Annotated in this window: 49 protein-coding genes and 1 riboswitch; of the genes, 39 read left to right on the forward strand and 10 right to left on the reverse strand. The window is 63.7% G+C overall.

Features of this window, described 5'->3' with window-relative positions; translation table 11 throughout:
* A partial coding sequence (locus ACX80O_RS14360) for an HNH endonuclease (protein ID WP_459333843.1) occupies positions 1-226 on the forward strand: 226 nt, incomplete at its 5' end.
* A 305-nt stretch (positions 227-531) separates the two neighbouring features.
* On the opposite strand, the gene ACX80O_RS14365 is transcribed toward ACX80O_RS14360, so the two are convergent.
* Positions 532-804 (reverse strand): hypothetical protein, encoded by a 273-nt coding sequence (locus ACX80O_RS14365; RefSeq protein ID WP_459333844.1) that lies wholly within the window; start codon positions 802-804, stop codon positions 532-534.
* On the opposite strand from ACX80O_RS14365, the gene ACX80O_RS14370 reads away from it, so the two are divergent.
* From ACX80O_RS14370 to ACX80O_RS14390, 5 genes are all read left to right on the forward strand, one after another.
* Positions 791-1,204, forward strand: coding sequence for a DUF6318 family protein (locus tag ACX80O_RS14370; protein ID WP_459333845.1), 414 nt, complete (start codon positions 791-793; stop codon positions 1,202-1,204). The genes ACX80O_RS14365 and ACX80O_RS14370 overlap by 14 nt on opposite strands.
* Positions 1,205-1,252: 48 nt before the next feature.
* Positions 1,253-2,155: a hypothetical protein gene (locus tag ACX80O_RS14375; protein ID WP_459333846.1), complete on the forward strand. Its 903-nt coding sequence runs from the start codon at positions 1,253-1,255 to the stop codon at positions 2,153-2,155.
* Between the two features lie 356 nt (positions 2,156-2,511).
* A complete protein-coding gene (locus tag ACX80O_RS14380) occupies positions 2,512-3,108 on the forward strand; it encodes a helix-turn-helix domain-containing protein (RefSeq protein ID WP_459333847.1) in 597 nt (198 codons plus the stop codon).
* Positions 3,105-3,836, forward strand: a complete 732-nt coding sequence (locus tag ACX80O_RS14385; RefSeq protein ID WP_459333848.1) for a B3/B4 domain-containing protein — start codon at positions 3,105-3,107, stop codon at positions 3,834-3,836. The genes ACX80O_RS14380 and ACX80O_RS14385 overlap by 4 nt, the downstream gene beginning before the upstream one ends.
* A complete protein-coding gene (locus ACX80O_RS14390; RefSeq protein WP_459333849.1) occupies positions 3,833-4,798 on the forward strand; it encodes an EamA family transporter in 966 nt (321 codons plus the stop codon). The genes ACX80O_RS14385 and ACX80O_RS14390 overlap by 4 nt, the downstream gene beginning before the upstream one ends.
* On the opposite strand, the gene ACX80O_RS14395 is transcribed toward ACX80O_RS14390, so the two are convergent.
* Both ACX80O_RS14395 and ACX80O_RS14400 read right to left on the reverse strand, forming a co-directional pair.
* The gene (locus ACX80O_RS14395; protein ID WP_459333850.1) at positions 4,692-5,180 is read right to left on the reverse strand and encodes a nucleotide exchange factor GrpE; all 489 of its coding nucleotides are present in this window, start codon (positions 5,178-5,180) and stop codon (positions 4,692-4,694) included. The genes ACX80O_RS14390 and ACX80O_RS14395 overlap by 107 nt on opposite strands.
* Entirely contained in the window at positions 5,177-5,941 is a 765-nt protein-coding gene (locus ACX80O_RS14400; protein ID WP_459309047.1) for an alpha/beta hydrolase, read from the reverse strand. Before ACX80O_RS14400 ends, ACX80O_RS14395 begins: the two co-directional genes overlap by 4 nt.
* Positions 5,942-6,072: 131 nt before the next feature.
* Here ACX80O_RS14400 and ACX80O_RS14405 point away from each other — a divergent pair, with 131 nt between their 5' ends.
* On the forward strand, positions 6,073-6,972 hold the full coding sequence (locus ACX80O_RS14405) for a lysophospholipid acyltransferase family protein (protein ID WP_459333851.1): 900 nt from the start codon (positions 6,073-6,075) through the stop codon (positions 6,970-6,972).
* A 205-nt stretch (positions 6,973-7,177) separates the two neighbouring features.
* Complete coding sequence (locus ACX80O_RS14410) at positions 7,178-8,497, forward strand: class II 3-deoxy-7-phosphoheptulonate synthase (RefSeq protein WP_459309099.1); 1,320 nt, start codon at positions 7,178-7,180, stop codon at positions 8,495-8,497.
* 103 nt (positions 8,498-8,600) lie between these two features.
* Here ACX80O_RS14410 and ACX80O_RS14415 read toward each other — a convergent pair whose 3' ends face one another.
* Together ACX80O_RS14415 and ACX80O_RS14420 are read right to left on the reverse strand one after the other, a co-directional pair.
* A complete protein-coding gene (locus tag ACX80O_RS14415) occupies positions 8,601-10,727 on the reverse strand; it encodes a protein kinase domain-containing protein (RefSeq protein ID WP_459333852.1) in 2,127 nt (708 codons plus the stop codon).
* 82 nt (positions 10,728-10,809) lie between these two features.
* Complete coding sequence (locus tag ACX80O_RS14420; protein ID WP_459333853.1) at positions 10,810-12,195, reverse strand: lytic transglycosylase; 1,386 nt, start codon at positions 12,193-12,195, stop codon at positions 10,810-10,812.
* Positions 12,196-12,458: 263 nt separating this feature from the next.
* On the opposite strand from ACX80O_RS14420, the gene ACX80O_RS14425 reads away from it, so the two are divergent.
* Positions 12,459-12,812 carry an Rv2175c family DNA-binding protein gene (locus ACX80O_RS14425; protein ID WP_459309053.1) on the forward strand — a complete coding sequence of 118 codons (354 nt, stop codon included), beginning with the start codon at positions 12,459-12,461 and terminating at the stop codon, positions 12,810-12,812.
* Positions 12,813-12,853: 41 nt separating this feature from the next.
* Here the strand turns inward: ACX80O_RS14425 and ACX80O_RS14430 are convergent, their stop codons facing one another.
* A complete protein-coding gene (locus ACX80O_RS14430; RefSeq protein WP_459333854.1) occupies positions 12,854-13,978 on the reverse strand; it encodes a polyprenyl synthetase family protein in 1,125 nt (374 codons plus the stop codon).
* 106 nt (positions 13,979-14,084) lie between these two features.
* Here ACX80O_RS14430 and dinB point away from each other — a divergent pair, with 106 nt between their 5' ends.
* The 23 genes from dinB to dnaE all read left to right on the forward strand — a co-directional run bounded on the left by dinB (position 14,085) and on the right by dnaE (position 40,877).
* Positions 14,085-15,299: a DNA polymerase IV gene (dinB, locus tag ACX80O_RS14435; protein ID WP_459333855.1), complete on the forward strand. Its 1,215-nt coding sequence runs from the start codon at positions 14,085-14,087 to the stop codon at positions 15,297-15,299.
* A 224-nt stretch (positions 15,300-15,523) separates the two neighbouring features.
* Positions 15,524-15,904 carry an SCO2097 family morphological protein gene (locus tag ACX80O_RS14440; RefSeq protein ID WP_459309100.1) on the forward strand — a complete coding sequence of 127 codons (381 nt, stop codon included), beginning with the start codon at positions 15,524-15,526 and terminating at the stop codon, positions 15,902-15,904.
* A gap of 344 nt (positions 15,905-16,248) precedes the next feature.
* On the forward strand, positions 16,249-16,680 hold the full coding sequence (gene mraZ, locus ACX80O_RS14445; RefSeq protein ID WP_459309102.1) for a division/cell wall cluster transcriptional repressor MraZ: 432 nt from the start codon (positions 16,249-16,251) through the stop codon (positions 16,678-16,680).
* Between the two features lie 191 nt (positions 16,681-16,871).
* Positions 16,872-17,882 (forward strand): 16S rRNA (cytosine(1402)-N(4))-methyltransferase RsmH, encoded by a 1,011-nt coding sequence (rsmH, locus tag ACX80O_RS14450; protein ID WP_459333856.1) that lies wholly within the window; start codon positions 16,872-16,874, stop codon positions 17,880-17,882.
* Positions 17,879-18,508, forward strand: coding sequence for a cell division protein FtsL (ftsL, locus tag ACX80O_RS14455; RefSeq protein ID WP_459333857.1), 630 nt, complete (start codon positions 17,879-17,881; stop codon positions 18,506-18,508). The genes rsmH and ftsL overlap by 4 nt, the downstream gene beginning before the upstream one ends.
* 45 nt (positions 18,509-18,553) lie before the next feature.
* On the forward strand, positions 18,554-20,323 hold the full coding sequence (locus tag ACX80O_RS14460; RefSeq protein WP_459333858.1) for a peptidoglycan D,D-transpeptidase FtsI family protein: 1,770 nt from the start codon (positions 18,554-18,556) through the stop codon (positions 20,321-20,323).
* Between the two features lie 57 nt (positions 20,324-20,380).
* Entirely contained in the window at positions 20,381-22,027 is a 1,647-nt protein-coding gene (locus ACX80O_RS14465) for a UDP-N-acetylmuramoyl-L-alanyl-D-glutamate--2,6-diaminopimelate ligase (RefSeq protein WP_459333879.1), read from the forward strand.
* A gap of 6 nt (positions 22,028-22,033) precedes the next feature.
* Positions 22,034-23,554: a UDP-N-acetylmuramoyl-tripeptide--D-alanyl-D-alanine ligase gene (locus ACX80O_RS14470; RefSeq protein ID WP_459333859.1), complete on the forward strand. Its 1,521-nt coding sequence runs from the start codon at positions 22,034-22,036 to the stop codon at positions 23,552-23,554.
* The gene (gene mraY, locus ACX80O_RS14475; protein ID WP_459309062.1) at positions 23,551-24,654 is read left to right on the forward strand and encodes a phospho-N-acetylmuramoyl-pentapeptide-transferase; all 1,104 of its coding nucleotides are present in this window, start codon (positions 23,551-23,553) and stop codon (positions 24,652-24,654) included. The genes ACX80O_RS14470 and mraY overlap by 4 nt, the downstream gene beginning before the upstream one ends.
* The gene (gene murD / locus ACX80O_RS14480; protein ID WP_459333860.1) at positions 24,651-26,201 is read left to right on the forward strand and encodes a UDP-N-acetylmuramoyl-L-alanine--D-glutamate ligase; all 1,551 of its coding nucleotides are present in this window, start codon (positions 24,651-24,653) and stop codon (positions 26,199-26,201) included. The genes mraY and murD overlap by 4 nt, the downstream gene beginning before the upstream one ends.
* Positions 26,201-27,553 carry a putative lipid II flippase FtsW gene (gene ftsW / locus ACX80O_RS14485; protein WP_459309065.1) on the forward strand — a complete coding sequence of 451 codons (1,353 nt, stop codon included), beginning with the start codon at positions 26,201-26,203 and terminating at the stop codon, positions 27,551-27,553. Before murD ends, ftsW begins: the two co-directional genes overlap by 1 nt.
* Positions 27,550-28,659, forward strand: a complete 1,110-nt coding sequence (murG, locus tag ACX80O_RS14490; RefSeq protein WP_459309067.1) for an undecaprenyldiphospho-muramoylpentapeptide beta-N-acetylglucosaminyltransferase — start codon at positions 27,550-27,552, stop codon at positions 28,657-28,659. The genes ftsW and murG overlap by 4 nt, the downstream gene beginning before the upstream one ends.
* Entirely contained in the window at positions 28,656-30,080 is a 1,425-nt protein-coding gene (murC, locus tag ACX80O_RS14495; protein WP_459333861.1) for a UDP-N-acetylmuramate--L-alanine ligase, read from the forward strand. Before murG ends, murC begins: the two co-directional genes overlap by 4 nt.
* Positions 30,077-30,949 carry a cell division protein FtsQ/DivIB gene (locus ACX80O_RS14500; RefSeq protein ID WP_459333862.1) on the forward strand — a complete coding sequence of 291 codons (873 nt, stop codon included), beginning with the start codon at positions 30,077-30,079 and terminating at the stop codon, positions 30,947-30,949. The genes murC and ACX80O_RS14500 overlap by 4 nt, the downstream gene beginning before the upstream one ends.
* A gap of 187 nt (positions 30,950-31,136) precedes the next feature.
* Positions 31,137-32,333, forward strand: a complete 1,197-nt coding sequence (gene ftsZ, locus ACX80O_RS14505) for a cell division protein FtsZ (protein ID WP_459333863.1) — start codon at positions 31,137-31,139, stop codon at positions 32,331-32,333.
* Between the two features lie 11 nt (positions 32,334-32,344).
* Positions 32,345-33,058 (forward strand): purine nucleoside phosphorylase YfiH/LACC1 family protein, encoded by a 714-nt coding sequence (locus tag ACX80O_RS14510; protein ID WP_459333864.1) that lies wholly within the window; start codon positions 32,345-32,347, stop codon positions 33,056-33,058.
* On the forward strand, positions 33,058-33,804 hold the full coding sequence (locus ACX80O_RS14515; protein WP_459333865.1) for a YggS family pyridoxal phosphate-dependent enzyme: 747 nt from the start codon (positions 33,058-33,060) through the stop codon (positions 33,802-33,804). The genes ACX80O_RS14510 and ACX80O_RS14515 overlap by 1 nt, the downstream gene beginning before the upstream one ends.
* 37 nt (positions 33,805-33,841) lie before the next feature.
* Positions 33,842-34,360: a cell division protein SepF gene (locus ACX80O_RS14520; RefSeq protein ID WP_459309078.1), complete on the forward strand. Its 519-nt coding sequence runs from the start codon at positions 33,842-33,844 to the stop codon at positions 34,358-34,360.
* A gap of 59 nt (positions 34,361-34,419) precedes the next feature.
* Complete coding sequence (locus ACX80O_RS14525; protein ID WP_459309080.1) at positions 34,420-34,716, forward strand: YggT family protein; 297 nt, start codon at positions 34,420-34,422, stop codon at positions 34,714-34,716.
* A 142-nt stretch (positions 34,717-34,858) separates the two neighbouring features.
* Positions 34,859-35,524, forward strand: coding sequence for a DivIVA domain-containing protein (locus tag ACX80O_RS14530; protein ID WP_459333866.1), 666 nt, complete (start codon positions 34,859-34,861; stop codon positions 35,522-35,524).
* Positions 35,525-35,691: 167 nt separating this feature from the next.
* Positions 35,692-36,309, forward strand: coding sequence for a signal peptidase II (gene lspA / locus ACX80O_RS14535; RefSeq protein ID WP_459333867.1), 618 nt, complete (start codon positions 35,692-35,694; stop codon positions 36,307-36,309).
* Complete coding sequence (locus ACX80O_RS14540) at positions 36,306-37,241, forward strand: RluA family pseudouridine synthase (RefSeq protein ID WP_459333868.1); 936 nt, start codon at positions 36,306-36,308, stop codon at positions 37,239-37,241. The genes lspA and ACX80O_RS14540 overlap by 4 nt, the downstream gene beginning before the upstream one ends.
* A gap of 69 nt (positions 37,242-37,310) precedes the next feature.
* Positions 37,311-40,877: a DNA polymerase III subunit alpha gene (gene dnaE / locus ACX80O_RS14545; protein WP_459309085.1), complete on the forward strand. Its 3,567-nt coding sequence runs from the start codon at positions 37,311-37,313 to the stop codon at positions 40,875-40,877.
* A 26-nt stretch (positions 40,878-40,903) separates the two neighbouring features.
* Here dnaE and ACX80O_RS14550 read toward each other — a convergent pair whose 3' ends face one another.
* Positions 40,904-41,422 carry a flavin reductase family protein gene (locus tag ACX80O_RS14550; protein ID WP_459333869.1) on the reverse strand — a complete coding sequence of 173 codons (519 nt, stop codon included), beginning with the start codon at positions 41,420-41,422 and terminating at the stop codon, positions 40,904-40,906.
* A gap of 55 nt (positions 41,423-41,477) precedes the next feature.
* On the opposite strand from ACX80O_RS14550, the gene ACX80O_RS14555 reads away from it, so the two are divergent.
* The 5 genes from ACX80O_RS14555 to ACX80O_RS14575 all read left to right on the forward strand — a co-directional run bounded on the left by ACX80O_RS14555 (position 41,478) and on the right by ACX80O_RS14575 (position 46,324).
* Entirely contained in the window at positions 41,478-41,990 is a 513-nt protein-coding gene (locus ACX80O_RS14555; protein ID WP_459333870.1) for a hypothetical protein, read from the forward strand.
* A 62-nt stretch (positions 41,991-42,052) separates the two neighbouring features.
* Positions 42,053-43,072: an NADPH:quinone reductase gene (locus tag ACX80O_RS14560; protein WP_459333871.1), complete on the forward strand. Its 1,020-nt coding sequence runs from the start codon at positions 42,053-42,055 to the stop codon at positions 43,070-43,072.
* Between the two features lie 52 nt (positions 43,073-43,124).
* Complete coding sequence (locus ACX80O_RS14565; protein WP_459309091.1) at positions 43,125-43,394, forward strand: hypothetical protein; 270 nt, start codon at positions 43,125-43,127, stop codon at positions 43,392-43,394.
* A 63-nt stretch (positions 43,395-43,457) separates the two neighbouring features.
* A riboswitch (SAM riboswitch) is annotated at positions 43,458-43,572 on the forward strand.
* A gap of 39 nt (positions 43,573-43,611) precedes the next feature.
* Complete coding sequence (locus ACX80O_RS14570) at positions 43,612-44,949, forward strand: MFS transporter (RefSeq protein WP_459333872.1); 1,338 nt, start codon at positions 43,612-43,614, stop codon at positions 44,947-44,949.
* Between the two features lie 7 nt (positions 44,950-44,956).
* Positions 44,957-46,324, forward strand: coding sequence for an LLM class flavin-dependent oxidoreductase (locus ACX80O_RS14575; protein ID WP_459333873.1), 1,368 nt, complete (start codon positions 44,957-44,959; stop codon positions 46,322-46,324).
* 20 nt (positions 46,325-46,344) lie between these two features.
* On the opposite strand, the gene ACX80O_RS14580 is transcribed toward ACX80O_RS14575, so the two are convergent.
* From ACX80O_RS14580 to ACX80O_RS14590, 3 genes are all read right to left on the reverse strand, one after another.
* Positions 46,345-46,935 (reverse strand): hypothetical protein, encoded by a 591-nt coding sequence (locus tag ACX80O_RS14580; RefSeq protein WP_459333874.1) that lies wholly within the window; start codon positions 46,933-46,935, stop codon positions 46,345-46,347.
* A gap of 222 nt (positions 46,936-47,157) precedes the next feature.
* A complete protein-coding gene (locus tag ACX80O_RS14585) occupies positions 47,158-47,496 on the reverse strand; it encodes a hypothetical protein (RefSeq protein WP_459333875.1) in 339 nt (112 codons plus the stop codon).
* 15 nt (positions 47,497-47,511) lie between these two features.
* Complete coding sequence (locus ACX80O_RS14590) at positions 47,512-47,658, reverse strand: hypothetical protein (RefSeq protein WP_459333876.1); 147 nt, start codon at positions 47,656-47,658, stop codon at positions 47,512-47,514.
* A gap of 642 nt (positions 47,659-48,300) precedes the next feature.
* Between ACX80O_RS14590 and ACX80O_RS14595 the strand changes: the two genes are divergently transcribed.
* Both ACX80O_RS14595 and ACX80O_RS14600 read left to right on the forward strand, forming a co-directional pair.
* The gene (locus ACX80O_RS14595; RefSeq protein ID WP_459333877.1) at positions 48,301-48,645 is read left to right on the forward strand and encodes a hypothetical protein; all 345 of its coding nucleotides are present in this window, start codon (positions 48,301-48,303) and stop codon (positions 48,643-48,645) included.
* 71 nt (positions 48,646-48,716) lie between these two features.
* On the forward strand, positions 48,717-49,220 hold the full coding sequence (locus ACX80O_RS14600) for a hypothetical protein (RefSeq protein ID WP_459333878.1): 504 nt from the start codon (positions 48,717-48,719) through the stop codon (positions 49,218-49,220).
* Positions 49,221-49,471: the final 251 nt, after the last annotated feature.

Here is a 49,471-nt window from a genome sequence, read left to right on the forward strand (position 1 = left end):
CTGCGAACTCGACCACACGATCCCCTGGTCCCGGGGCGGGACGACCAGTTACTCAAATCTGGCAGCGCTCTGTAAACGTCACCACATGTTCAAAACGGAGGGTTTCTGGCATTACACCCAACCTGAACCAGGGACGATCATCGCGATCTCCCCCGCCGGGGAAACCTACACCACCAAACCCAACCCACCACCCACACCACCACCGGAAACCCCACCACCGTTCTAGGATGAAGTGCTTCTTGATGGCCTTGATCGTTCGTGTCTGCGGCTGAACGGTGAGGTGTGGCGGGTTCGCGACTGTTGATCCCGCCTTTTCCAGCCTGTCGGTGGCGTCGGGTTGGGAGAATTGGGTCGGGTGGCGGTCTCCGAATCCGGAAGCTCGGATCCGGCGGGCCCCGCTGGATCAAAGTGGTTATTTTTGGGTTGTGGATAACTGGTTGCAAAACTTTGGATTCGGTTATTCTGGTGTTTTCGATTATTTCGACTTGCCCCGTTGTTCCAGGGAGTCACCATGCCACAGCCTCGCAGCACCTATCGTTCGCGGAGTTTGACCGCCGCGTTGGCCATTGTCTTTGGCTTTCTTGTTGCCGGTTGTGAGGGTGATGCGGGGCCTCCTGGCCCGACGAGTCCCGGGGCGTCGACGCCAGCGGCCACGTCCTCGGCGCCCGCAGGCACACCCACACCGCCTGCGGGCACCCCCACACCGTCTGAGCCCGCGACGGCTGAGCCGACGGCTGCTTCCTCAGACGGCCCGGCCGCGAACATTCCCCTGCCGGAGAAACCTGCCCTGTTGGATGAAAACACGGTTGAAGGTTTGGAAGCGTTCACCGAGTACTGGTTCGACCTTCTCAACTATGCGTACGCCACGAATGATTGGGCACCACTCGAAGCAGTGACCGACCCTGGATGCGAAACCTGTATGGCGATCAGGTCTTCTGTAGAAGAGGTCTATGCGCAGGGCCAATGGATTGCGGGAGCGGAAATCGAAGTTCTTCGGTTCGCGTCAAAGTTTGAGCCGAATATTGCTGGGTCGATCAACTCCTATGTAGAGAATCAACAAGCGGAGATCCTCTACTACGAATCCGATGGGACTGAGCTCGGGTCGGATCCGCAGCAATCAGAGCCATCACTGGACGTCGTGATCGCCGTGTGGGATGTGGATTACTGGCTTCTTCTCGACTACGGACGTCCGGAAGGGACGTGACTTTTTATGAGGTCTTTGAGAACGGTTCTGCTAGTTTCGTTTGCGCTGGTGATGACGATGCTGCCCTCACCAGAGTTCGCATTCGCCGCCGAAAAACCATCAGTATCAGCCCGTGACAGCAATTTCGTGGCAAACAATCAGACTAAATCTGTCACGAACGGGGGCGCCGGATCGGGAGACTCACCTGGTGGACTCGGTTCGGTTGAGCCCGCTGTTCTGCCGTCGGATGATGGGGTTGATTATACGTATGAGCGGGTGTGTACGGCGGGGTTGCAGGATTTTATGGATCCGGCGTATTGCGTGGAGTTGAATGCTCAGTGTGCTGCGCGTGAGGGTGGGGTGTTGGTGCAGTGGATTGAGGTGAATCGGAATGCGAGTCCGCCGACTCGGACGGCGACGGGCCGGAGTGGGTGTTTGTATCCTGATGAGCCTTTGGTGGCTCCGACGGTTGGGGCGTTGGTGGTGGCTCCGGTGGTGATTTCGTTGGTTGAGTTTGAGAGTCAGCCGATTGTTGCTGCTGGGGTGTTTTCGCAGCCGGATCATTTCGGGGTGCGTAATGCTCATAGCAATGTGTATGCGGTGGCGGGGGAGCAGGAGTTCACGTTTGTGTTTCGGGATGCGCAGATCCGGTTGAGGGCGTGGCCGGTGTCGTATGAGTGGTCTTATGGTGATGGGTCGGATCTGGTGACTACTGATCCGGGGTCGGCTCTTCCTGGTGATGGGTTCAACGTTCAGACGTCGACGAGTCATGTGTATGTGGAGACGGGGGATTATCCGGTGGGGTTGGATACTTTGTTCGCTGGGGATTATTCGGTCGATGGTGGGTCGTGGTTGCCGGTCGCGGGGTTGGCCAGGGTTTCCTCGGAGCCGCATGTGATGAGTATTTGGCGTAGCGAACGGCACAGTGTCGCGCAGACGTGTCTGGAGAACCCTGCCGGGATCGGCTGCTGACCCGAATCCTGCCGTTGCTGACTGGGCCGGGGTGCCGGGTCCTAGTCGAGGCGCTCAACCTAGGAATCACGCCAATGATTGTGCAGCTGCGGCGGGTGTGGCGACAAAAGCGTCGGAAGCCGCGAAATCTTTGCGCACATCTGGTGGGTGCGACCGCGGTCGACCCGCCAGACGTGCACAAAAGTTTGGAGGTGGATCAGTTTGGCCGCCCGTGCGGCGCAAAGGTTTGGTATTGATTAAGAGCATCCGCCAGAGCTGCTCAAAAGCCCGACACGAAATCGGTTCGGCCACCAAGGGAAAGCGGAACAATTCCTAAGGATTGATATAGTGCACTCAAAGTGCAGTAAGCTGCACTTGTGGACAACAGTACGACTGCTCTTGCGGCGGCAATTGGCCGACGGGTCAAACAGGAGCGGCAGTTTCGCTCGTTAACCCTCGATCAACTGGCGACCACGGCCGGTGTGAGTCGGCGGCTGTTGATCAATGTCGAGCAGGGCGCCGCCAACCCGAGCGTTGGAACGCTGCTGCGAATCAGCGATGCCCTCGGCGTCGGGCTCCCCGCCCTGGTGGAATCGCCCACGCCAAAGCCGGTCACGATCACCCGCAACGGCAAGGGAGCAACTCTCTGGAGTTCCGAGGCGGGTGGCCGCGGAATCCTGGTGGCGGGCACGGAGTCGCCGGACGTCGTCGAACTTTGGGATTGGACAATGACCTCGGGGGACCGCCACGAGAGTGAAGCCCATTCCCCCGGCACCAGGGAACTCCTCCAGGTGCAGCAAGGGTCCATCACTGTGAAGACAGGCGACCAATCGATAGTTCTTGGGCCCGGGGATGCGTTGTCCTTTCCGGGAGACGTCGCCCACTCCTACGCTGCAACAGCTGACGAACCAGCGAGGTTCAGCCTGGCTGTTTTTGAGCCTGGCGTTGGACTGAAGCGTGGGGGTACCCCGTGAACAGGAGGACCGCACTGCAGCACCTGGTGGATTCCAGCCGCGTTGATACGGAGGTATTCGAGCTTCGCCCGGACTACCGCGCCATGATCATCGCCGTCGATGGGCTGGTTCCCGGCCCGAGCGACCAGGGCAGCGAAGCGCTGCTGCAGGCCGCCGAAGCAAGTGCGCGGCGCCTTCTTGACGAAACCCGGGTGGAACAGCTCCCCCATGTCGCTGCCTGGCGCGATGCCTACCGTAGTTTTGGCGCCAAACCGCAGCGCACGCGCAACAGTCTGGAGGGTCTGGTGCGGCGAGCCGTCGTGGGGCTGCCCCGCGTGAACCGCCTGACCGATCTGTATAACGCGATCTCGGTCTTGCACCAGGTCCCGCTGGGCGGCGAGGACCTGGCCGGTTACGTCGGAGCACCACGATTGATCCGCGCGACCGGTGACGAGCTGTTCGATACCGCGACCGGAGGGACGGAAACGGTCGAGCACCCGCAACCAGGTGAGGTGGTCTGGTGTGATGACGCCGGTGTGACCTGCCGACGCTGGAACTGGCGTCAGGGCCGGCGGACCCAACTCAGCGATGACACGACGACGGCGCTGTTCATCGTTGACGCGTTAGGGCCAATGACCGACGACGCCCTGCAGCGTGCAGTACATGCTCTCGGCTCCCACCTCGAACAGCTTGGACCGGACGTGCAGCTTGCCAGTCACCTCGTTCGGGCCGAACCGGGTAAGCCATGACTCAAAGAATAGCCCTCCCTCCGTGGGGACTGGCGATCGCCGCGATGCTCTCCGTGCAGCTGGGCTCCGCCCTATCAGTGGATCTCCTCGGCGTTGTCGGACCTGCGGGAACAGCCTGGCTCCGCCTGAGCATGGGAGCGCTCATCCTGTTAGCGCTGGTCCGCCCACCGTTACGCTCAATCCACCGTCAGGACGTCCCGACGATCCTCGGTCTCGGGGTCGCAACAGGCGTTATGACCATCGGGTTCCTCACCGCGATCGAACACATCCACCTGGGCACCGCCGTCGCCATCGAGTTCCTCGGGCCGTTGACCGTCGCAGCTGTACGAAGTCATCGCAAACGCGCCTTGGTCTGGCCAGTCGTCGCACTCCTGGGTGTCGTGCTGATGACTCAACCGTGGGACGGCGCGGTCAACCTCACCGGCGTCGGTTTCGCGGCGCTGGCCGCCGGCGGCTGGGCGGCGTACATCCTGCTCACCCAGCGCATCGGGGACCGCTTCACCGGGATCGGCGCGCTCTCCCTGACCATCCCGATCGCGGCGGTGACGGCGGCGATCGTGGGAATCCCACAGGCGGTAGGCCACATCACCCCGGGCGTCCTCGCGGCGTCACTGGGACTGGCGGTACTGCTGCCCGTGCTGCCCTTCGCCCTGGAGATGATCGCCTTGCGCCGCATGACCCCGACCGCGTTTGGGACGCTGATGGCGTTGGAACCGGCATTCGGTGTGCTGCTGGGGTTGGTCATCCTCAAACAGCAATTGGGCGTGCTGCAGGTCATCGGGATCGGTCTCGTGGTGCTGGCCGGTGCGGCATCACAACGAGACGGCACCTGCCCGCCGGACGGCAACCGAACCGCTAAACCTCAGCGCCGTTATCGCCGTGATCGCGGGTTTTGGGTAGTCGGAGGATCAGGAAAATCACGGACACCAGAAAAATCGCCAGCACCCCCAGCATCGCGGTGAGAGGCGCAGCCCGCCAGAACATGGCGAGCAACAGCAAGGTAATGGGGCCGCCGACGGCGCCGAACCAGGCCAGGACCAGGAGCGGTTCCCCGGCGCCCAGTGCCGGTGGCTCTGGCGGGTGATACCCCTCGTCCTCGTCGTCGGACTCCTCGGGGGTGTAGTCGCGCGGGCCGCCGGGGGAGCGGCGGGGCTGATTCTCGAACAAGGCCCGAACCCGGTCTTGGTCGGACATCTCCACATCGGCGGTCTGCTCCGACGCTGAATCCAACGCCGGAGCAGTTCCCGCCTCGGGCGCGCTCGGGGTTTGTTCCAGCCGCGACACCAGATCCTGCCACACGGCATCATCGGTGGACTCGTTCGGTTCTTGGCCTCGGGATGTCATGCGCTGCTACCTGCCGTCACGTGCTGGATGAATTGCGCTGAGCGTTCAAAAATCAACTGCGCGTCATGATCCATGGTCGCAACATGGTAGCTGTTCTCCAAACGGACAATCTCCAGGACCGCCGAGCCAATCCGCTGTTGAAGGACCTGGAGGCTGCTCTCCGGCACCACCGGGTCAACTGTGGAGCGAAAGATCAGCGTCGGAGCGGTCACCGACGGCAGCCGCTCCACCGTTTCCTTGAACAATCGGTAAAGCTGGCCTACCGCCGCGACGGGGGTTCGCGCGTAGGCGCCCTCGTCCAACCCTTCCTTCTTGATGTTGTTGGCGATCGCCGGGACCGACTTCATGAAGTACTTCAACAATCCCGCGTAGCGCGCGCGCGGATCTGAGATCGTCAGCCCCGGATTGACGACGACGACGCCCGCCACCGGCTGCAACGCTGCCAACCGCAACGCCAGGGTTCCACCCATCGACAAACCCGCGGCAACGATCACGTCGGTTGACTCTTCCAGCTCCCGGTAGCTCGCCTCATAGCTGGCGTACCAGCGCTGCCACGGAGTGCGGGCGAGTTCCTGCCAGGTGGTGCCGTGCCCGTGGAGGAGGGGAAGCCGCACCGCATACCCCTGATCGGCCAGATACTGGGCCCACGCCAACAGGCTGACAGGGGAACCGGTGAACCCATGGCTCATCACCACGCCGACGCGCGCCCTCTCCCCAAAACCGTCGGAGGAGAAGGCGACAGGGCCAGCACCGGATGTCATAGCACCATCGTGCCACCTGCTACCGATGCCTTACCAGCGGATCCGCGCCTTAGAGTAGTCTCTCAAGGAAAAGCGCGATCCACAGTGGGGTACTCTGCCGTGATCCGTTCGGGTCTAGGAAGGCTGTCAGCGTGTTTTATTGGTTCATGAAGCGGATCATCGTGGGTCCAATTCTGGGTCTCCTGTTCCGGCCGTGGGTAAAAGGGATGGACAACGTCCCGGTGGACGGGCCGGCGGTTCTGGTCAGCAACCACCTCTCCTTCTCCGACTCGATCTTCCTACCCATCGCTGTACCCCGTCCGGTGATTTTCCTGGCCAAGTCCGAATACTTCACAGGCAAAGGGATCAAGGGCAAGCTCACCGCCCTGTTTTTCCGACTCTCCAACCAGCTCCCGATGGATCGGTCCGGCGGGGCAGCGTCGTCGAGCTCGTTGAGCGCGGGCGAGGCGGTGCTCAACAGCGGCTGCATCCTAGGGATCTACCCTGAGGGAACGCGCAGCCCTGACGGACGCCTGTACCGGGGGAAAACCGGCGTCGCGAAGCTGGTGCTCGCCACCGGGGTGCCAGTGATTCCGGTGGCCATGATCGGGACCGACAAGGTGCAGCCCATCGGGCGGCGCATCCCCAACATCCGCCGGATCGGGATCATCGTCGGCGAACCCCTCGATTTCACCCGGTACAAAGGGCTGGCCGACGACCGCTTCGTGCAGCGGTCGGTCACCGATGAGATCATGTACGAGCTGATGCGACTCTCCGGTCAGGAATACGTCGATGTGTACGCCAGCAGCGTCAAGGAGAAACTCGCCGCGGCCAAGGCATCCGAAAAAAAGGCTCATGGCAAGACCGGTGACGCGGCCAAGTCCGACGACGCGGGAAAGCCACACGGTGCCGGAAAGCCGACGGATGCCGGAAAGCCCCAGGCCGCCCCGAAGCCAACGGGTACCACGAAGCCAAGCGACGGCAACGAAAAGTCGGTACTCAGCAGGCTTTCGAGCCTTCGGCTGCCGGGTTGGCTGACCAGGAAACGCTAGGCCACCTCGGGCAGTCGCCCGCCCAGCGTTCACCGAGCCATCCCGAAGGTGGCGGGCGGCACAATGTGACGTATTGCCCGGTTGCGTGACGGCCCCGGCGGCGCCTTCGATGCCGACCCATTAGGCTTAACGGGTGACTGACATCTTCGCACCCACCGAATCCTCTGTACTCCCAGCTCAGCAAGCAAGCCTGCAGGCAAACTCAATGCTGGACAACTGGCGTCAGCTGCCCATCTCGCAGCAGCCCACCTGGCAGGACAGCAGCGTATATTCGGCCTCCGTCAAGGAGCTCTCGACCCTCCCCCCGCTCGTTTTCGCCGGAGAGGTCGACGTCCTTCGTGACCGCCTGGCCGCCGCCGCGCAGGGCAAAGCATTCCTGTTGCAGGGCGGCGACTGCGCCGAAACCTTCGAAGGCGCTACCGCCGACCGGATCAGCGCGCGGGTGCGGACCATCCTGCAAATGGCAGTGGTCCTGACCTATGGTGCGTCACTGCCCGTCATCAAAATGGGACGAATGGCAGGACAGTTCGCCAAGCCCCGCTCCTCCAACGACGAGACCCGCGACGGTGTCACCTTGCCGGCCTACCGCGGCGACATGGTCAACGGCTACGAGTTCACACCCGAGTCGCGGGGCCATGACGCGTCCCGGATGGTCAAGGCGTACCACACGTCGGCGTCGACGCTGAACCTGATCCGTGCTTTCACCCAGGGCGGCTTCGCTGACTTGCGCCTCGTCCACCACTGGAACAAGGGCTTCACCGCCAACCCGGCCCACTCACGCTACGAGTCGCTGGCCGGCGAGATCGACCGCGCCGTCCGGTTCATGGATGCCTGCGGCACTGACTTCGAGGCGCTTAAGCGGGTGGAGTTTTTCGCCAGCCACGAGGCACTCCTGCTCGACTACGAGCGTGCGCTCACGCGCACCGACTCGCGTACCGGGCTGCCCTACGACACCTCGGCCCACTTCCTGTGGATCGGGGAGCGCACCAGGGACATCGATAGCGCTCACATCGATTTCCTCTCCCGCGTGCGGAACCCGATCGGCGTGAAGCTGGGCCCCGGTACCTCGCCCGACGACGCCCTCGCCCTTATCGACAAGCTGGACCCCAACCGAGAGCCCGGGCGACTCACGTTCATCACCCGCATGGGCGCCGGCAATATCCGCGAGAAGTTGCCCCGACTGGTTCAGAAGGTCACCGACTCAGGTGCCCAGGTGCTGTGGGTATCCGACCCGATGCACGGCAACACAGTCACCTCGCCCAACGGCTACAAGACCCGCAACTTTGACGACGTTATGGACGAGGTCCGCGGCTTCTTCGAAGTCCACAATTCGCTGGGCACCTTCCCGGGCGGCCTGCACGTGGAGATGACCGGCGACGACGTCGCCGAGTGCCTGGGTGGCGCCGATCCCGTGGACCAGGAGGCGTTCCTGGAACGTTACGAATCGGTCTGCGACCCGCGCCTGAACCATATGCAGTCCCTCGAGATGGCGTTCCTCGTTGCTGGGGCGCTCTCCAAGCGATAAGCCATCTGCACAACTGAAGCGAAGCGGAAATCCGCTTCGCTTCAGTTGCGTCTGTAGTCTGTGAACCGGCTACGTGACATCAACCGCTACGTGACATCAACCGCTACGTGACGGTGATCGTGACGGTCGAACCTTCCGGTTGCTCACCGGTAAGATCCTGAGCCGCCACCAGACCAAGAACTGATTCGCCGAAGGTGTAGTCCACCACCACGGTGAATCCCGCAGCCTCGAGCTCGGCCACGGCCGCCTCTTCCCGCTCGGAAAACACGTTGGGCACCTCGATTAGGCGTGGACCCAGAGACAGGGTCAGCCTCACGGTCTCTCCCCGGGTCAGCTGACCACCCGAAGGACTCTGCCCAACGACAGCGCCCGCCGGAATATCAGGATGATTCTCACCCTCCGGGGCGACGGCGGCAACAAGGCCGGTCTCGTCGATGGCCGCGACTGCGTCATCGCGGGGCTGCCCCGTCACCACCGGGACATCCAGCGGCTCGGGGCCCTGCGAAATCATCAGGCTCACCGCTGTGCCCCGCCGAGCCTGCTCTCCGGCGGCGGGCGCCTGGCTGATGACCAGACCGTCCTCCACCACGGCGCTGTACTCGCGCGAAATGTTCCCTACCGCCAATCCATCACCCGCTAACCGTTCGGCAGCGGCGGCCTCACCACGATCAACAACGCTGGGTACCTCGAACAGCTCGGGTCCCTTTGACACAAACAGGTCCACCGACTCGTAGCGGCGGATCTCGGTCTGCGCGGCCGGTTCGCTGCGAATCACCAGTCCTGATTCCACGTCGTCATGGAACTCTTCCTCGGAGCGCGGCGCGTCGAAACCGTTCCGGGCCAGCAGCAGCTCCGCCTGATCCACCGAGCGGTTGACGACGTCGGGCACCGTCGCCAGAGCGCCCGGACCTACGCCGAAGAACCAGCCGATGCCAGCTGCCAGACCGGCAAGGAGCACCAGCAACACCACCAGGATCGCGTTGCGGCGCCCCCGGTGGCCGCGGTGCAGCGACTTTTCGGGCCGTTGGGCGGCTTTCGCCTGCCGCTTCTGGTAGAGCTTGAAGTCCTTGGTTGCCTGTTTGTCACGGACTCGCGGATCCGGTTCGGGCGGCGGCACAGTGTGGGTCTGCGGAAGGTTCCGGATGGCCCGGGTGTGCTGGACGTCGTCGGCAATGACCGAGGTCATCGACTGGTCAGCCCGGATCACTTCGGTGGGTCGGCGCCCACGTGAGGAACTGATGACCTCGGTGGTAGACCCGCCGCCCTCCGTGCCGATCACCTCCGTGCCGTTCATGACCGGGGGGATGACGCCCGGCCGGTTGTCTGCGCTCCCTGCCTCTGCGGTGCCACCGGGCAGTTCAAAGTCCAGTTCCTCGTCGGTCAGGGTGGTGCGGATATGCCTGAGTTCCCCGAGCAGGGCGTTGCCGTTGACCGGACGATCCTCGGGGTCCACCGAGGTGCACCACTGGACCAGCTCGTCAATGTCCGGTGCGAGCCCGGGTACCAGGGTGGAGGGTGCGGGGACCGTCGAATTGGCGTGCTGCAGGGCTACCCGGATCGGGACGTCGCCGGTGAAAGGCTGTTTGCCGGTCAGGAGCTCAAACAGGACAATGCCGGCCGAGTAGATGTCGCTGCGGGCATCAGCACCACCCCCGGTCACCAGTTCGGGGGAGAGGTAGGCGACGGTGCCGATCAGGATTCCGGTGTTGGTGGTTGTGGACACCGCCCGCGCCAGGCCGAAGTCGGCGATCTTGATGCGACCATTGTTGGCCAGGAGAACATTCTCGGGTTTGACGTCCCGGTGTACCAGTCCGACGTCGTGAGCGGCGCCGAGGCCTTCGACTACCGGATCCATCATGGCCAGCGCCAGGCGTGGGGTGAGCCGGCCCTTCTCCCGGAGGAGATCCCGAAGGGTCCTGCCCGGAACATACTCCATCACCAGGTACGCCAGCGAACGCTCGGGGGAGTCCTCTATGCCCTGGTCCAGGACGCCCACCACGTGCGGGTGGGACAGGCGTGCCGCCGACTTCGCTTCACGCTCAAACCGGTCGAGAAAGCTGGCGTCCTCGGCGAGGTGCGGGTAAAGGATTTTCAGGGCGACATCACGATCGAGCCGCTGGTCGGTAGCCCGGTAAACGGTCGACATGCCGCCCCGGGCAAGGCGCGACAGGACACGATAGCGCCCGTCTACAATCGAGCCAACCAGTGGGTCATTCTGCCGTTCCTGCACCCCTTGATCCTAAGTGCAGACGTGAAGAGGGGCGGAACCGACACCCGATTCCGCCCCTCTTCGCTGGCCGTTCCCGGCGTTACTACCGGAACGTTGCCTGATGTGCAGTGATCGCCGCGACGTAATCCTTGGTATCGCTGAACATCCCGTGGGTGGTCACCGAATACTGGCCCTGATAGTAGGAAGCGATGGCTTCGTCGAGGTTGTCACTGGTGCGGATCAGTGACTGCAGGATGGCTACCCCGGCGGTGGCGTTGTCGTAGGGATCCAGCAGATTCAGCTGTCGACCTACCAGATCGGAAGCCCATTCGCCCGACATGGGGATGACCTGCATGGCGCCGATGGCGTTGGCGGGTGACACGGCACGCTGGTTGAAGCCTGACTCCTGAAAGGAAACCGCGAGGGCAAGGCTCGGGTCAACGCCCATGGAGCGAGCCGTGTCAGCAACGATCGACTTCATGGCGTCGTTGCCGGGGACCGGGAGCGAGTTCAGGAGGTGCTTGTTGCGGTTCGCTTCCGACACCACATGCCGCGGATAGGTGTAGTGCAGGAAGGTGGACGGCACCAGGTCGGCCGGAGCTTCGTCAGCAACGGCTGGCGCGGATTCGGCAGCCGGTGCCGCCTTGCCGGGAAGGGTCAGCTTCGCGCCGGGGTGAATCATTGTTGTTGCGGTGAGGTTGTTGGCCTTCAGAAGGGCACTGAGACTCACGCCGTTGTTGGCGGCGATGGCGCCGAGCGTGTCGCCGCCCTTGATGGTGTAGGAACCGCCGTTGGACGCTGGCGCCGCGGGCTTGGGCGCTGCCGGGGTGATCTCCGTGGATGCTACGGAGACGTCTGCTGACCCGCCCAGTTGGATCTTCTGGCCGGGGTGAATGATCGAGGTCATCGACAGGGAATTGGCCTTCAATACAGTCCCAAGGCTTACGCCGTTGTTGGCGGCGATGGCGCTGAGTGTGTCGCCAGCCTTGACCGTGTAGGAAGAGCCGGAGGACTGCTGCGTGTCGTTGGCAGGCTCGGCCGTGGTCTCGCTGGCGGGAGCGCCGGCGAGCTTGATCTTCTGACCCGGGTAGATGATCGAGCTGACGCTTAGGTCGTTGGCCTTGAGGACGGCGCCGGTTCCCAGTCCGTGTTTCATCGCGATGCCGGTGATGGTGTCGCCCGCCTGGACCGTGTAGGTCTTCGGCGCGCTCTGGGCTGGTGCCAGGAAGGTCGGGATCCGGGCTGCGACCGTGCTGGCCGGGATGGTCAGTCCGGCAGGAACGGTCGCCGCTGGAGCGAGCCGGGGGGTGTGAAGCGGTTTTGCTGCCACCGGTGCGGCGGCTGCTGGCTGTGCCAGTGCGACGGCGGAGAGCAGTACTGCGGGAATGGCGGCGGTGGATACCGCAATGGTGAAGCGGCTGGGCAGGCGGGTGCCGTGGGCACGGGCCTGGGATCCGAACAGCGGCGGTGACGAACGCTGGGCAGTCATGGTCTAAATCCTCATCTATGGTCAACGGAACGGGCCGCGCCGATGGCCGAATGGAGACCCGACGGGCGATACCGTCGGGGACCTCTTTCAAAAACATCTGATGGTGCGCGAGAGTCTGATGTTGTTACTGTTGCTGGTGTGACTCCTGTGAATCTACACTAAAAGCCACTTAGCACAACAGTTACTTGGCACCCCGCTGATATTGCATCGGCGTGTCGCCTGGTGGAGTGGAGAGAGGGGCCCACTTCTGGCACCCTTAGGGGGTGAATGAACTAGAAGAACTTGTGCCCGCCTGGTTGAACCTCCCGGAGGTGGCACTGGAATTGGAAGTGCCCATCACCAAGGTGCACGGCCTGCTCGACGAGAAGTCGCTGATTGCCCTTCGCAGTACCGAACGCAATGTCAGGAGTGTTCCGGCGGAGTTCATCTTCGAGGGCGACGTGGTGGACAGCCTGAAGGGAACCATCATCGTCCTGGCAGATTCAGGCTTCAGTGACGAAGACATTGTCAGGTGGCTATTCACTCCTGATGAATCTCTCCCGGGCCGCCCCATCGATGCTCTCCGCGAGGGTCGGAAAACCGAGATTCGGCGCCGAGCCCAGGCCGCAGCCTGGTAATAGGCACTCCAGTTCAGTGACCTTTGCCGATCATCTTGCCCTCAGGCTGACCGGCTGACCGCCGCTGTCGCTAGTCCGGCAAGGGCCGATCGACATACATCATCGAGGTTCAGGCGCCCCAGCGCCCGGGCAGCCGCCTCAGCATGCCGGGCGATCAGGGCTTCAACGGCCTGCAGCGCTCCCGATGAAGAGATGGTGTCCCGGAGACGGGCGACGTCGTCGTCGTCGAGATCTGCCTGTCCCAGCCTGCCGTTGAGCAGTGTCCTGTCTGCGGGGCTCCCACCCTGGAGCGCCTGGGCAATCAGGAGGGTGCGTTTGCCCTCTCGCAGGTCATCCCCGGCAGGTTTGCCTGTCACAGTGGGGTCGCCAAAGACGCCGAGTACATCATCGCGGAGCTGGAAGGCTTCGCCCAGGGGCAGCGAGAAGGCTGAGTAGCCGCCCAATAGCGGGGCGTCGGCGCCAGCCAGAGCGCCGCCCAGTCCCAGCGGATGCTCGACCGAATACTTGGCTGATTTGAACCGGATTATCTGCTGGGCACGTTCGGCGGCCTCGGCTGGCGTCCGGCCAGGCCCCACTGCTTCCTCCAGCAGATCAAGATACTGGCCAGCCATCACCTCGGTGCGCATCCTGTTGAAGATCGTCCGGGCACGGGTTCCTGAGGCGGCGCCTGCCCCGATGTCCGAGAACTGCTCCTCGCTAAAGGAGAGGCACATGTCGCCGGTCAACACGGCGGCGGAAACGCCAAACCGGTCGGGGCTGAGATGCCACCGGTTTCGCTCGTGCAGCGCACCAAACTGCCGATGCACGCTGGGGGAGCCCCGCCGGGTGTCGGAGCGGTCAATGACGTCGTCGTGGATCAGTGCCGCTGCCTGGAAAAGTTCCAGCGCAACGCCGGCCAGGATCGGCTCGCTGGCTCCGGCTTGCCCGCCCGCCCCCCTGAAGCCCCAATAGCAGAGCAAGGCGCGCAGTCTCTTACCGCCTGCGGTCAACCGGGTGATGGCGGCGGCGGGCTCCAGCGCATCCTCGGTAATCCCACCCAGAATGGCCCGCTGGCGGGCGAGGAACAGATCAAGCCCGTTCGTCACATCCGCCCAGTACGCTGTTTGCTCGCGCGCTACCAGGTGGTCAACAGTGCCATCGTCGACGAACTGGTTCTGGTCGGTCATGGGCTCTCCTCGAAGGGCGGACGGCAGTCCACGTGGGGCGCGCCGGGCATTCCGCAGGCCAGGGTGATCTGTTGGCTGTCCTATCCTACTAACTGGCTACGATTGGATGGTGACTGTTGGGCCCAGGGCAAATCTTCCGCACGCGGAGTGCACAATCCTCCACGTGGACATGGATGCCTTCTATGTGGCCGTCGAGTTGTTGGACCGACCTGACCTGATCGGCACACCGGTCATTGTTGGATCACCGAGCGGGCGCTCAGTTGTCCTCTCCGCCTCCTATGAGGCGCGACGATTCGGGGTGCGATCGGCGATGCCGATGTCGACGGCGATGAGACTGTGCCCCCAGGGGGTGGTGCTCGAACCCCACCACGACAAGTATTCGTTAGTCTCACGCGATGTGATGTCGATCTTCGGAACCATCACCCCTTTGGTCGAACAACTCAGCGTCGACGAAGCGTTCCTCGACATTGCAGGGTCCATGCGCCGACTCGGCGGGCCACGTGACATCGGTGAACTGATCCGAGCCACCATCCGCCGGGAACTGGGAATCACCGCGAGCGTCGGCGCGGCGACCACCAAGTTTGTTGCCAAAATCGCATCGACCCGATCCAAACCCAACGGCCTGCTGGTGATCCCGGGCGAGGAAACGGTCGCCTACCTGCATACCCTCCCGGTGTCGGCCCTGTGGGGGGTGGGCGCCAAAACGCAGGAGGTGCTGGCACGGCTGGGAATCCGGACTGTTGAAGACCTCGCACAGACCCCCGTGTCCTCCCTGCGCAAGCTCTTGGGTGTGACCGGGCAACATGTCTACGATCTTGCCTGGGGAAGGGATCCGCGGACCGTGACTGTCACCCGTCAGGAAAAAACCCTTGGGGCGGAGGAGACCTTTGCCGAAGATGTCAACGACAATTCAATCCTGCACACCGAAATGCTCAGGCTGTCCCACCGGACCGCGGCCCGGCTACGATCGGCGCAGTTGCAGTGCGGTGGCGTGGCGATCAAGCTACGGTACGCGGATTTCTCGACACTCACGAGGACCAAGAGGCTCAGCGAACCCACCGATAGTGCCAATGCCATCTATGCTGCGGCTACCTCTCTGTTGGCGTCCCTGGGGGAGCGGCCGATGAGCGTTCGGCTGGTGGGGGTGCGCGCTGATCAATTGGAACCATCCGCCGGATTGGGCCATCAACTCACCATCGACCGCCGGGACGAGAATTGGCGCCTCGCGGAGTCCGCACTTGATCAGGTCAACCGGAGGTTCGGCAAGACCGCCATCCAGCCAGCTCAACTCTTCCGGCGCCCCCCGGATACGGCGCCCTGACCCGGCGCCCTGTGTCTTCAGCAGTGGTGAATTCGGGCTGGGAGGCCCGTGGCTTTCCCTTGCGGGCATTGCGCTCTATCCTTAGAGCGAAGGCTAATTTCAACCAGTAATGCGGGTAGATTCAGGCCCCCTACGCCGAGCAGAACGTGGCAGGGAACCGGATGCGTCAGGTGGTCGTTGGTTGGGGTGAGGGACCAGGAATTATTATTAGCATGGAGGCAGTGATGGCACTCTCGGAACACGAACAGAGGTTGCTTGATCAGCTGGAGCAGCAGCTTCACGCCGACGATCCAAAGTTCGCCAGCTCGATGGCATCGAGCACCCCGCGATCTCTTTCAACGCGCCGCATTGTCATCGGCGCACTGATGGCTGTGGCGGGTATCCTGGTGCTCCTGCTCGGCGTCGCGAACCAGATAATTCTTGTTGGTGTGGCAGGTTTCCTGATCATGGGTGCAGGGGTATATTACGCCACCACCCGACCCAAGGGGAGCGAATCGGCACCCATGCCGCGAGGAACAACCAAGGCCGCTCCGGTCAATCGAGGTGGCGGCTTTTTGAGTACGCTCGAGGAAAAATGGGATGAGCGAAAGAGGGACCAGCCCTAGCCCCACCAGCTCGCAGCCCTCCCCGGGGCCTCCACTTCCATCCACTTCGCCCAAAACTTCAGTTGAACCCCCGCCGATAGACCCGCATAGTCGGGTCTATCGGCATTTAACGGCCATTTCCCGTCCGGTCGGGGCGATCCAGCACGCGGCGGCGCCCCCGGGCCGTCGAAACCCTCCACTTCGCACCACCTCGCCCCAGCCGCGCCAGTACAGGAAACTGCCAGGAAATTGATCGGTTCGAAAGCCCAAAATGGATTGACGGGGGAGGGATGTGGAGTAAAGTGGTGGTTATAAGAGTGTAGTGGTACCGCAAGGTGCTTTCCGGACTGGATGGGCGGTGGCAGATGTTCCTCGGAACTCATCTGCCGCGTCTCGACGAGAAGGGCAGGTTGATCCTCCCAGCGAAATTCCGGGAGGAACTTTCCGATGGGCTGGTGCTCACCAGGGGCCAGGAACGGTGCATCTACGTCTTTAGCCAGCGCGAGTTCGAACGGCTTCACGAACAGATGCGGGCCGCACCGCTGTCATCACGGCAATCCCGTGATTACAGCAGGGTGTTTTTGTCAGGGGCTTCCGACGAGATCCCCGACAAGCAGGGGCGAATCACCATTCCCCAGGCGCTTCGGACCTACGCGGGACTGGATCGGGAACTTGCAGTGATTGGTGCGGGTAGCCGCGCCGAGATCTGGGACGCCTCAGCCTGGAACACCTATCTCGCCGAGAAGGAGAACGTGTTCTCAGAAACGGACGAGGAAGCACTCCCCGGATTCTTCTAGGACTATCACGCATTACCCGCACCGCAGTAGGACGGCTTCTTGAACGAGATCTCCAGCCGCCCGGCGCCCGTTCCACCTGGATCACCTTCCCCGGACCCAGGCGGACACAGCGCCTGGGTCGGATGGGGATCTGGCTCAAGAAACCAGAAACGCCGACAGACCCACAACAACACCGAGAAAGGAGCGAATGGATGAGCGACGATCGCCCTACCGGTGAACGACACGTCCCGGTATTGCGTGAACGCTGCACCTCGCTCCTCGAGCCGGCACTCCTTGCCGCCGTTGCTGCAGGCCGCACCCCGGTAGTCGTCGACGCAACGCTGGGCATGGGCGGCCACTCCGAATTCCTCCTCGAACGTTTCCCGCAGGCCCATCTGGTCGGGATTGACCGGGACCTGCAAGCCATCGGACTGGCAGGGGAGCGCCTCGCAGCCTTCGCGGACCGCACCGACCTGGTTCACGCCGTCTATGACGATATCCCCGAGGTGCTAGATGACCTGGGGATCGACCTCATCGACGGCGTGCTGTTCGACCTCGGGGTGTCATCACTTCAGCTCGACGAACGTGACCGCGGCTTCGCCTACTCCTATGACGCCCCATTGGACATGCGGATGGACACCAGCACAGGACAGACAGCGGCCGACGTCGTCAACGGGTACCCGGAGGCCGAACTCCTGAAAATTATCCGCTCCTGGGGGGAGGAAAAGTTCGCTGGCAGGATCTCCTCAGCCATCGTCACTGCCCGCCGGGACACGCCCTTCACCTCGACCGGTCAGCTGGTCGACGTCATTCGGGCGGTGGTTCCCGCAGCGGCGGCACGGACGGGTGGCCATCCAGCCAAACGGACCTTCCAGGCGTTGCGGATCGAAGTCAACGAAGAACTCACCGTGCTGGAACGAGCCATTCCCGCCGCCCTCGAGTCCCTGAATGTTGGCGGCCGGGCCGTCGCCATGTCGTACCACTCGCTGGAAGACAAGATCGTCAAGGCTGCCTTCACCGCCGGAACGCGGTCCTCAGCTCCCGTCGGCTTCCCGGTGGAGCTTGAGGAGCACAAACCGTACCTCAAATCACTCACCCGGGGCACTGAAGCCCCCACTGAGCAGGAAATCGAAGAAAACCCGCGGGCGGCCTCGGCCAAACTGCGGGCCGTTGAACGAATCAAAAAGGTGTCCCGAAACACCAGAGACAGGAATGCATCATGAGCCAGCAACTCGCTGAATCCTACGCGCCGCTGGCTACCCCCCGAACGGGCGGTGCATCCTCCCAGCAGATCAGAACCCCGCTCTCCCTCGTGCCTGCCGGCCCGGCCCGGCGCCGTATCCCCTTCGCCGTCTTCAGCATGATCGCCCTCGTCGGAGCACTGGTAACCGTGTTGATGCTCAACATCTCGGTGTCCAGCAGCCAGTATGAGCTCGTTGAACTGCGCAACCAGCAGATTGCCCTGAGCCAGGAAAATCAGGCGCTGACCCAGCAGATGGAAGACCTGCAGGCACCACAGAATCTTGCCGCCGAAGCCAGGGAACTCGGCATGGTGGCTTCCCCGGGATTTGGATCCATTGATGTAGATTCGATGAAAATCGCCGGAGTACCAGAAGCTGCAACGAAGGGGGGCGAGCCGTTGGCCCTCATCGCTGCGCCCGACGTTTTCACCGCCACCGCGGCTGCTCCACCAGCCGAAGCTCCGTCGGTCGAGACGGCAGCCGAGGACGCCGCTGCAGAGGAAGGGCCGGCAGAAGTTGTGGAGCCCATCAGCCCTGCGGAGCAGCCACAGGCCATCGAACTCAACGGCGGATCGATCCCAGCACCACAGCAAGGCACCGGCGGGTAACGCACCTGGTCAACGATTACCGAAGAGACACCAAAGGACATTGAAGTGGCTACAGCAACTGAGCACGACAAATTCCGGGTGGCTCTCGGTGCTACAAGGCTCCGGGTAGGTCTCGCCTTCGTCCTGGTCCTCCTGCTGGTTCTCGGCGTCCGCCTTTTCCAGGTGCAGGCCCTTGACCTCGGTGGCATGGCGCAGGCCGGGCTCAACAAGCGGCTCGAATCCTTCCCGGTCCAGCCTGTGCGGGGCGATATTCTCGACAGTAAGGGAAACTACCTGGCCCGGAGCGTGGAGCGCTTCGACGTCGTCGTCGACCAGACCCTTGCGGAGGGGGATACGTTCGCGCGGATCAACACCGAAGGCGACCGCGAAGAGCTCACCATGGCTGAGGGAATCGCCGAGCTCGCGGCGATTCTCGGTCAGGATGCAGCCACCCTTGAAGCGTCGATCATTGGGGACAAGACGTTCGGTTACGTGGCCCGCGAGGTGACCCCCGAGGTCAAGAACGCTGCGCTTGCCGTGCGGATGCCCGGCGTTTACGCCGACCCGGTCAGCCTCCGTACATACCCCTCGGGCCCCGTTGCTGGATCGATTGTCGGCTTTGTCGGCTCGGAGAACGAAGGACTCGAACTCACCCAGAACGAGAAGCTGACCGGCAAGGCTGGCAGCCGTACCTTCGAGATCGGTGGGGATGGCATCCGCATCCCCTACGCCACCAACGAGGATGTTCCCGCCCAGGATGGCCAATCAGTAAAACTGACCATCGACCAGGACCTCCAATGGTTCGCGCAGCAGACCATCGCCTCCCAGGTGGAGGAGTACGACGCCCAGTGGGGCAACATCGTGGTTGTCGAAGCGGACACGGGCGGCATCGTCGCGATGGCCGAATCCACCACCATGGACCCCAACAACCCGGGCGCCACCGACCCCGAATTCCGGAAGCCCCTGTCGGTCACCTCGTCCTTTGAACCAGGCTCCACCACCAAACTGATCACGATGGCCGCAGGGCTGGAGGAGGGCGTCATTGAACCGACCAGCGAATTCCTGCTCCCCAACACCTACACCGTCGGTAACCAGACCTTCAAGGATGCTTTTGAGCACGGCGAGGAGCGGCGTACTGTTGCCGGAATCTTCGCCAAGTCCATGAACACCGGCACGGTCATGGTCGGTGAGCAGCTCAGCAAGCAGCAGCGCTACGGCTGGCTGACCAAGTTCGGGATCGGCCAGCCACTCGACGTCGGCCTCAATGGCGAGACCAGTGGCATCCTCGCCCCACCAGAAGAGTGGGATGACCGGCAGCAGTACACTGTGCTCTTCGGGCAGGGCCTTGCACAGACAGCGCTGCACACGGCCATGGTCTACCAGACGATCGCCAACGACGGTGTTCGGTTGAAACCCCGCCTGATCGACGCCTACATTGACCCCGACGGCACCGAGCACAAGGTGCCCCAGGATGAGGGCATCGAAGTGGTGTCGCCGGAAACCTCGTCGCAGCTGCAGAAGATGCTCGAAACCGTCACTGTCGAAGGATCGGGTGCCTCGGGTGCCCTGGATGAGTACCGGGTGGGCTCCAAGACTGGCACCGCCGAGGCACCCGGCGCCACCGGCGGCTACGACGGGTACACCCTTTCTTACGCCGGCATGGCTCCCATGGAAGACCCAGAGTATGTGGTGGTGGTGACCCTGCAGCGTCCGCAGGGAGATCTGTATTATCTGATCCCAGGCGAGTCCTTCCAGAAGGTCATGGAGCAGGTGCTCAATGCCAGGAACGTTGCGCCCTCCACAGGCAAGCCCGAGACCTACCCCATCGAGTACTAATCCGGAGCATCACACGTGCCAACAATTGAAGATCCAACAGCGCATCCCGACGCAGGAATGCGCCCCGCAGCGGTGACCCCCATCCCGTTGCACCAGGCATTTGGCACCCTCCCCGCCGGGCTACCGGCAGTCCGGCCGATTCCCGGACGCCACGACGACGGCGCCAGAACCCAGGTGACCGGCGTGGCCATTGACTCCCGCATGGTCCGTACCGGCGACCTCTACATCGCACTCCCCGGCGCAGGCGCACATGGCGCCTCTTTCACCGGCCAGGCCCTGAAGGCAGGAGCCGTCGCGGTGCTGACCGATGAGGAAGGCCTGGCCGCAGTTGCCGACGCCGCTGGCACCACACCAGTGTTCAGTGCCACCCGCCTCAGGGAACTGGTGGGCCCCCTCGCCGCTGTCATCTTCAACAGCCAGCCCACCGGGTCCCACCGTCCCACCCTGTTCGGCGTGACGGGCACCAACGGAAAAACCACCACCACCTACTTCATCAACGCGCTGCTTCACGGGCTGGGAAAGACCACCGGGCTGATGGGCACCATCGAAATCCACGCCGGCGGCCAGCCAATAGCCAGCGCGCTCACCACCCCCGAATCCCCCCAGGTACATGGGATCCTGGGCCTGATGCGTGAACGCGGCATTCAGACCGCAGCCATGGAGGTGTCTTCCCATGCCATCGAGTACCGGCGGGTCGACGGCGTCCGGTTCGACGTGGCGGGGTTCACCAACCTGACCCAGGACCATCTGGACCTCCACGGCACCATGGCGGAGTACTTCGCGGTCAAGGCTGCACTTTTCCAGCAGGATCGGGCCCGGCAGGCGGTCATCATCGTCGACGACCCGTGGGGGGTGATGATGGCTGAGGTCGCTGGAGCCGACGTCGTCACCCTCCGCACCATAGATCCCCGGGACGACGCCGACAATGACGAACGTGAGGGCGCGGCAGTCGCCGGGCCGCCAGCCGACTGGCAGGTTCGCGACGTGGCCAGGCACGGGCTCGGCCACCAGTTCTCCCTGCACGGCCCCGCGGGGGAGAGGCTGACGTTGCACTCCGGCCTGCCGGGTACGTTCAACATCTCCAACGCCGCACTCGCCGCGGTCATGGTGCTTGCCTCGGGCGTGCCCGTCGCCGACGTGCAGGCCGCCGCCGACGCCTCCGACCCGTTCTCGTCAGCAGTGCCGGGACGCATGCAGCTCATCGGCGAGCACCCGGCAGCAATAGTCGACTTTGCCCACAACCCGGACGCGTTGGCCCGCACCCTCGAATCGGTCAAGCCCACTGTGCCCGGAGCCCGGCTGATCGTCGTCTTCGGCGCCACCGGTCAGCGGGACCAAACCAAGCGGCCCGTCATGGGGGCCACCGCTGCCCGGCTCGCCGACGTGGTGATCGTCACCGATGATGACCCCCACGACGAGGACGAGGCCATGATCCGGCAGGGGGTGCTGGCCGGGGCACTGCAGGCCCGCGCCACCGCGGCCCTGCCCTGTGAGGTGCTTGAGATCTACCCCCGCGCCGAGGCGATTGACCGCGCTGTCGCCATGGCGTCGTCGTCGGACACCGTCCTGATCGCAGGCCGCGGGCACGAGGTTTGGCAGGAGGTCAAGGGAGTCAACCTGCCCCTCGACGATCGGGTGGAGTTGGCCAAGGCGTTGACACGCTACGGATTCTCTGTCCATCCCAGCCACAGGATAGAATCCTAGACCGTCATGATTGAACTAAGCGCAGCCGAAATCGCGGCAATAACCAGGGGCCACCTGACCCCCACAGCCGCAGCGCGGCAGACCCAGACCGTCAGCTCCGTCACAGTGGATTCCCGCGATGTGCAGGCCGGCGGCCTGTTCGTCGCGAAGCCCGGAGAGACCGCTGACGGCCACCAGTTCGTACCGCAGGCCTTCCACAACGGGGCAGTCCTCGCACTGGTGGAGCACCCGGTGGTCGACACCGGCGCGGACGGAGAGGTCGAGTACCCGGCCGTGGTGGTCGACGACGTGGTGCTGGCCATGGGCCGGCTCGCAGCCGAGGCGGTGCGGCGTCTGCGCGCCCACTCGCCGCTGACCGTCATCGGTATCACCGGGTCGGCCGGAAAGACCACCACCAAGGATCTGCTGGCAGGCATCCTGTCGGAGCAGGCCCCCACTGTCGCTCCGATCGGCTCCTACAACGGCGAGGTCGGTGTTCCCCTGACCGTTTTCGGCGCCGACTACGACACGAGGTACCTCATCATCGAGATGGGTGCCACGAAGATCGGGCACATCACCTATCTGGCCGACATGGTTGCGCCCGACGTCGGGGTAGTCCTGGGCGTGGGCAGCGCGCACGCCGGAGAATTTGGTGGCGTGGAGAATATCGCCCGCGCGAAATCCGAACTGCTGCGGGCGTTGCCCGCTACCGGGACGGCCATCATGAACGCCGATGACGCCCGCGTGCTCGCGATGGAACAACGCACCGGCGCGCAGAAGCTGTACTTCACCGCCGACGACACCCGGGTGCCCGCCGGGGGCCCGGTGATTCGGGCCACCGCAATCACGACCACCTCCGACGGGCACCCGGCTTTCACGCTCACCGTCCCCGGCGACGACGCCGCCTACCCGGTCACCTCACGCCTGATCGGGACCCACCAGATCACCAACCTCCTCGCCGCAGCATCCGTGGCCACAGCCCTCGGCATCCCGGGGGCGGTGATCGCCGCTGTTCTGTCCCGGCGGGAGCCCCAGAGCCGGTGGCGCATGGAGCGGACCGAACGCGCTGATGGGGTCACAGTCATCAACGACGCGTACAACGCCAATCCCGATTCGATGCGGGCAGCGCTCCGCACCGTCGCCGAACTCGGTAGGGGCAGGCGCACCTGGGCTGTGCTCGGCGAAATGCTCGAACTGGGAGACGATTCAATTGCGGAGCACGACGCCGTTGGGCGGGTAGTGGTCCGGCTCAATATCTCCAAGCTTCTGGTGGTGGGGATGGGGGCACGCGCCCTCTACAACGGTGCCGTCCTCGAAGGGTCATGGGGTGATGAGGTCCTGTTCGCCGATGACGCTGCAGCCGCCGAGCAGATGCTCACCACCGCCCTGCAACCCGGCGACCTCGTGTTGTTCAAATCCTCCAACGGGGCCGGGCTTCGATTCCTGGGCGATCGGATAGCATTGTCATCGACCCACGCACCGTCCACCGCCACGCCTGGAACATCAGTGCCCGGCTCAACTGACCTCCAGGGGGGGCTGCAGCTGTGATTGCACTACTGATCGGCTCAGCCATGGGGCTGGTGCTGGCACTCGTGGGCACCCCCCTGTTCATCAAGCTGCTGGTGAACAGGGGCTACGGCCAGTTCATCCGCGACGACGGACCCACGGCCCACCACACGAAGCGCGGCACCCCGACCATGGGTGGTGCAGTCATTGTCGGCTCCGTGCTGATCGCCTACTTCGTCACCCATCTCCTGATGATCTGGGCGGGGATGTCGACCGGGCCCTCCATGTCGGGCCTCCTGCTGCTCCTGCTCATGGTGGGCATGGGTGTCGTCGGATTCTTCGACGACTACATCAAGATCTCCAAGCAGCGCAGCCTCGGCCTGAGCGCCCCGGCGAAGATCGCCGGGCAGACCCTGGTCGGGATCATCTTCGCCGTACTGGCGCTCGGTTTCCCCAACGAGGACGGCAGGACGCCGGCCTCCACGGCGATCTCCTTCATCCGTGACACGTCCATCGACCTCGCCTTCGCCGGCACCATCGTCGGGGCCGTGCTGTTCGTCATCTGGTCCAACCTCATCATCACCGCAGCCAGCAATGGTGTGAATCTCGCCGACGGCCTCGACGGTCTGGCTGCCGGCGCATCGGTCCTGGTGTTCGGCGCCTACATGTTGATGGGGATCTGGCAGTCCAACCAGAGTTGCGCCCTCGACGAGGTCGCCCGCAGCGTCTGCTACACCGTCCGTGATCCGCTCGACCTGGCCCTCATCGCTGGAACCATGTGCGGCGCCCTGGTGGGATTCCTCTGGTGGAACACCTCGCCGGCGAAGATCTTCATGGGCGACACCGGTTCGCTCGCCATCGGTGGCGCCATCGCCGGGTTCGCCATCCTGTCCCGCACCCAGCTTCTGCTTGTCATCCTCGCCGGACTGTTCGTCATGATCACCCTCTCCGTCATCATCCAGGTCGGCTACTTCAAACTGTCCGGCGGTAAACGCGTCTTCAAAATGGCACCATTGCAACACCACTTCGAGCTGAAGGGCTGGCAGGAAGTGACAGTGGTGGTCCGGTTCTGGATTCTCGCCGGGTTGTTCGTGGCAACTGCGATGGGGATTTTCTACGCCGAATGGGTGGTGCTGATATGACCGCCGCTCCCGACCTTGAGTCCCTGACCACCTGGGATGCTGACTGGCGGGGCCTGCGGGTGGCCGTCACCGGCATCGGGCTCTCCGGCTTCTCGGTTGCCGACACCCTGATCGAGCTCGGGGCCCGCGTTGTCGTCATCGACGGGTCCGATTCAGCCGAAAACCGGGCCAAAGCGGACACCCTGTCCATCGTCGGTGCGGTGGACGTCCTCCTCGGCCCCGACCACGCAACGACCCTTCCGCTCATCGACGGCGCCCTTCCGGACCTGGTAGTGACCTCGCCGGGCTGGACCCCCCAGCAGTCGATGCTACGGGCTGCCGCCGAAGCTGGCATTGCCGTCTGGGGAGATGTCGAACTGGCCTGGCGGGTCAGGATCCGTGAGGGCCGCCCCACCGCCGAGTGGCTGACCATCACCGGAACCAACGGGAAGACCACCACTGTCTCCCTGGTGGAATCGATGCTCCTCGCCGCTGGCCTGCGGGCCGTCGCGGCGGGCAATATCGGCACGCCGATCCTCGACGCCATCAGGGATCCCCAGGGCTACGATTTCATCGCCGTTGAACTCTCCAGCTTCCAGTTGCACTGGACCGGCTCCATCTCGCCTTTGGCCAGCGTGTGCCTGAACGTGGCGGAGGACCACGTGGACTGGCATGGCGGGTTCGATCAGTACACCGCCGACAAGGCGAAGATCTACGCCAACACCAAAGTGGCTTGCATCTACAACGCCGAGCAACCCGCCACCGAGCGGATGGTCGAAGAGGCCGACGTCGTCGAGGGATGCCGTGCCATCGGCTTCACGACGTCGACTCCGGCCGTCAGCATGGTGGGCGTCGTCGACGACCTGCTCGTGGACCGAGCCTTCATTGAGCAGCGCAAGGATTCGGCTGTCGAGCTTGCCGCTATCAGGGAGTTGGGTGACCTGGTTCCCCGCCATCTGGTGGCAAATGCCCTGGCCGCCGCCGCGCTGGTGCGGGCCGCCGGCGTCGAACCAGCAGCCATCCGCTCCGGGATCAGGAACTACCAGCCCACCGATCATCGCATCCAGCTGGTTTCCTCCCGGGACGGCATCCTCTGGATCAACGACTCCAAGGCGACCAACCCACACGCCGCGGCAGCCTCGCTGTCTGCCTTCCACTCGGTGATCTGGATCGCCGGAGGCCTCTCCAAGGGCGTCAACTATGACCGGCTGGTCATCGAGCATGCGAAGCGGCTTAAGGCGGTGGTGCTGATTGGCGCCGACAGCTCGGACCTGATGGCGTCATTGCGCCGACACGCTCCGGATGTTCCGCTGATCGAAGCGGGCACAGGGGAGACTGGAGCTGTGACGTTGTCCGACGAGACCACACCCACGCCTCAGGGCGAACGGGTGATGGAATCGGCGGTAAGGGAATCAGCGCGGTTGGCCGGCGACGGTGACACCGTGCTGATGGCTCCGGCGGCGGCATCCATGGATCAGTTTTCCTCCTATGCTCACCGAGGCGAAGCCTTTATCGAGGCAGTCCGAGTGATCGTGGAAGGGCAGGCGAAGACCGCAAAGGAGTTCTAATGGTCACCACGCCCACCCGGCCAGTCGGCCGGAAGCCGGTGATGCGTCAGCATTCCCGGGCCGGCACCCCACCCGCCGCGGCACCACGTACCCCCGGCACACCCTCAACCGGCTCAGCTGCGACAGGTCCAGCGAAGAAGGGGCTCGGTGGCCACTTCGGACGGTTCTGGATGTACCTTGAGGGCAGCGAAAAGCAAGCCAGCGGCGCCAGCTACTACATGATTCTCGGATCGGCCCTCGCCCTGACCGCGATTGGGCTGATGATGGTGCTCTCGGCATCCTCGGTTGAAGCCATCGCCGAAGGAACCAGCGAGTTCGATCTGTTCCTGCGGCAGGCCATCTGGGCCGCCGGAGGGCTGGTCCTGATGCTCCTGCTGTCCCGTTTCGGCGCCCGCACCTATCGACTTCTGGCCTGGCCGGTCTTGGGGGTAGCAATAGTGCTCCTGATGCTTGTCCTGGTCATCGGCGTGAACATCAACGGCAACCAGAACTGGATCCAGATAGGCGGGTTCACGATGCAGCCGTCCGAGCCCGCGAAACTCGCTCTGGCCATCTGGCTGGCCAGCGTGCTGGCCCGGAAGGGCAGGCTGGTCAGGAACTGGAAACACGCAATGATCCCAGCCCTCCCGCTGGGTGGACTGCCCATCGGGCTGGTCCTGCTCGGAGGCGACCTGGGCACCGTCATCATCTTGATGATGATCCTTGCGGCGGCCCTTTTCTTTGCTGGCGCGCCCATGAAAATGTTTACCATCGCCGGTATTGCCGGCATCGCCGGTGCACTGGTGATGGTCCTGGTTAGTGGAAACCGCAGCGACAGGATCAGCGCCTGGCTGCGGATCAACTGCGACGACGGCCGGGACCTGTGCCTGCAGTCCGACAATGGTCTCTTCGCCCTCGCCTCCGGCGGCTGGTGGGGCGTCGGTATCGGGCAGAGCCGGCAGAAATGGAACTGGATCCCCGAGGCTCACAACGACTTCATCTTCGCCATCATCGGCGAGGAGTTCGGGCTGATCGGGACCCTCGTCGTCGTCGCCCTCTTTGGAATCCTCGCCGTCGCCACCATCCGGGTGGCCCGCCGCTACACCGACCCGTTTGTGCGGATACTGCTCGGGTCCATCCTGGTGTGGCTGATCGGACAGGCTTTCGTCAACATTGGGATGGTGACCGGTGTCCTGCCCGTCATCGGCGTCCCATTGCCCTTCATTTCCTACGGCGGATCGGCATTGACCTTCACCCTCGCCGCCGTCGGTGTGTTGCTCTCCTTCGCCCGCAAGATGCCTCCTGCCCCGGCGGCCGATGCAGCTGTCACCCCAGACGCCCGTTTCCTAGAAAGCGAACCAGCAACCCGATGAGCACAACCCCTCTTTCGGTGGTCCTGGCCGGCGGCGGAACCGCCGGCCACATCAGCCCCCTGTTGGCGATAGCCAATGCCTTGGCGGAGATCGAACCCGGTATCCGGCAAGTGGTGGTGGGCACTGCCGCCGGAATGGAGACCCGGTTGGTTCCGGCCGCGGGCTACCCGCTCGAGACGATCGATCGTGTTCCGATGCCACGCCGCCCATCGGTCGACCTGGTAAAACTTCCCATCCGGCTGATCCGGGCGGTCCGTCAGGCGTCGGCCGTCCTGGACCGCGCCGACGCTGACGTCGTCGTTGGCGTTGGGGGCTACGTCTCGACACCGCTGTACCTGGCCGCGTGGCGGCGGAAAACCCCCATCGTGATCCACGAGGCCAACGCCCGCCCGGGTCTGGCCAACCGTCTGGGCTCCCGCATTGCCGCCACGGTCGCGGTGGCGTTCAAGGGGACCCGGCTGCCCGGTGCGCAGGTGGTCGGCATGCCCATGAGACGCAGCATCTCCTCCCTCAACCGTGCCGAGGAAAGAGCCGCCGCCCGGACCGCGCTGGGATTGACCAGCACTCAGCCAGCACTTATCGTGACCGGCGGATCTTCCGGTGCCGTCAGCATCAACCGTGCTGTGACAGCGGCAGCGCCGTTGCTGGCCGCCGAAGGCATCCAGCTGCTGCACATCACCGGCGGCGGCAAGGCTGTCACGGGCTCCGACGGGCGGCCCCTGCACGCCGACGGGTACCGTCAGATCGAGTACGTCGATGACATGGCGACCGTCTACGCCGCAGCCGACCTTTTGCTCGCGCGCGCCGGCGCCGCAACTGTCTGCGAGGTCAGCGCCGTCGGCCTCCCGGCCGTGTTTGTTCCGTTGCCCCACGGCAACGGTGAACAACGCCGCAACGCGGCCGACCTGATCGCTTCGGGCGGTGCACTCCTGGTGGAGGACGGGTCGCTCACCGCAGGCTGGCTGGCCGAGCAGGTGTTCCCACTCCTGAAAAACCCTGCGGCCCTGAACGTCATGGCCACCGCAAGCGCCACCCTCGGAGTGCGGGACGCCGACGTCCAGATGGCCCGGCTCGTCGTCGCTGCGGGACGAGGGGCCCAGTCGTGACCCAGTCCACCAGCCTGACACCTGCCGGCCTCGGCCACGTCCACTTCATCGGCCTGGGTGGCGCCGGTATGTCCGCCGTTGCCCGGGTGCTCCTCGGGCAGGGCGTCCCGGTGTCCGGGTCCGACGCCGCCGATTCGCGGACCCTCCGGGCCCTCGCCGACCTTGGCGCCCGCACCGATGTCGGGCACCGCGCCGAGAACGTTGACGGCGCTGACACCATTGTCATTTCGACCGCGATCAGGGCTACCAACCCGGAACTCGTCGAGGCCCAGGAGAAGGGGTTGCGGATCCTGCACCGGTCCCAGGCGCTTGCCGTCGCCATGACCGGGTCGGAGGTCGTGGCGGTGGCCGGCACCCACGGCAAGACCACCACCACCGCCATGATCACCGTCATGCTGCAGGCCGCCGGGCTGGATCCGTCGTTCGCCATTGGCGGCGACGTGGCAGCGCTGGGCGTCAACGCCGCCTGGGCTGAGGGCGGCGTGTTCGTCGCGGAAGCCGACGAATCTGACGGGTCGTTCCTGAACTACTCACCCCGTATCGCCGTGGTCACCAACGTCGAGGCGGATCACCTCGACCACTACGGCACTGCCGCAGCGGTCCACGAAGTTTTTGACCGGTTCGTAGCCCTGCTGCCAGTCGACGACGGCCTGCTGGTGACCTGCCGGGACGACGACGGCGCGGCTGCCCTGGCCGGACGGGTCGCTGACACTCGACGGGTCAGGACCTACGGCTACTCGCTATCCGCTGACGTGCGGATCGGGGCGACGGTCTCCGACGGCAGCGCCTCGACGAGCATGCTGTCCTTCTCGGTGGACGGGCTCGAGAGTGAGCAGGAGCTCCGGCTCAGCGTGCCTGGGGAACACAATGTCAGGAACGCTACCGCCGCCTTCGCTGTGGCGCTTGAGCTGGGTATTGACCCCGCCGCGGCGGCAGCCGGGCTGGCCACGTTCTCGGGTGCCGCCCGCCGGTTCGAGGCGCGCGGCGAAGGCAGGGGAGTGCGGGTCTTCGACGAGTACGCCCACCACCCGACCGAGGTGACAGCGGCGCTGCGGGCGGCACGCGCCGTCGCCGCCGGGCACGGCGTCCACGTCCTCTTTCAGCCCCACCTGTTCTCTCGGACCAGGGAATTCGCCGCGGAGTTCGCGACAGCCCTGAGCCTCGCCGACTCGGCCACGGTGCTGGACATCTACGCGGCACGGGAAGATCCCACGCCGTCCGTGACCAGCCGGCTGATCACAGACCGGCTCACTGTGCCGGGCGGGTACATCGCTGAGCCGGACGAGGCGGTGCGAGCGGTGGCGGACCGGGCCGCCGCTGGAGACATCATTCTCACAGTAGGTGCCGGCGACGTCACCCAGTACGGCGCCGAACTGGTCAGGTTGCTGACACTGCCAGCGCCGGGGGCACCAGGTTCATGAGCCGTCGTAAACCCGGCAGGCCCGGTACCACGCCCCAGCCGGGCGCCATCCCCGGCCCCGCCAGCGTGCCTCGAGTCACCAGTAGCAAGGTGTCCATGCTCGACCTTCCGGAGGATCCCTGGCTGCCCCCGGCCCAGGAGGAATCGACCAGCTCCGTCGTCGCATTCCCCCAGCCGCCCAGGAAGCGGCGACGGCGGAACCTCGTCCTGGGGCTCATCGTCCTGGTCCTCCTGATGGCAGGGTTGCTGGTGTACGTGATTTTTTCCCCGGCACTCGCGCTGCGCAGTGTTGACGTCAGCGGCAACACCCTGGTGACCGCCGAGGAAGCCACCGCCGCGCTGGAACCGTTGCTCGGCGAACCGCTGCCACAGATCGCCGATGAGGAAGTGGAACAGCTCCTTGAGGGTTTCGCCCCGATCGAAAGCGTTACCGTCGCCGCGGTCCCACCGTCCGGTCTGGCAATCACCATCCGCGAACGCGTGCCGGTGGCGATCCTGCAGAACAACGAACAGTTCGTCCTCATCGATGCCGATGGCCGCCAGCTCGCGTCCGTCAAAGATCGCGACGCGGTGCAGCTACCGCTGATCGACGGTGGGACCGAGGCCGTGAACAGTGAAGTGTTTTCCTCAATTGCCACAGTTCTTGCTGCCCTTCCGGAAAGCATCCTGAACCAGCTGGGGCACGCTTCGGCGGATTCAGTGGATTCAGTGAAGCTGTCGCTTACTACTGACCAGACCATCTTCTGGGGGAGCGCCGAAGGGAACAAGGCCAAGGCGTCGGTCCTTGAAGCGTTGCTTACCGCTCCGCCGGCCGATCCGCCGGCCAAGGAATTCGACGTCAGCACGCCGTCGAGTCCGGTCACTCGCTAAAGAATTATCCGACACGCGGGCTCGGTCATTGCAGATGAGGGCACCTGCCCATAGCGTCTTGAATAGAAGTTACTTGACATAACATTGACTTTCAAGTTGAGAGTTAACGTTGGTCAACGTGAAGGCTGGGAACAGATCCAGCCGGATCAAGCCCCACACAGCGCATTCGAACAAGGGACACAGGACCGTGGCAGCACCGCAGAATTACTTGGCCGTCATCAAGGTAGTAGGCATCGGCGGCGGTGGCGTGAACGCCGTCAACCGCATGATCGAGGTTGGCTTGCGTGGCGTGGAATTTATCGCCATCAACACCGACGCACAGGCCCTGTTGATGAGCGACGCCGATGTGAAGCTCGACGTCGGCCGGGAACTGACCCGCGGCCTCGGTGCCGGCGCCGACCCGGAGGTTGGGCGCCGTGCGGCCGAAGACCACGCCGAGGAAATCGAAGAGGTGCTGCGCGGGGCAGACATGGTCTTCGTCACCGCCGGCGAGGGTGGTGGCACCGGAACCGGTGGCGCACCCGTCGTCGCCCGCATTGCGCGCTCCCTCGGCGCCCTGACCATTGGCGTAGTCACCCGGCCCTTCACCTTTGAGGGTCGTCGACGGTCCAACCAGGCCGAAACGGGCATCGATACCCTCCGCGACGAGGTCGACACCTTGATCGTGATCCCGAATGACCGGTTGCTCTCCATCAGCGACCGGAACGTGTCGATGCTCGACGCCTTCCGGTCGGCCGACCAGGTCCTGCTCTCCGGCGTGCAGGGAATCACCGACCTGATCACCACTCCGGGCCTGATCAACCTCGACTTCGCCGATGTGAAGTCGGTGATGCAAGGTGCGGGGTCAGCCCTGATGGGTATCGGCTCGGCCCGCGGCGAGGACCGTGCGGTCAAGGCAGCCGAACTGGCCATCGCGTCGCCGCTCCTCGAAGCATCGATCGATGGCGCGCACGGGGTGCTGCTGTCCATTCAGGGTGGTTCAGATCTGGGTCTATTCGAAATCAACGAGGCCGCCCGACTGGTGCAGGAAGTGGCCCACCCCGAAGCGAACATCATCTTCGGTGCCGTCATCGACGACGCCCTCGGCGACGAGGCACGGGTCACGGTCATCGCGGCTGGGTTCGATCAGGTCGATGCCACCTCGCAGCCCAATTCGCAGCTTGCCAAGCCCGTCTCAGCGCCGTCCGTCGGTGCGAGTGTACCGGCGGCGGCGGCAGCAGTCCCCGCCTCGGCGGGGCTCGGCGCCTGGTCGCAGCGGTCACAGCAGTCAGGTAACACCGTGCCAGCGGATTCAGGTTTCGACGTCGATCTGCCAGCCGTAGTCGAGCCTGACTTCTCTTCGAGCCGCTCGGACGAACTCGATGTTCCGGACTTCCTGAAGTAACCATCGACGCCGTGTTCTTCTGGCGACAGGAAATCACTCCGGGCCGCTGGGTAGCCTTCACGAACGCCGAGGCGGGCAATCTCGCACACCATGTGCAGGATAAGCCCACCTCGGTGCGTCGGCGGCGCCGTGATCTGGAAGCCGCGCTGGGTGTCGCTGGAGGCTCCCTTCGTTTCATGCACCAGACTCACTCAGCGGACGCGGTGCTGGTTCATCCCGGACCGATCGTCGAGGCGGTTAGCGCCGATGCGCAGGTCAGCCCCGACGGATCGGTTCCCCTGGCGGTCATGACCGCGGATTGCGTTCCCGTGGTGCTGTCCGCTGGGCGGGGCCCGGGCCGGGCGAGTGCGGTGATCCACGCGGGACGCCAGGGGGTCTTGACCGGCGTGGTGGCTAACACTGTCGAGCTGATACGCCGGGGTGATGCCAAGGACCTGACCGCCTGGATCGGTCCAGCCATCTGCGGGCTATGCTACGAAGTGCCCGAGAAGATGAGGCGCGAGGTGGCAGCGGTCGTCCCAGCGGCGTGGGCAACCACCCGGTGGGGGACGCCCGGCCTCGATCTGCCCGGTGCCGTGCGAAGCCAACTCGCCACACTCGGGGTGGAGATCCGCACCGTCACTGACGATGCCTCGGCCCTCTGCACTCTCGAAAATGAATCCCTCTACTCCCACCGCCGCAGCCCGGCAGCCGGTCGGTTCGCAGGCCTCGTATGGACCAGTTGATGCAGTCACCGCGCGCCGCGGAGCTCGCCGAGCGGCTCTCTGCCGTGCACCGCCGGATCGAACAGGCAGTGTCTGACGCCGGACGCACCCACAAACCCGAGCTCATCGTCGTCACCAAATACTTCCCCGCAGCCGATCTACGGATCCTCGCCGGGCTCGGCGTCACCACCATGGGAGAGAGCCGCGACCAGGAGGCCGCCGCCAAGGCCCAGGAGCTTAAGGATTTCGAGCTGCACTGGCATTTCATCGGCCAGCTCCAAACCAACAAGGCCCGCTCCGTGGCGCGCTACGCGGATGCGGTGCATTCGGTCGACCGGGCGCAGCTGGTCCGCGCGCTCGGCAAAGCAGTGGCCGCCGGGCAAGCCGGCACAGGGCAAGGACCCGCGCCCGCCCTGTCCTGCTTCATCCAGGTCGACTTGTCGATACCCCATGGCGGTGAGACGAGCATCAGCGGACACCACCGCGGCGGGGCAGCCCCCGCCGATGTCCTCGCGCTCGGACGCCTGGTCGACGACACTGACGGTCTTGCTCTGGCCGGAGTGATGGCCGTCGCCCCGCTAGGGATAGACCCGGCGGCAGCGTTCGGACGGCTGGCTTGTATCTCAGCGTCGCTGCGCGTCGACTTCCCTGCCGCGTCGGGGATCTCGGCTGGGATGAGCGGCGACCTCGAAGCAGCAGTCGCGGCCGGCGCGACACACCTCAGAATAGGGTCGCAGGTCCTCGGCGATCGCCCGCCCTTGCGGTAGCGTCTGGACTATACCCAATGACACGACAGGAGCTACCATGGCTGGCGCACTGCGCAAGACAATGATCTATCTTGGGCTCGCCGACGGTGATGAGCACTACGAGTCCGAGCAAAAGAATTTAGCTGGCAGGAGCGAGGATCACTCAGTGGATTACGACGGAGATGATCGGCAAGTCGCCGCACGCCCGGCGACCAAGCTCGCGCCGGTGGATGAATACCGGGCCCCGGTGACGCCGATCAAACGGGCACAGTCCTCACGTGAGGATTCGGCAGCCCTGCGCCAGATCACCACGGTGCACCCACGGTCCTACAACGATGCAAAGCTCATCGGCGAAAGCTTCAGGGACGGAATTCCCGTCATCATGAACGTCACCGACATGGGCGAATCCGATGCCAAGCGTCTCGTCGACTTCTCTGCCGGCCTCGTTTTCGGTCTGCACGGCAGCATCGAGCGGGTCACCAACAAAGTCTTCCTTCTGTCGCCCTCCTATATTGAGGTACTGGGAGAAGACCAGAAGGCCAGCGAGGCACAGGCTAGTTTCTTCAATCAAAGCTAGCGTGGTTAACTGGTTCACGAGTTCCTCTCGAAATGTCTTTTTAGGACTGTGACTGCCACGTGAGTTTGGTTTTTGTTCTGATCTACCTGGTACTGATGGTTGTCCAGGTAGCGCTGATTATTCGGATCGTTTACGACGCCGTGCAGATGTTCGCGCGCGGCTGGCGCCCCAAGCGGCTGGCACTCGTGCTCGCGTCGGGTGTTTACACTGTTACTGATCCGCCGATCAAGGCCCTGCGACGGCTGATACCGCCGGTACGGCTCGGCGGAGTATCGCTGGATTTGGCGTTCCTGGTGGTGTTCCTCGGCGTAACCATCCTCATGTTCGTCGTCGCTGGTCTGGCCACATCGGTCTAGCCGGTTAGTTTTCGAGTCTCAAAAGATATACGCTGAATCAGATAATTGGTGTGAATTCTAGAGTTTTATGTCCGCAATTCGGTACCGTAGTCAGGTCTGCTTCATAGGCAGGCATGTCTTATAACCACTATGAGGTGACCAGATGGCCCTGACGCCAGAAGATGTTGTCAACAAAAGGTTTCAGCCCACTAAGTTTCGTGAAGGCTACGACCAGGACGAGGTAGACGATTTCCTCGACGAGATCGTCGTAGAGCTCCGACGTCTGAATCAGGAGAACGACGAACTGCGGCGCAAGCTCGCAGACTCCACCTCCTCGACGTCCCAGGGAGCTGCAGTGCCCGCCCCGGTTTCGGCGGTTTCGCACACTGAAGAGGTCAAGGATGATCCGAAGGCGAAGGAACAGTCGAAGGTCGAAGAGCCGAAGGTCGAAGAGCGCAAGGTAGCACCAGCTCCAGCAGCTGCTGCAACGCCCGCTGCGTCAACGTCCGGCTCCGCCGAATCAGCAGCCGGTGTGCTGGCCATGGCTCAGAAGCTCCACGACGAGTATGTCAACGCCGGTGTAGAGCAGCGGGACAAAATCATAGCTGAGGCTCAGATCGAAGCCAGCGGCATGGTCAGCGACGCCGAAGAGAAGACCCGCAAGACCCTTGGTGCACTCGAGCAGCAGAAGAGTGTCCTTGAGGGCAAGGTTGAGCAGCTCCGGAGCTTCGAACGCGACTACCGCTCACGGCTTAAGGCCTACATTGAAGGCCAACTCCGTGACCTGGATTCCCGCGGATCGGTCGCTTCGGAAGCCGCCGGCTCCTAAGGTTCCACCCCGCGCCGGAGAATCGGCGCCATCAGTTATAGGCATGACAAGAGGCCGGCCCCGGGATCCCCCGGCGGCCGGCCTCTGCCGTAGTCTGGTAAGCAGTATCGACACTGCACCTTTTCCCGACCGGCGCGGTCAGCGGCAGCGCCAGACCTGAAAGTGTTATGACAGACCAGACACCCGAGCACGGTCTTCCGACCGGTGCCGACGAAACCTCCACCGGCCGGCGCACTGCGGCAGCCACCAGCCACCACCGGCGCAACGGTGCGCGCTACGCGCTGCTCTTTGCTGTCTGCTGTGCAGTGATCTATGTTGCCGATCAGCTGACCAAGATCTGGGTGGTCTCCACGATGACCGAGGGTCAGATCACCCCGGTGCTTCCGCCGCTTCTGAACTGGCATTTTATCCGCAACCCGGGGGCTGCCTTTTCCATCGGCACCGACTACACCTGGGTGTTCACCATCATCATGGCCGTCGTGTCAATCGCCATCCTCACCCAGGTCCGCAAGATTGCTTCCTGGTGGTGGGCGACGGCGCTGGGCCTGGTCCTCGGCGGTGCCCTGGGCAACCTCACCGACAGGCTGGTCCGGGAACCCTCCTTCGGCCAGGGCCACGTCGTCGACTTCATCGCCCTCCCCAACTTCGCCATCTTCAACATCGCCGATTCTGGCGTTGTCACGGGGGTTTGCCTGATCTGCCTGCTCACCCTGCGCGGCATCGGCATGGACGGCAAGCGCAGCAACGACGAACCGTCGGTAGACGGCTCGGGGGACGCCGCGTGAATGCCATTGAACGGGACGAGCGGGTACCGGCGGAATTAGCCGGATCGCGGGCCGACGCCGTGTTGGCCGCAGTCGCCGGGGTGTCCCGGTCCGCTGCCGCCGCCTGGTGCGTCGCGGGATTCGTGACCAGCGACGGGAAACCGGTCGGGAAGTCCGACCGCCCTGCCGCCGGGGCGGTGCTCCGGATCCGGGTGCCAGCCAGTGTGGACCCGCTGGCCGTTGTCGTGGCGACCGTCGACGGCATGGGCATCCTGTACGACGACGACGAGCTGGTGGTCATTGACAAGCCGGTCGGTGTTGCTGCGCACCCCTCACCGGGCTGGGTGGGGCCCACCGTCGTCGGCGCCCTCGCCGGCGCGGGCTACCGCATCTCGACGTCGGGCGCCCCCGAACGCGCCGGGATTGTGCACCGCCTCGATGTAGGCACCTCCGGGGCCATGGTGGTCGCCAAGACCGAACACTCCTACACCGTGTTGAAGCGGGCGTTCAAGGAACGCACCGTGGACAAGGTGTACCACGCGCTGGTGCAGGGGCTCCCGGACCCGCTCGAGGGGACCATCGACGCGCCGATCGGCAGGCACCCCGCGCACGACTGGCGGTTCGCCGTGCTCGAGGACGGCAGGCCCTCCAGAACCCACTACCGGGTGCTGGAGGCTTTCGGGAAGGCCAGCTTGCTGGAAGTCAACCTCGAGACGGGCCGGACCCACCAGATCCGCGTCCACTTCTCCGCCCTCCGCCACCCGTGCGTGGGTGACCTGACCTACGGTGCCGACCCGCGTCTGTCAGCCAATCTGGGGCTCACCCGCCAGTGGCTGCACGCCCAGCAGCTCACATTCGAGCATCCGGTGACCGGGGAAACGGTCAGCGCGACCAGCCCCTACCCGAACGATCTCCAGTACGCCCTCGACGCCCTGGCTTCCGGCACCATCTGAGCCGGGGCGGCGCGCCTCCGGCTCGGCAGGTCAGCCGGAGGAGGGGGCCGGCTGACCTAGAATGGGAGGGTGGTTTCAACAGCATCCCCCCAAGCTTCCCCGGCCAAGCCAACCCGCGAAGATTCCTTCGTTCACCTGCACAATCACACCGAGTATTCAATGCTCGACGGCGCCGCACGGCTGACTGATCTGTTCAGCCACACCGAGGAACTGGGCATGAACGCCCTGGCCACCACCGACCATGGGTTTGTCTTCGGGGCCTTCGATTTTTGGGACAAGGCCCGCGCGGCCGGGATCAAGCCCATCATCGGGGTGGAGGCGTATCTCACCCCTGGGACGGCTCGTGCGGACAAGACCCGCGTGAAGTGGGGCGGTGGTGGACGCGACGACGTCTCCGGAGCCGGCGCGTACACCCACATGACCCTGTGGTCCGAGACCACCGAGGGCATGCACAACCTGTTCAGGATGTCCTCCCTGGCCTCGCTGGAGGGGTACCTGTACAAGCCGAGAATGGACCGGGACCTGCTGCAGACTTACGGCAAGGGCCTGATCGGGACCACCGGGTGCCCCTCGGGCGAGGTGCAGACCAAGCTGCGCCTCGGCCTGTACCGTGAGGCAGTCCAGGCGGCCTCCGACTTCCGGGACATTTTCGGTGCCGACAACTTTTTCTGCGAACTGATGGACCACGGCCTGGACATTGAACGCAACGTCAAAGCCGACCTGATCAAGCTGGCCCGTGAGCTGGGGTTGCCGCTGGTGGCCACCAATGACCTGCACTACACGCACGCGGAGGACTCCAAAGCCCACGCCGCCCTGTTGTGTGTGCAGTCCGGTTCCACAATGGCGGATCCCAAGCGGTTCAAGTTCGACGCCAACGAGTTCTACCTCAAATCCCCCGCCGAGATGCGCTCCATCTTCAGCGATTTCCCCGACGCCTGCGACAACACCCTCCTCATTGCCGAGCGGTGCGACGTCGAGTTCAACACCAAGGCGAACTACATGCCGGGCTTCCCCGTCCCGGAGGGGGAAAGCGAGCAATCGTGGTTCGTGAAGGAGGTCGAGACCGGGCTGCAGTTCCGCTACCCGGCAGGGATCCCCGACGCCGTCCGCAAGCAGGCCGAATACGAGACCGGCGTCATCACCCAGATGGGCTTCCCCAGCTACTTCCTGGTGGTTGCCGACTTCATCAACTGGGCCAAGGACAACGGCATCAGGGTGGGTCCCGGCCGTGGCTCCGGTGCCGGGTCGATGGTTGCCTACGCCATGCGCATCACCGACCTCGATCCGCTGCAGCATGGGCTGATTTTCGAACGGTTCCTCAACCCCGAGCGTGTGTCGATGCCCGACTTCGACGTCGACTTCGATGATCGGCGCCGTTCGGAAGTGATCCGCTATGTCACCGAGAAGTACGGCGATGAGCGGGTGGCCATGATCGTCACCTACGGCACCATCAAGGCCAAACAGGCCATGAAGGACTCTTCCCGGGTGATGGGCTACCCGTTCTCGATGGGGGAGCGGCTCACCAAAGCCATGCCACCCGACGTCATGGGCAAGGGGCTCGCCCTCACCGACGTGCACAACAAGGACGCCAAACGGTACTCGGAGGCCGAGGAACTCCGTGAGCTCCTGAAGTCCGACGCTGACGCAGCGAAAGTCTTCGAGACGGCGCTGGGTCTGGAGGGGCTGAAGCGGCAGTGGGGCGTGCACGCCGCCGGCGTCATCATGTCCTCGGACCCGCTGATCGACATCATCCCGCTGATGCGCCGTGATCAGGACGGCCAGATCATCACGCAGTTCGACTACCCGACGTGTGAGAACCTCGGCCTGATCAAGATGGACTTCCTCGGCTTGAGGAACCTGACGATCATCACCGACGCGGTGGAGAACATTAAACTCAATAAGGACATCGAGCTGGTGCTCGAAGACCTGGACCTCGAGGACAAGGGTTCCTACGACCTGCTGGCCCGCGGCGACACGCTCGGAGTGTTCCAGCTCGACGGCGGGCCGATGCGCGCCCTCCTGAAGCTGATGCGCCCCGACAACTTCGAAGACATTTCGGCCGTCATCGCGTTGTACCGGCCCGGACCCATGGGCGCCAACTCGCACACCAATTACGCGCTGCGCAAGACCGGCGTGCAGGAGGTGACCCCCATCCACGCCGAGCTGGAAGAACCACTCGCCGAGATTCTGGGGACCACCTACGGCCTGATCGTGTACCAGGAGCAGGTGATGGCCATCGCCCAGAAGGTCGCCGGCTACTCGCTGGGACGCGCGGATATCCTCCGTCGGGCGATGGGCAAGAAGAAGAAGTCCGAGCTGGACAAGCAGTACGAGGGCTTCGCCAACGGCATGAAAGACAACGGGTATTCGGAAGCGGCGATCAAGACCCTGTGGGACATCCTGCTACCGTTCTCCGACTATGCCTTCAACAAGGCCCATTCGGCCGCTTACGGCCTGGTGTCCTACTGGACGGCGTACCTCAAGGCGCACCACCCCGCCGAGTACATGGCGGCGCTGCTCACCAGCGTCGGCGATGACAAGGACAAGCTGGCGATCTACCTCAACGAGTGCCGTCGGATGGGTATCACCGTGCTGCCGCCGGACGTCAACGAGTCGAGCGTCAACTTCACCCCGGTCGGTACCGACATCCGGTTCGGGATGGGTGCGATCCGTAACGTGGGTGCCAACGTCGTGGGCGCCATGGTGGGAGCCCGCACCGAGAAGGGCGCCTTCACCTCGTTCAGCGACTTCCTTCAGAAGGTGCCGGCGGTGGTCTGCAACAAGAGGACCATCGAATCGCTGATCAAAGCCGGGTCCTTCGACTCGTTGAAGCACCCGCGCCGGGCACTCGCGATGATCCATGAGGAGGCAGTCGACTCGGTGATCGTCCTCAAACGCAACGAGGCGGCCAACCAGTTTGACCTGTTCAGTGCCTTCGACGAACCCGGATCGGTGGGCGGACTCTCGGTGGAGGTGCCCGACCTGCCGGAGTGGGAGAAGAAGGACAAGCTCTCCTTCGAACGGGACATGCTGGGCCTCTACGTTTCAGACCACCCGTTGCAGGGTCTCGATGGGATCCTGAGCCAGCACGCCGATTCGTCGATCACGTCAATTATCAGCGACGAGGGGCCGGCCGACGGCGCCATGGTCACCATCGCCGGCATGATCACGTCGCTGCAGCGACGGATCGCGAAGAACAGCGGCAACGCCTATGCCCGCGCCGAGATCGAGGATCTAGCCGGGTCGATGGAGGTCATGTTTTTCGGTCAGATCTACGGTCCGATCGCCGGTGTGCTCGCGGAGGATCTGATCGTCGTCGTCCGCGGACGGCTACAGCGGCGCGACGACGGCGCGGTAACCCTCAACGCCCAGGAGTTGAGCGTCCCGGATCTCAGCGAAGGACATTCGGGGCCGGTGGTCATTTCGATGGCCCACCACAAGGCCACCGAGACGGCGGTCGTCGCACTGCGGGACGTCCTGAGAACCCACCCCGGCACCAGCGAAGTCCAGATCCGGTTGAACAGCAACCGGAAGGTAGAGGTCATGCGGTTGGGGGTCGAACTGCGGGTCAACCCGACGTCGTCGCTCTTCGGCGACCTCAAGGTGCTGCTGGGCCCCGCCTGCCTGGACGTGTAACCGGAACTGGACGTCTGACCGGCCGGTCAGATCTCGTAGTCCAGCGCGGCGGGCTGCCCGTACGCCCCGCCGTGATAGAGGAGGGGGACCCCGGGCGGGCCCACCTCGCCGGACTGCACTTCAGCCACCACCACGGCGTTGTTCTCGAAGGACAGCCGCATGCTGATCCGCCCGATCAGGTGAGCTGCGACGTCGGCCAGGAGCGGTACCCCGTGCGGTCCGGGCTTCCAGTGGTCCCCGTCGAAACGGTCACGGCTCCTCGCGAACCGGTCTGCGAGTTCCCGGTTGGCGAGGCCGAGCATATGCACGCCAATGTAGTTGGTGTTCGCGATCGCGGGCCAGGAGGACGAGGTGCGGGCCATATTGAAGGTGAAGCGCGGCGGGGCCGCGGACAGGGATGATACCGACGTCGCGGTGAATCCGTAGGGTTTTCCTTGATAGACCGCGGTGATGATCGTCACCCCAGCCGGATGGCGGCGGAAGGCGTCTCGGAAGGCTTCCGTCGGGTCGGTGACAGGCTGGTCGGCTGGGTCTAGGGGATCCACGCCCCCCACCCTAGGCGAGGTCCAGTCGACGCATAACTTTGTTAATGTATAAGTCATGCACCCCTCCACTCCTGATGCCGAGCAGCCCGGCAGTTATCCGCCGCCCGTGTACGCGGTCACCACCGATGACACAGCGGTTCCGCCCACGTCCCTGCTGTGGTGGGCCAGCGCGATGGCGGGGTTAGGGCTCCTGATGGGAGCTGCCTGGTGGTTCGCTGCGCCCGGCGGCGGACTCTACGGCGACCCAGTCCCCGAAGAGGCTGGCCTGCTGCGCGATCTTACGCTGGGCGGTCTCCAGCTGGTGGTCGGCATTGTGGTGGGATGGCTCCTGGTTCAGCGGATGGACCTGCCTGGGGCCTGGCAGCGGATCGGCGCAGCCGTGGGCGGGTCATTGATCGGGTCGGTGCTCGCCGTCGTCGTCGGACAGTGGCTGGGCATGATGTTCGGGGCCGATCCCGAGTTTGTGCTGCACTCGCTGGGCGCGGCAGCTATCTGGCCCGCCGCAGCGGCGCTGGTGGTGTTCATTTCGGCGCTGATCGAGCTGGCCTGGGGCAAACGCCACCCCTAGCTCGCGCCTTAGGTCCCCGACGTCCCGGGAATAGTGCGTGGGGCCAGCCCGTTCCATCAGCCATGAAAGCAATCGTTTACTCCGACACTGGCCCCTCAACCGTTCTCTCCCTCGCCGACCGCGACGTCGCTGCTCCCGGTCCGGGAGAAGTGCGGGTTCGCATCGCCGCCTCGGGCGTGAATCCCACCGACTGGAAGGCGCGCTCCGCCGGGGATGTGGCCTTCGCGGAGCTGGTCCCGAACCAGGACGGTGCCGGGATAGTGGATGCGCTGGGTGAGGGCGTGACGGACGCAGAGGTCGGCGACCGGGTATGGGTGTACCTTGCGGCCCACGGGCGGCCGACCGGGACCGCCCAGGAGTTTGCCGTCCTTCCGGCTGACCGGGTCGTAAAACTACCGGAAGGCATTGATTTTGACGTCGCCGCCAGCCTCGGTGTTCCGGCGATGACGGCGCACCGGGCGCTGACCGTTCACGAGCACGGTCCATCCCGGCTCGCACCGGGCGCCCTTGCGGGCCGCGTGGTTCTTGTCCAGGGTGGAGCGGGTGCGGTGGGTCATGCAGCGATCCAGTTGGCTGTCTGGGCGGGTGCGACAGTCATCGCGACGGTCAGCAGTGACTCGAAGGCAGAGCTTGCCTCCGCCGCCGGCGCGCATCACGTTCTCCGGTACCCCGATGACTCACTGGCAGACCGCATCCTCGGGATTGCACCCGATGGCGTCGACCAGGTGGTGGAGGTGGCTCCGGCCCAGAACGCTAGGCTCGACATCGAGGTGCTCGCCAACCACGGGAGCATCGCCTACTACGCAAACAACAATGGGGACGATTTCACCACCCCGATTGTTGCGAGCTTTGCGAAGAACGTCCGCTGGCAGGGTCTGCTCCTGTACACGGTGGGATCCTTTGCCCTGCACGCCGCCGCCGAGGACATTACCGCTGCGCTGCGGGCTGGCGCGCTGCCGGTGGGGGAGTCGGCGGGGCTCCCGCTCACCTGGTTCCCGCTCGAGGAAACAGCGGCCGCGCACGACGCCGTCGAGGATGGCGTCACTGGCAAGGTCCTGATCCGCGTGGCCGAGCTAGGCTAACAAAAAAGCGCGCGTTTGCGCAGCTGACTGAGACTGTTCCGAGGAGTGGGAAATGGCGTTCGTGCATCGGGATCTCGTTCGCCGTCTCCTGCGACGCCTGGGACGTGGGCTGGTGCTGGGCGTCTCGGCGGGACTCTTTGTGGGGATCGTTGCTGCCGTGGTGACCTCGGGAGGAACAGACAACGTCCTCCGCAGCGATGTGGGGTGGGGCGCCGGATTGTGGGCGTTCGCCATCGCCTTTCTGTTCACCAGCTGTCTCCCCTCACCCGACGCGGTTGACGGACCGCCGCAGTACGGTCAACTGCACGGTCCGCGGCCGTAGGTCTGGTCATGTGGCGTCATCAGCTTTAGTAGCAGCGGCGTCAGACCATAGTCTCGAAAGCAGAATCAAGAGCCCCGACGCAAAACCCTGGTTTGTCGGGCGGCAACCCTCCCGCTGTAGCGGGGTGCCCCAGGTGATGATTCGGCCCGATGCGGAACCGCACGGGCAAGTATGGCGTCGCTGAACCGGTTGCGCCTGATGTGCAAGGGGTTGTTCCATGTCCGTCGTCGAATCCGTTGCGGTGCCCACACCCGCAATCCGCATCCGTGACAAGAAGCGTGTCCTCAGTTCCGCCTTTGTTGGCACCACCATCGAGTGGTACGACTTCTACCTGTATGGAACGGCCGCGGCGCTGATTTTCAACACCCAGTTCTTCCCGCAGTCCTCGGCACTCGCTGGCGTCCTGGCATCATTCGCCACCTTCGCCGTGGGCTTCTTCGCGCGACCGGTGGGCGGGATCCTGGCAGGCCATCTCGGTGACCGGATCGGGCGCAAAGCCCTGCTGGTGGCGTCCCTGCTCACCATGGGAGTTGCCTCAACGGGCATTGGTCTCCTACCCAACTACGACAGTATTGGCAGCTTCGCCGTCGTCGGGCTGGTGGCGCTCCGCCTCTTGCAAGGGCTATCGGCCGGCGCCGAATGGGGAGGCTCGGCCCTGCTCTCGGTCGAACACGCTCCACGACACCTCCGCGGGTTCTTCGGCAGCTTCACCCAGGTCGGTTCCGCCGCGGGCATGCTGCTGGCCACCAGCGCCTTCGCCCTCACCCAGCTGGCCATGACTGCCGAGCAGTTTCAATACTTCGGATGGCGGATCCCTTTCCTGGCCAGCGCTGTACTGGTGATCATTGGGTTGGTCATCCGGCTTGGTGTTGAGGACGCACCCCAGTTTCAGCAGCTCAAGGCGGAGAACAACACCGCGAAGGCACCCATTGCTGAGGTGCTGAGATATCACCGTCGTAGCCTGCTGGTGGCTATTGGTCTCCGGCTGGCTCAACCGGCACTATTTGTGGTGCTCACCGTGTACCTCCTCGGATACATCAGTTCCCGCCGGGATGATACGACGTCGGGACTGACCGCGGTCCTGGTCGGCTCCGCGGTAGGACTGATCTCGGGTCCGTTCTGGGGGTGGCTCTCCGACCGTTACGGAAGGCGGCCCATCGCCATAGCGGGCACGATTGGTATCGGCATTTTTGTGTGGCCGCTGTTCTGGTTCCTCGATCATGGACCGCTCGTCCTGCTGCCGCTGGTGATGATTCTGGGAATGAACGTCCTGCACGATTCTATTTATGGCCCGCAGGCGGCGTGGTTTGCGGAGCAGTTCCCGTTGCATCTGCGCTACAGCGGAGTGTCGTTCGGCTATCAGGTGGGCACAGTCCTCTCAGGAGGTCTCACACCGTTCATCGCGGCGGCTCTCCTCAATGGTGGTGGCGGTCAGCCCTGGCTGATCTGCGGGTATCTGACCCTGCTGGCGGCGCTGTCCGCTATTGCCGCCTTTGCCGCGAAGGACCCGGCCCGTGCTTACGCCAAAGACAAGTCAACCCCCGATACTTTCTAGGAGAACAGTGACGAAGTCCATCCTGCTCAACGCCTTTGAAATGCTAGTCCCAGTTCACCAGTCGCCTGGTCTGTGGAGACATCCTGAGGATCAAAGCCGCCGGTACAACGAGCTCACCTATTGGACCTCCCTGGCTACGACGCTGGAAGAGGGAGGCTTCCACGGCATCTTCTTCGCCGATATTCTGGGACAGTATGACATCTACGCCGGGAACGCTGATGAAGCTGTTCGTGGCGGAGTGCAATACCCGATGCTGGACCCACTGCTGATCGTGAGCGCTTTGGCGGCGGCCACCAGCCACATCGGCTTCGGAGTCACCGCATCCCTCACCTACGAACAGCCCTACCTGTTGGCGCGAAAATTCAGCACCCTCGACCATCTCACCAACGGGCGGGTGGCATGGAACATCGTCACGTCCTATCAGGACTCCGCCGCCCAGAATCTTGGATTCACCGAACAAATTCCGCACGACCAACGGTATGACCGCGCTGAGGAGTACATGGACGTGGTCTACAAGCTGTGGGAAGGCTCGGCTGATGATGATGCGGTCAGGGCAGACAAGGCAGCCAACGTCTTTGTTGACCCCGCGAAGGTGCGAGGCATCGGCCACGTGGGTGAACATTTCACCGTTCCTGGGCCTGCCCTCACCGAGCCATCACCTCAGCGCACGCCCTTGTTGTTTCAAGCCGGAGCTTCGCCCCGGGGACAGGCCTTTGCTGCGAACCACGCCGAGGCGATCTTCTTCAGCGGCTACTCCACCGAGCTGACACGCAAATGGGTGGACGGCATTCGTGCAGCGCTTGCTGCCCAGGGGCGCGCGCGGGACTCTGTGAAGATCTTCGCGATGGCAACGGTCATTGTGGCGGAAACGGAAGAATCCGCTACGGCGCGGTTGGACGACTACACCCGCTACATTGATCCGCAGGCCGCGCTAGCTCTTTTTGCTGGCTGGACCGGTGTGGATCTCAGCACAGCCGACCTGGACAGCACCCTGGAGTACGTGCAAACCGAGGGAAACCAATCCGCATTGGCCGCCTTTACCAAGCTGGATCCGTCGCGGGTGTGGACGGTCCGCGAGCTGGCGCACTTTGTGGCCATCGGGGGACGGGGCCCGGTCATTACGGGCTCCCCATCGACTGTCGTCGACGAGCTGGAACGGTGGATGGATGAGGGCGACGTTGACGGGTTCAACTTGTCGAACGCAGTGCGTCCAGCAGATCTGGAAGAATTCGTGCGCCTTGTCTCACCCGAATTGCGCCGACGGGGACTGTTGCCGGAGGCCCCGCAACCCGGGACCACTCTCCGAGAAATCATTCTCGGAGAGGGGCCCCGCCTGGCCGATGACCATTACGGCGCCCGCTTCCGCCAAGGATGAGCTGGGCATAATTGGTGTTGTCATCGATTCGACGAGTCGCCGGGCTGAGGCCTGTCCTCGGTCGACGTCGACAGGGCCTCTTCTAGACGTGCCAGCGCGTCCTCATCCGCTGCGAGATGCATCATTCCCTTATCGGTTTGCAGGACGGCAACAGCCCACCCGCGACGCCAGACCCGTGGTTTCCTGATCGGCTCAACCCGGTCCAGGATGTCCAGAATGACGTAGGTCCGTTTGAGGCCGGCTGGCGCAGGCTGCAGATCACCCATTTGAGTCTGGAAATCCATTCCCTGTCCCGTTTGCTGTGCGACGCCGTCATCCCACAGGTCCCGCAACGAGCCGGGCAGGGCATTGGCGAAGCGGATGGAGCAGTCGAAAATCCCGCGATCCGACTCGGTCTGAAGTCGTCGTCGGCGTTCGGCCCCAGCGGGTCGACCGAGGAGATACAACAGACCAAAGTAGATGAAGAGGGTAAACCCGGTTCTGGCCCAGAAGCTGATGCCGAGGCCCTCGAGCACACCCCAGATCAGGTAGGCCGGAAAGAAGATGCCAATCAGGACCAGATATTGAATCTTCTCCCATTTGCCCACCTTGGCGCGTCCGATATCGTCCATGCCTCAGCGTAGCTACTGCGGACTCCCGAAGTAAGGGTGATTCAACCATCGGTTCGGGTGCCAGAGAAGCCTGTCGATCCATGATGTGGCTGCAGCGGTTGGGCTACCTTCCCCGGCATTTCCTCGGGCGGGGAAGGTGCGTATCGCCTCGTCAGCGCCGATCCTGAGCAGGTTTGGGGGTTTCGTCTAATACTCGATCGAAGCATGCAAGGAGGACTACAACTAGGCAGCCTTCCGATGGGGCTGATCCTTCCTTGTAGCGGTGACCAGTAGGAGGATCAATGAGAGGAGGCTCATGGCGGAGAGAATATTGCTCCAGGGGGCATGGTCTCCGCCTGAGGTGGCGAACGCGTCAGCGATGCTCATTCCAGGATTAAAAGAGGCAAAGAAGTAGGCAGGCATCCCGAGCATGACGATGATCAGGAAGAACCGGCTAATCATCCACGGCAAGTCAGGGTATTTGACGATAGCGAAGGCGCCGACGATAAGCGCGAGGATCGGACCGGTCAGTGCCCACATATAAACCGGGGCTTCCACTAGCTGTTCGTTCGCAGACGACATAGCAGTATTGATCTCTTAGAGGCTCATACCCGGAACGGCCGCCATGGGGTTCCAGACGAGAATCTGTAGTGCGCCGATCAACGCGTACGCTGCGGTGCTCAGAACGCCGACCGCCACGATCGGAACAATATGCCGTTGTCGCTTATCCAAGACGGTCCCCATGCGACCATACTAAGCGAGGTGGCAGAGCGGTGGGGGATCGCCGAATGAGCAGCTGTAGCCTTTGGCTATTGCTCGTGGTTACCAGGGCGGACGTAGAACCAGAATCTCTGAATGGGGAACAAACGGGTGCAGCCCTTTGCTATGGCAATGCCTGACTCAAGGGGCCGATGGATGAGACCCGCGTTTTCGTTGCGGACCACTTCGCCGTCGGCTCAGGTGGGGTCACCTCTGATGCCCTGGCCCGTGTAACTGAGGACGAGTAACAGGCCGAGGTGGAGAGCCCATGGAATCGGTTTACGGCCCGGGTGGGGCTAGCAGAGAAAGATTTTCCCGACCACATCCCAGCCAAAGCTCGCTGCCTTTCGTGGGCGGCGAGAGATGCATCTTCGCGTGACTTCTGTCAGCCGAATCCAACGAACGCCCTCACTGATCCGCCACGGAAATCCTCCGTCTGCCAGTAGCCAAAGCGTTCCGAAGCCGGTCGATAGTACGACGAATCCTGTTGATCGGAAATGACATGTTGATAGCGATTTTCTGTGCAGGAACCAGCTAACGGGCGTGTCGCGCCACACTGAGTGGCCTGGTTGCGCGTGTGTTTCTCCGTTTGCACGCCGCTTCTCGCGTGCAGCAGTATTCCGGTGGGTGGGCGAGTATCGCGGCGTGTTCGGCGACCGGGACGGCAATCTTGCTGTATATCTCGACTTCGATGCTGACACAGTCATTTGGAGGCAACCACATTGGGCTGGCGAAGACGACGAGGACCCCGGGGCCTATGATCCAACGCTGCTCTTGCCCCAGATAATGGTGTTCGACCGCACCGAGTACGAGGCCGCGATGGCGGATACGGAGCGGTTCACCACCCGGGCGGGGTGGCACCGGGATCCACCAGAAGCCGCCGAGGGTGACGGTGCTCGGAGGGGCACCTTCGGTCCAGTCGTGTGGCTGGATCGATTACGTCACCGATTCAAACCTTCATGGGACACATAGACACCAGCGTGCTGCGGCGTTGCCCGACTCTAGTGAGCTGAAAAGCATGGGCTTACGAGTAGTATCCGAAAGTGATGATCTCCTACGAGTACCGGATCCACTTCCGCGGCCAGATAGTCGCCCTCGTGTGGCAGACGGACGACGGAACCGGCGATCGTGAGACCGATACCGATTGCGTACTTGTTAGTAACGGGAAAATTGTGTCTGGTGCTGTTGGGGAGGGGGTCGCAATGGTGGCGCATCGCTGCGGCCTGATCCTGGAACAGGGTGACGATGAGCCACTCAACCTTGATGGACTAGAGCAACTGCTGGACCTTCCGGCAACAGATGCAATCTGCGCGCAGATACTCAACGGCTGGAACCTATTCAACGACATAGCTCGCAGTTTGGGCGTATCCCTGAATGACGACGGAACAGAAGCCTCCAATTGCTATGACAAGCTCTTTTTCGGCAACAACCTAGCAAGCACCACGCCCGATGGCGAGCACTACAGACCATCTTTCACCCGGCAAGAACGCTCCTGCATCACCACAATCCTCAATCGCGGCCGCGCCATGCTCGCCGCAAATATTTGAACCCTAGACGTGCTCAAGGCACTCGTTCGGTGGAGAGTCCGGCAGAGGGTCGCGCTCAGGGCATCGGCTTGCAGGCACCACAACCACTCGTGGGCGGGATCTACTATGCACGGTAGGATTGGATCCTTACGGTACGGTTCCGGTTTACTGCAAGAAGAAAGGGTTCGGGCATGCATCGTCTTGGCCAGCTTGAATCCACCATCATGGACCGGATGTGGTCCTTTCAGGGGGCGGCCGCCGTGCGCGACATC

This window comes from Arthrobacter glycogeni, assembly GCF_054511155.1.

What these genes read in the sequence shown, in the direction of transcription:
- dinB (WP_459333855.1), top strand. Translation starts at nt 14,085, where the DNA reads ATGGTGACTGTTGGGCCCAGGGCAAATCTTCCGCACGCGGAGTGCACA.
- ftsL (WP_459333857.1), top strand. Translation starts at nt 17,879, where the DNA reads ATGAGCCAGCAACTCGCTGAATCCTACGCGCCGCTGGCTACCCCCCGA.
- mraZ (WP_459309102.1), top strand. Translation starts at nt 16,249, where the DNA reads ATGTTCCTCGGAACTCATCTGCCGCGTCTCGACGAGAAGGGCAGGTTG.
- ACX80O_RS14585 (WP_459333875.1), bottom strand. Translation starts at nt 47,496, where the DNA reads ATGTCGTCTGCGAACGAACAGCTAGTGGAAGCCCCGGTTTATATGTGG.
- ACX80O_RS14440 (WP_459309100.1), top strand. Translation starts at nt 15,524, where the DNA reads ATGGCACTCTCGGAACACGAACAGAGGTTGCTTGATCAGCTGGAGCAG.
- ACX80O_RS14395 (WP_459333850.1), bottom strand. Translation starts at nt 5,180, where the DNA reads ATGACATCCCGAGGCCAAGAACCGAACGAGTCCACCGATGATGCCGTG.
- ACX80O_RS14430 (WP_459333854.1), bottom strand. Translation starts at nt 13,978, where the DNA reads ATGACCGACCAGAACCAGTTCGTCGACGATGGCACTGTTGACCACCTG.
- ACX80O_RS14520 (WP_459309078.1), top strand. Translation starts at nt 33,842, where the DNA reads ATGGCTGGCGCACTGCGCAAGACAATGATCTATCTTGGGCTCGCCGAC.
- ACX80O_RS14465 (WP_459333879.1), top strand. Translation starts at nt 20,381, where the DNA reads ATGCGCCCCGCAGCGGTGACCCCCATCCCGTTGCACCAGGCATTTGGC.
- lspA (WP_459333867.1), top strand. Translation starts at nt 35,692, where the DNA reads ATGACAGACCAGACACCCGAGCACGGTCTTCCGACCGGTGCCGACGAA.
- ACX80O_RS14570 (WP_459333872.1), top strand. Translation starts at nt 43,612, where the DNA reads ATGTCCGTCGTCGAATCCGTTGCGGTGCCCACACCCGCAATCCGCATC.
- ACX80O_RS14530 (WP_459333866.1), top strand. Translation starts at nt 34,859, where the DNA reads ATGGCCCTGACGCCAGAAGATGTTGTCAACAAAAGGTTTCAGCCCACT.
- ACX80O_RS14400 (WP_459309047.1), bottom strand. Translation starts at nt 5,941, where the DNA reads ATGACATCCGGTGCTGGCCCTGTCGCCTTCTCCTCCGACGGTTTTGGG.
- ACX80O_RS14560 (WP_459333871.1), top strand. Translation starts at nt 42,053, where the DNA reads ATGAAAGCAATCGTTTACTCCGACACTGGCCCCTCAACCGTTCTCTCC.
- ACX80O_RS14515 (WP_459333865.1), top strand. Translation starts at nt 33,058, where the DNA reads ATGCAGTCACCGCGCGCCGCGGAGCTCGCCGAGCGGCTCTCTGCCGTG.
- murG (WP_459309067.1), top strand. Translation starts at nt 27,550, where the DNA reads ATGAGCACAACCCCTCTTTCGGTGGTCCTGGCCGGCGGCGGAACCGCC.
- ACX80O_RS14590 (WP_459333876.1), bottom strand. Translation starts at nt 47,658, where the DNA reads ATGGGGACCGTCTTGGATAAGCGACAACGGCATATTGTTCCGATCGTG.
- ACX80O_RS14500 (WP_459333862.1), top strand. Translation starts at nt 30,077, where the DNA reads ATGAGCCGTCGTAAACCCGGCAGGCCCGGTACCACGCCCCAGCCGGGC.
- ACX80O_RS14580 (WP_459333874.1), bottom strand. Translation starts at nt 46,935, where the DNA reads ATGGACGATATCGGACGCGCCAAGGTGGGCAAATGGGAGAAGATTCAA.
- ftsW (WP_459309065.1), top strand. Translation starts at nt 26,201, where the DNA reads ATGGTCACCACGCCCACCCGGCCAGTCGGCCGGAAGCCGGTGATGCGT.
- ACX80O_RS14390 (WP_459333849.1), top strand. Translation starts at nt 3,833, where the DNA reads ATGACTCAAAGAATAGCCCTCCCTCCGTGGGGACTGGCGATCGCCGCG.
- ACX80O_RS14470 (WP_459333859.1), top strand. Translation starts at nt 22,034, where the DNA reads ATGATTGAACTAAGCGCAGCCGAAATCGCGGCAATAACCAGGGGCCAC.
- ACX80O_RS14410 (WP_459309099.1), top strand. Translation starts at nt 7,178, where the DNA reads ATGCTGGACAACTGGCGTCAGCTGCCCATCTCGCAGCAGCCCACCTGG.
- ACX80O_RS14565 (WP_459309091.1), top strand. Translation starts at nt 43,125, where the DNA reads ATGGCGTTCGTGCATCGGGATCTCGTTCGCCGTCTCCTGCGACGCCTG.
- murD (WP_459333860.1), top strand. Translation starts at nt 24,651, where the DNA reads ATGACCGCCGCTCCCGACCTTGAGTCCCTGACCACCTGGGATGCTGAC.
- ACX80O_RS14420 (WP_459333853.1), bottom strand. Translation starts at nt 12,195, where the DNA reads ATGACTGCCCAGCGTTCGTCACCGCCGCTGTTCGGATCCCAGGCCCGT.
- rsmH (WP_459333856.1), top strand. Translation starts at nt 16,872, where the DNA reads ATGAGCGACGATCGCCCTACCGGTGAACGACACGTCCCGGTATTGCGT.
- ACX80O_RS14555 (WP_459333870.1), top strand. Translation starts at nt 41,478, where the DNA reads ATGCACCCCTCCACTCCTGATGCCGAGCAGCCCGGCAGTTATCCGCCG.